This window comes from Elusimicrobiaceae bacterium (genome assembly GCA_017528825.1).
Lineage (GTDB): Bacteria > Elusimicrobiota > Elusimicrobia > Elusimicrobiales > Elusimicrobiaceae > Avelusimicrobium.
In genome coordinates this window covers 115,343-172,845 of the sequence record JAFXOI010000001.1, presented here as the reverse complement: position 1 = coordinate 172,845, position 57,503 = coordinate 115,343, and the positions used below count along the sequence as shown (strand labels likewise).

Genomic DNA, 57,503 nt, shown 5'->3' with positions numbered 1-57,503 from the left:
CGGAAGTTAAGCACGTGATCTTTGATATTTTAGACCGGATGACGCGTAATGATTTTGACAAGATCAAGATCAAGGAACTGATAAACGAATATGGCAAGACCATTCATTTCAGCCGTACCAATAAGGTGTACAACAAGGATTCCAACCCTGACGACGAGTTCATGCTGGACATTGAAGTGGCTGTGGCCAAAAAAATGTCAAATGATATATCTCGTAAAACGAAAATGGGCATGGATGAGAAAGCCGAGAGTGGTATTTACCCTTCTAATACGCCGTTGGGTTACTTAAATAAAGAAGGTGAAGTGGAAATTGATCCAGTCAATGCTCCTCTTGTCAAAATGATGTTTGAGAAGGTAGCCAGTGGAGCGTATTCCCTAATTGCTTTGGAAGACCAGATGTTTGTGTTGGGGCTTAGACATAAGACACGTAACACCAAAGTCCGGAAAAGTACCTTGTACCGCATTCTCAAAAATCCGTTCTACTACGGAGAATTTGATTGGGGAAAGAAACGATACCAGGGAAACCATACACCGCTCGTAAGTAAAACGCTTTGGGATCAGGCCAATGCTAAGTTATCCGGCAATCATCGGCCGTATAAAACCAAACAGAGCTTCGCTTTTAAGGGTTTGCTTCGGTGCGGACATTGTGATTGTACGATTCTGGGGCAAATAGCCAAAGGAAAATACACTTACTACCGATGCAGCTTTTCCAAAGGACAGCATAAGCACGCTGGTTATTTATTGGAAGATGACCTCGCAGCCAAGTTTGAAAGTGTTGTGGATAAAATTGTGTTACCTGCTGAAACTGTTACTTGGTTGAAAGAAGGTATTGCAGAGATGGCAAAGCAAGCCGAATCCGTAAAAAACCACCAGAGAACCACCTTGGAAACAGAACTGAAACATGCCGAAACCAAGCTCAGCAAGCTGTATGATTTGCGTTTGGAAGGTACTGGCAGCCAAGAGATGTGGAACCGCAAGGAACAGGAGATAAATGCGGAAATAGCTCGTATTCAGCAAGCACTTCAAGCTATAGGCACAGATCCGGCCACAATCGTTCAGAAGAGCGAAGAAACGCTGGAAATTGTATCTAATTTAGGTACATTATTCCGGAAAGCGGATAATTTTGACAAAGCCAAAATTGTGCGTATGTTGGGGGAAAACTTCGTATTGGATGAGCACAACGACATTCAAACGCAGTATCGGATGCCGTTTAACTTTATAGCCGAAGCAAAGGAAAAGGAATTGCGCTTGGAAACAAGCGCAGTTCCGACGGAACTACTACATAATAAATCCCCAGAACTTAAAAGTTCTAGGGGTTTAATATGGGGTGGATGACGAGATTTGAACCCGCGACCTCCGGTTCCACAGACCGGCGCTCTAACCAGCTGAGCTACATCCACCATAAATCGGTACTATATTGTAGCAAGTTGAAAGGCTAATTGGCAAATATTCGGCATTTAACAAACCTAATTTCTTTTTTACAAAAACCCGCTCTTTTGAGCAGGTTTTTTGTTGTATATTTATTTCAATTTATGCAAATCACTGAATTATTTCGTTTTTTGCACCGTGCAAGCTAATCTGGCTTGTTTGGGAAGGGAAATTAACTTGTCGGGATTACGCAACGGGAAGTAGTACGGGTGATCCAACGCTTCTACTACTTTTTCAACGAGCGGCTGATAATTTAATTTCATCGTGGTTTGTATCAAATCTTCCAGTACAACATTGGCTTCTTTGAGTACTTGCTTTCTATTAGAGGTATGGCTGATTACTTCAACAAGTTTCGCATGCTTAGCTTTGATAACTTGCAACCCGACTTTAAAATTTTCGTTGTATTTAATTAGTTCGTCCAATTTGTCTTCAGCTTGTTGAGCTTCATTATTTGCTTGAGCTTGTAATTCGGATTGATGTGCAATTTTACTAATAACTGCAACTGTCCCAGCGATGACAACGGTCGAGATATTGGTGCCAGAGGAGACTTGTTGTTTCTGCACGGAAGGTGCGGATGAATGTTGAGAAGGATTACCAAAGTTAGGGTCCATAATACGAACTGCCACAGCAGGACTTTCAGCATATGCCATCGTTGCCAGCCCTAACAGACATACCAGCATCATTAATTTCTTCATATATTTCTCCTTGAGATCCGCTGGTGGCTTGCGCTCAGCGAACTGATTAATCTACTACACTTACAGTATCTTAAAAACACAATCCCAATATCAAGTGTTTTTTAGCCCCACTCTTTTTTAGGTCTAAAGACCTAATTGCCAATTTTTATACGAACAGCAAAATTTGTAGTGCTTATAACGATTGGCAGTAGTAAAACGGAAATGCTATGATAAACATATGCATATCGTGACTATATGGCTCATGGCGTTAGGTTTATCTATGGATAATTTGGCTGTTGCATTAGCAAGCGGCACCGGAATGCATCGAGCCCTTTCATTTAGAAAAATTCTGTTTATCAGTGCTTTATTTGCCATTGCCCATGTGGTGATGTTTAGTGCGGGGTGGTGGGGAGGAGCCGAATTAGGCCGAATTATTCATCATTTTGATCACTGGATATCTTTCACCTTGCTAGGTTGGGTGGGCGGAAAAATGGTATGGGAAAGTCACTCATCAGCAGAGCATATACCGGGGGTGAATTTGACCGGTTTTGAATGCATTGGTCTAGCATTGGCTACCAGCATTGATGCCTTGGGCGTAGGAGTAGCGTCTGCCTTTGGGCAAATTTCTTATGTAAGTACGCTTATAGCTCTGTCTGTTTGTGTGTTTTTGACCAGTATTTTTGGTTTTTTGATGGGAGCTCTATTAGGTCGTCAATTCGAGAAATATATGGAGGCCTTTGGAGGCGTAGTGTTAATAGGACTTGGCATAAAAATACTGCTCAGCGGCCTTGGAATTTGGTAATATAAATCAAGACTATCAATAAGGAGAAACTATGGGACTAATTGCAATGATTATTATTTTCATTTGTCTTTGTACAGACAATATGGTGACAGCAAATATGTCGGCCATGAACATGGAACTAAAGACAAAGAGTATTTTTTCTATCAAGGCGGCCTTGTTTTTTGCTGGGTTTAACGCCTTGTTTTTTACGTTAGGATATATTGTTAGTATTCTGTTTTTCCGCGGATATTTTGGTCCGGCTAACAATTGGATTGCCTTTTCCTTCTTGTTGCTCTTAGGTATCAAATATATGCTGGAGACGATTGAAAAATCTCCCAGTTTTAAGGAAACAGAAGTTGATGACTGGAAAAAGATGTTACGTGTTTGTACGCTGTCCGGTTTACAGTTTGGTTTTGTGGGATATTCTTTAGAATTAATGAACAAAAGTTGGTTCCCGCAAGTACTCTTTTTACTGGTAATTACGTTTTTGATGACTATTTTGGGTTTTCACTTGGGAAGCAAAACATCCAAGACTGTCTTGAGTAAACGGGTAGAATTCGTAGCCGGTCTGGTGCTGGTTATCATGGCAGTGCGCATGATTATTTTATAAGAGAATAAAGTGGTACTATAAAAGCGGAGAAGAATAATTTCTTCTCCGCTTTATTATCGTTTTAGCGTCGCGAAATAAAAGAGCTTGACATCGTTTTTTTTAGTATCATTTAAAAAATTACATAAGGAGGAAGTATATGTTTGTAAAAAGTAACAGAGCATTTACGCTCATTGAGTTGCTGGTTGTAGTGTTAATTATCGGTATTTTATCTGCCATTGCCTTGCCGCAGTATGAAAAGGCGGTCATTAAATCACGCTTTGCTGAAGCGTTTATAAATCTCAAAGCCATTGGAGATGCTGTGCGTATTTGCGAATTAGAACACGGAAGCACCGGAAAAACAAATGATTGTGACAAATTTGATAATCTGAGTATTTCTATAGGAGAACCAGATGGTCATTGGACTTCAAGTAAATCATTTTGGTATTACACGTATAGTACGGGAGCGGATGATAACATTGCCAGTGCCGATTATAGGTTTGGGGACGGCACGGATGTTTGCGTGTGTTTAGATCGGAATGGAAATATAACTGGACGAACGGGAGATTGCGATAGTAATCCTTCTATAGATGTCCTTAAAATGCTGAATATAGAAGAAGATGAAGATTGCGCGTGTTGTTAAAGTGAAAAATTGAGAAACACCTTTTCAAGTGTACACACAAAAAACGCCCTCGAATAGAGGGCGTTTTGTTATAAATCAAAACAACTTATTTTACCAAAGCTTTCCAGGCGGCCAATTCTTCTTTGGCTCCTTTTTCGGTGGCTTTGGTGGTTTCTTTTACTTCAGCTTTTTTGGCGCTTAAAGCAGCTTTAGCTTCGTCTAATCGAGCTTGGGCAGCGGCTTTTTCCTCTTTGCTGGAGGCGTTCTTTACCGCGGCTTTGGCTTCATCGACTTTGGCTTGGGCCGCATTAATTTTTGTTTGGCCTTCGGCTTTCACTTTCGCTATTTGGTTTTTGGCTTGTTCTTTTTGAGCTTTCAAAGCAGCTTTTTGATCTGCAGCGGCTTGTTTGGTTTCTGCTTTTTTAAGTTCGGCCACTTCTTTGGCTGCTTCTTTTTGGGCTTGGGCCGCAGCTTTTACTTGAGCTTTTTGAGCTTCCACATTGGCTTTAGCTTGTTCCTTTTGAGCTTTAGCGGCTTCTTTGGCTGCTTCTTTTTGGGCTTTTGTTTGTTTCACTTTTTTGCCAGTGTTTTGGCGGGCAGCTACTACTTTGGTTTGCACGCAGTTAATATAGCAATCTGCATCTCCGGCTTGGCAATCGCAGGTTTGAGCGGCAAATACCATGCTGGAGGCGGCTACTGTGCACAGTACAGCAAATATTTTTTTCATGTCTTTCTCCTTTTGCAACTTAACATCTATTTATCATTTTACAAAAATACACAGATTTATTTCAGGGTATTACGTTGCTTTTTAGTAAAATATAAGTATGGAAATTTCGTTTTTGACTCAATTATTACTGGCTGTTTTGGTATTGAATTTACTAGTATGGCCGCAAGTTTCCAAATGGGTGGAAAACCATTTGGAGATATTTCTGTTGATGGTCGGGGTTACCGCCGTTACAATCACCCATGGCTGGAGCCATGATTTTATTTACGACACGCTAAATGCACCGGTAAATGTGGCATTTGTAGTATTGGTAGTCAGTATTATTTTTAACTATTATTCTCGTTACATTTTTCGGGTTCTGTTCTTCTTATTTAAGCATTTGGAGCCGTGTTACAGTTTTGCGGTTTTGGTTTTTTTATTGGGGCTCACCAGCAGCATATTTAGCGTGACGGTGGCGGCCTTGGTATTGGCCGAAGTTTTACAAGTGGTTAACTTGGAGCGCAGTCAAACGGTGAAAGTAACGGTATATGCCTGTTACGCTATTGGACTGGGAGCTGTTCTATTGCCCGTGGCTGAACCGTTGGGGTTGGTAATTTATAATGAACTGGCCGCCGGTCCCAATCAAGCAGATTTCTTTTTCATGCTACGTCATTTTTTCTGGTGGATTGCCCCGGGGATTGCGCTGATGGCTTTGGCGGCCGGTTATACGGTCAGAACGGCTAATACCCAACTACAGCTGCATATCTGCGAGGATAAAGAAAATTACAAAACCATGTTGCGCCGCACGTGGCATATTTACTTATTTGTGGCGGCTTTACATTTAATCAGCACCGGATTGCGTCCGTTTGCGCAAAGTACGATTGCTCATTTGAGCGGAAAGATTTTATTTTGGGCGAATGCTTCTTCGATAATTATTGACAATGCTACGCTGGCTGCCATTGAAGTAACCCCCACCATTACGCTACATAACCTAACGTATACGGTGATTGGACTGGCCGCTTTTGGCAGTATGCTGGTGCAGGGAAATTTGCCCAACATCGTGGCGGCTGAAAAACTAGGCATTAAGAGCCGGGAATGGGCCCGCATTGCGGTGCCGACGGGCCTGGTGCTGATGGCCGGCTATTTTATCGCGTTGTGGCTTTTTGTATAAACTTTAGGCCAGTTCGGCTAATGTATCGGCGATAATTTTTTCTGCTTTTCTATCCATTTCGGCGCGCTCTTGCGCAGAGTGATCATCTAGGCCGGATAAATGCAAGCAACCGTGTACCGCATACATCATCATTTCTTTTAAGATAGAGTGTTGAAACAAAGGAGCATTCTTGCGGGCTACTTGATAGCAAACGTACACATCCCCAAATGCCCAAGATTCGCCCGGCAAATCAAAGGGCGGTTTTTCATGATTAAAAGAAATCACGTCAGTGACGTAGTGATGATTCAAATAGGTTTTGTTAATGCGTAAAATTTCTTTTTCATCTACAAACACAACATTTACATCTGCCGGTTCGCGGCGGAATTTTTTTAACGCTTTTGCGCAGGCCGCCTTGAATAACCGGGTGCGGTGTAAATAGCTGGGAATTTCGGTTTGATAAAAGATATTTATTTGCATAATGTTAGCACAATAAACGGGCCTTGTTAAAGGGCCCGTTTAGTTTACAGAAATTTACTCTTCCCGCGTGGAATGACCACAATGCCGGACGGATCAATGTAATAGCGTTGTGCATCTGTATCTTGATTGATTCCGATGGTTTGTTTGGCAGGAATCGTGTTAAAGCGGTCAATAATAACTTTTTTAAGTTTTGCACCGGCTTTAATTTCACAATTATCCATAATCACGCAGCCTTCCAGCTCCACTCCTTCATGCACAATGACATTGCTGGAAAGGACACAATCTTTAATGGTAGATTTTGGATGAATAATACATCCGTTACTAATCATAGAATTGGCCACAGTTCCGCCAATATACTGCGTAGGGGGAACACGAAATGCGGACGTATTAATAGGCCATTTCGGATTGTTAAGATCTAATTTGGGATGGGTGCCCAACAAATCCATGTTGGTTTGCCAAAAGGATTCAATGGTTCCCACGTCCCGCCAGTACCCTTGTTCTTCATAAGGTTTAATTCCGGGCAGGATTTGGCTTTGAAAGTCATAAGCGAAGGTGCGATATTCAGACAAAATTTTCGGTAAAATATGTTTTCCGAAATCCAAGGAAGGCACATCACAAAATCGTTTTTGTAGCACTTGAAGCAAGACATCTGCGTTAAAAATATAATTACCCATGGAAGCAAAAGCGGCTTTCGGGTTGCCCGGGATAGGGCGTGGTTTAGCCGGTTTTTCATCGAATTGAACAATCCGGTGGTTGTCGTCCGTGCCCAGTACCCCAAAGGCCGAGGCTTCTTTAATAGAAACCGTGTTGGCAGCCACCGTAACATCGGCTTTATTCTTGAGGTGGAAATCAATCATTTGCCGCACATCCATACGGTAGATGTGATCAGCGCCGAAAATAGCCACCAAATCCGGTGCAAAATCCCGTACTAAATTGATATTTTGACGGACGGAATCGGCTGTACCGCGATACCAAATTTCTCCCATACGCATTTGCGGCGGTACGCAAGTTAAAAAGTGATCGGGGATCAAACCTTCCGTGCGCCAAGTGGTGCGCAGATACTCGATTAAACTTTGGGAGAGGTACTGAACTAATACATAGGAAGAAAAAATTCCGGAATTGACAAAGTTAGACAATACGAAATCCACAATGCGGTATTTTCCGCCGAAGGGGACCGATGGTTTAGAACGTTCTTTGGTAAGCGGATAGAGACGCTCTCCTTTTCCGCCGGCCATAATGATACCTAGTACTTTCATAGTTTTTCTCCCTGTGATAATTTTATTCTGCGCCGAGAGGCAAGGTTTTGTTTAATGCTTCAAACGCTTCCCAAGACCACGGCATTTTTTCTTTGAAAATCTGTGCGATGGCATCGGCATATACACGGATTTCATATTGAGCATGGCCGTCGGTGCGCAGTTGTAAAAAGTTTAACAAACTGCGGGCGTTTACGCTCCAATAGAATTGCGTATATTGACAAACGGGCAGTACTCCGCGTGCCATTTCGCGAGCCACACCGGCCTCAATCAACTTATTGTAAGCAGCAAAAGAAGCCTCTACGCTTTCTTCGTATAACTTACGCAAGGCTTCATTGTCAAAATCCGCCGCTACAGAACCTTGGCGGTTTTTAATATCTTGTCCGCGGAAAACAGACGGAATATAAAATTCATCTTTTACTTGGGTATAGCGGGCACTGATTTCATTAAAAGAACCCCAGCGGTGGCGCATCCATTGGCGAGCCACATAGATCGGACAACAAACATGAAACTGAAAGTAGCAATGTTCAAACGGAGTATGATGACGGTGCTCCAGCAGATATTTAATTAAGCGCTTATCTTGTTCTTCGCCCTTCGACACGCCGCCAAAAGAAACCCGCGCCGAACTCACCACGCGGTTATCGCTTCCCATAAAATCTACTAATCGAATAAAGCCTTTATCCAATAGTTTGATTACTTCATTTTTGTTTTCCATATATACTCCGATTATCTATAAATTTCAGTCAAAATAGTTTGTCCGCTGCTTAGTACTTGCGGAATTAAAATACCGCGTGCGGTGCAATTGGTGTCATAGGCAAAACCGCTTAATTCCACGGTTTCATCAATAGCCAAACGACCGTTTTGATAACTTAAAAAGTGAAGTTTCCCGCCGTTGTATTGTCCAAATTGTTCCGAAAGAATACCCAGTTTGGAGGTATTTTCAATGGCCGCCAAGGTGGCGTGGCCTTTGGGGCCGTACACTTGGATGGAAGGATAAAAGGGAATGATCTTTTGTGTATATTTAATTCGGTTTGGAGCAGTGGCAAATTGGTCAGGGCTGTCAATGTATTTGCCATTGTTTAAGCGCATGCGCAATACCCCGTTGTAGGCTGTGTAGACAAAATTCTCTGTTTCCTCGTTTTGAATTTCATATTCATTGATACCGGTTAACCAATTTCCTCGGGTGGCGAAAGAATCTTTTGCTAAAGAAAAACGCCCTTTTTCGTACGCTAATTTATGTGCTTCGCCGGGTTTAGCACTGCTGATGAAAGGTTTCTGGGCATAGATTTCTTTTTGTTCGGCACAACCCAGTTCTTTAACAAAGTAAGGCAAGGCGGTCTGACGGACAAATTCTTTGTTCTGTACGTCAAACACCCAAGTAGAAATTTTTTGTTCTTGTTCTTGATAGACCGCGACAAAAAGTTGAGCATATCCGGTGTTCATTACGTCGACCGCTGACAAAGAGAGCGGCTTGTGACCAACGGGCAACGTGTAAGAGGATTGTTCTTGCAACATCTCCCCCGATACGGAGTACAATGCTAAATTCCCTTTTTTGTCCAGCACGGCAATTTCTTCGTCAGGGAAAGGTAACAAATCCGCTTTTACCGCGCTGATTACTTCCCGTTCGATTACTTGATAAGAAGTAGCTTTACGGGTGGACTGTGAAACCGCCGCCGCAACCGGAGCATCGGCCGTTGTGGTAGGTTTTACAGAGACCGGCGCGGGCATGTGATTTTCTAAGACGGCTTCTTTGCCGGCATATTGCCCTGCAACGGATATTTGACCGACGGCGTACAACGCTTGCACTTCTACGATTTTTCCTTCTTCGGAATAATGATTAATAAGGCCTAAATCTTTACCGGTTTTGGGATTGGTTAATTTCTCTTGTGAGAGAATAATTTTGAAGGTGTCTCCTACCGATACTTTTCGATTATATTCGGAAGTGTCTAAATAGATTTTGTTGCCTTCTTGTTTGACAATGGTTACTTGTGCGGTCACACAAGGAACGAGGAATAGGATGCAAAGTGCGCTCAGCGCCAGTCTGAAGTTTATTTTCATATAATAATGGTATAGCATTTTTGGAGAGAATATGAAAACAAAATTTGAGGAATTAGTGCATACGATTGCTACCTTGCGCGGACCGGAGGGGTGCCCGTGGGATAAAAAACAAACTCATGAGAGTTTGATTAAATGCCTTCGCAATGAAAGCGAAGAATTGGTACAAGCTATAGAAAAGAAAGATGATGAAAATATGAAAGAAGAGCTGGGGGATGTGTTGCTGCAGGTATTAATGCATGCGCAAATTGCCCGCGAAGAAGGCAAATTTTCCATAGAAGATGTGATTGTTTACTTGGATGAAAAACTCCATCGGCGCCACCCCCATGTGTTTGGAGACCACGCCAAAGCCGCCACCCCGGAAGAGGCCTTAGCCGTCTGGCGGGAAATGAAACAAAAGGAACGTGAAGGGAAATAAATATCGTATAGGGATTTGCTATAATACCAACATCCCTTTATAGGAGGATAGATAGTTACGCGCAAGAAACTGCGCTTATGAATAAATTTTAATCTGTTTTTGGAACCGTATGCAGAATACGGATAGCTTTTGGGAAACCAAAGGCCACGAATCAGTCCAAAAGCAGCTGTTTTAGGTACAACGCAATGGAACTTATAATCCCGTTGTGTTGTACCGAATGTTTGCCACGCCTTCGGGCGCGGCAAACTACGGCTGTTATGACTAGGTGACTGATTCGCGCTTGGGCATAATAGCCGTTTTCTTTTGCCCAGGCCAATATTTTAAAGGAAATCTTATGCACAAAGCATTTACGTTAGTAGAATTGCTAGTTGTCGTACTGATTATTGGTATTTTATCAGCTATTGCAATCCCCATGTATCAGGGCGCGGTGGATAAAAGCCATTGGAGCACAATGCTCCCCGGAGCTAAGGCCATTAAAGATGCTGAAGAAGCCATTAAAATGACTAATGGTGCTTATACAGATAATATGGCTAATTTAGATGTTACTATGAATAATACTGATTTAACCTTTGCCTTAGTAACGCCCAATAATACCGCAGATCCCAACGTGATACGGGTTACGAATAGTAAGCTTGCTAATGTAAGACTGGCTAGTTACCTTAACGACAGTCCAATATTTGCCGGGCAACTGCATTGTGAGGCTAAGACAGGCGATGAACGGGCCGAAAAACTTTGCGGAAAGCTACTTATAGGCCAAGATTTAACTAGTGCCGAGGGCTACACCGCGTATCTTTTAGACCAAGCTATAGACAAGGCCACTTGTGATCATGTTGGCCGTGCCTTTTCGCAAAAAAATGGAACATGTTATAGAACCGACCAAGAAAGATGTTCAGCATTAGCTATGCCCTATCAAGCCAATGGTATATATGGCAATTCTACGCCGTTTTGTGGATATGGAGCATCTAGTAACGTCGAGGTAAATGAAGGAGGTATATGTAAAGGTTATATTTATAATTCTTGTAATAATTCCTCATTTAAAGATGGGGGAGTATGTTGGGACATGGCAAAAGCGGGTTGTACAAATTCTTCCTTTGCAAACGGAGCCGTATGTATCACAAAAAATGAGAGCTCTTGTGCAAATAATACTTTTGATAATGCAATTTGTGTCACTACAAGTTTTTATGGAGGATGCGATAGCACGTTTACGAATGGCTCTGTATGTTATGCAGGAGAATCTACTTATTATAGATATGGTTGTGCAGGTGTGAGTTATAATGATAACGCATGTTGTTGCGGTGGGGCATCCTGTCCAAATGAACATCGTTGTTCGTCAGCTCGTTGTGCTGAAGTAGAGGCACAAGTGCAAAATATAAGTACGCAGTATGGCATAAATATGTAAAAAATTATGATAGAGATACAATACATCCCCAATATTGAGGGTAACTGTTTATAGCAAATATAACCTCCTTATTCTTTTTTGCGTAATACCCATACGCCATAGGGGGATAAGCGGTCGGTTGTCCGTTTGTCGGTGCTACCGTATATTAATTTGTACGATTTATCTAATAAACGCTCCGGCACGGCCACGGCATCTGCCGATCGTTGCTCGCGGGTGCGGTTCGCATCTCAAACAAAAACATCGCTCCGGCTTTCAAATCCTAACGTAACACTCAGCAGTGTGTGTTACTTACTGCCAAAATTAAAAAACCACCCAAAAGGGTGGTTTTAAATTTGCCCAGTATAGGACTTGCCTTCCGGTAAAATTCCTGACGGAATTTTCCTGCAGGCCGGGCTCGCGGTACTCGCCTTGCGGCTCACAAGTTCGCACGCAAACTCGTACATCGCTGCGCCTTTCAAATCCTACCGCACACCCAGCAGTGGGTGTGCTACTGGCCATTAAAAAACCCGTCACAAGGACGGGTTTTTCAATGGTGCCCAGTATAGGATTTGAACCTATGACCTTTCCCATGTCAAGGGAACGCGCTACCCCTGCGCCAACTGGGCTTAAATCTAAAACTATTATACAAAATCTAGCACGATAATAAAAGTTTTCCGTCAGAAAATAAGTGCCAGAGTGGTGTTTTTAGCAAAATTGATTCAGGTTGCTTTTGTTTGAATGTACTTTAATGGAAATGAATGTTTTTGGATACAGTTTGGACACTTTTTGGACACATTGCGCGACACTGAACTGTTCTATTGCAATCCAATATACGCCATGCAAAAATAACGTACAAAAGGGACACTTTCTACTGCAACCATCTGCCTACCATATCTGTACATATATATCACACAATTAATTTTAGGCATTTAGTATAATTCTTCTATGCACGTTATACTATGTACTTTAGAAACCAAGTAAGATAAGGAGCAAATTATGGGGTTTTTCTTCTCTAATAACGAAAAGGAAATAGCTGATTTAAAAGAACGAAATAAAATTTTGGAGCAAAATATTGTCAAGATACTAGCCACTTTTAAAGTCATTTTTGCTCAACCTCAAAAATTCATGGACAAGTTGTATGAAGAATGCATCAAAGAATTAGCGGACACTCGATATACTTTCCTAGATAAAAGGGAGGAATTTGTTGATTTGTGGAAAGGCCTACAAGCTCCGAAATTACCCTATAGCTTTGTTAAGTACGTAGAGGATCATATAGCAGCATCTCTTCAAAAAGATGCTATCAGCAAAGTAGAAGCATATTTGCGTATACATCCTGAAGAAAAGGAAAGAGAAAAATTTGATTCACTTAGACTCAGTGAATTCGTAGAAAAGGAATATGAAGTAATTTGCCAACTCTATTTCTTTTTTTATAAACATCTACTTACCTTGTCAGAAAAAGTCTATAAGATACAAACTGAAAATGAAAATCAAACCAAATGGATATCGACTCATCAAAAATTATTAGAAGAAGATAGAAGAAAATTTCGAACGGATAGAGAAAAGAGTCTAGCGTCTATTGCAAGTCAACAACTAGAAATTAATAATCAAAAAGCGGAATTAGAAGCTAATCGTGCCAAAAATTTAAAATTTATTGAAGAACATAGAATGCAACGAGAAAACGAATTAGACCAAGTTCGTGCCGAAAATTTGCAAAATATTGAAAGCTATAGAGAGAAATGCATGAGTGAGATTAACGAGAAACAGGCAAACTTTCAAAAAGCTATAGATGCATCCTTTGCCAGTTTGGAAATCCTTAAAAAAGAGTTTGCAGATAATTTAAGTAAAAAATTGTTGGAAACCGGTGATGCGTTCGGACAGGTAACCTCAGAATATGCGACAGACTATCTTGATAGATTTTCACAGTATTTCCGCAATAAAAAACGTGCTGCTTTAAACTCCAGCCAAATTGTTGCTGAGCTCAAACGTGAACAGAAAGCAAAGATTAAAGACTTACGCAAATATGAATATATCATTAATGCCTATGAAAAAATGTTCCCGTGGTTAAATGATTTTAAGGAATATCCCATGGAAGCTGTTCTGAAAGCTAATGCGGACGACCAAGAGGAAGAAGAAGTATTTATCCACTATCTATCACCGGAAGAGCGTGAAACCTTAACCAAAACAGAAAAATTTCAACGCGTTTTGGACAGATACGAAGATTCCTATGATAAAACGAATTGGCAAATTGGCTTATTTTATGAGCGCTACATAGGCTATACCTACGATATAAAACAGTGGAAAGTTATTATGAATGGTGCAAAAAAGCGTTGGCAAGATATGGGCATCGACATCATTGCATCAAAAGACGGAAAAACCGAACTTATACAGTGCAAGTATTGGGCCGCAAACAAAACCATATACGAGAACTACATATTCCAACTATTTGGTACTACTATTGATTATATTATGGAACACTTTCCAACGGAAGATCCTTGGAAAATTTTAAAACAAGGAACAGTCACTCCCGTATTTGTTACTTCAACACAGGTATCTGATACCGCACGAAGGGTAGCCCATATTTTGAACATAGATTTGCGGGAAAATGTAAAATTGGATAAGAAATACCCCAAAATCAAGTGCAATCCGGATTCGCCTGATGGGAAAATATTTCATCTGCCGTTTGATCAGCAATATGATAATTTTCAACTTGGGAATAACCCTAATGCCTTTTATGCAAAAACAGTAGCAGAAGCCGAAAAAATGGGTTTTAGAAGAGCCTATCGTTGGCATCCAACGGAGTAGTTTCTTACTCGTTTAGGGCATGGTACCTTACCTCATCTGCAGGCATGTTATTTAATTTCCGTTTCTCCTGAATTATGTCATTGAAAAGGCGGAAAACTTCTGCTGCACACCTGTGGGTGAGATAAATACTTCCGTCTGCTCTGTGATGTAAAGCTTAATGGCCAAAGTCTAGGTGGAGAACTGATCAAGGAGGGAAATGGTTCCTCCTATGATAACAACGCACTAATTTACACAAAATCCTGTTTTAAGACTCTTCCTCAATATCTTCTACTTGAATTAAATTAGGCTTGTTATACGGAACTTTGCTATATGCAACATCAAGCAATTCTGCATCTTTAAGCCGATTATCACATACTTTAGCGTTGATAACACAAAAGATAGGCGTTCTTTTAAACAGACTATTCTGAATAATAGGAAGCTTATCATCATTGAATAGTGAATTTGGCAAAATAGCACTAAAAGAATAATTATTATTACCTAACGTACATTTAAATCCACTGTCCTCAATCTGTTCTACCTTTTCAATCGTGTAAAAATCATCTAGCCGTGTTTGATCAAAAGAAGATCTGCTTTTTTTCAATACATCTTCTAATTCTTCTTGAGTGAACAAAGATGTTCCGATTTGCACCTGTTTATTGATAGCTAAAGGTTTAATAATCTCTTTTTTAACTTCTATACTTCTCTTACAAATTTCTGCATTTAGTTCGTTTGCTTTTCCTAAAGTTTCTATTGCCGCTTTATACTTATCTGACTCCAAATCCTTTTCCTTCAATTCTGTCTTATTCTTTAAATACTGAGAATATGCAGAAGAGCTGAAATAACACAATATAAAAGAAATCACACATAGCATTACCTGTGTACCAGTCAGATTTTGTATTAACTCCTTAGCAATTTCAGCACCGTTCACAACAAATTCTGTACATCCAGCTTTGACTTTAACTTGAATATGTAATGATTGTTTTTCTACTTCTGTAAGTTTTTTCGTGCGATTATGATATTTTAAGAGTGCATAAGAGTGGTAAATTTCTTCTTGCAAGGCAGTAAGACTTTGGATAAAGCTATACTCCATTACCATATCACGATTAGGATCTTTTACTGTCAAATCAGGCCATTGTTCAACCTCAAATGAATAATTCTCTAGTTCCATTAAAGATAAACTAGGATTAGCAAAGAATTCAACAATATCCGTTTCATTTCTAAATACTTTTCTCATGTTTGTAGTATACCATTTTTAACTATAGGATCTAAATAACCCACTAGAATTTAAGAATTTGGGTAGCTTTTGTGGCAGATGACCGCATGCGCGTGCTTACGCACGCTTGGAGGCCATATCTAAATCTATCCTCAAAACAGGTCCTATGTTTTTTGCAATGATACAGAGCGTGTTTTCCTCTATAGCTTAATGTATTTAAATCCTCTTTTAATTCACACCTAAAATTCCCCTGAGAATTAGTAATTTTTGAAACACTTACCGCGTGCATAAACCATCTGTTTCTCGGTTTTTAAGTGTTAATTGTGCTTTGCTGTGGACAAAAAGTGGCGCAAAGTGGTGCGCGCGGGTTTATGCTAAGGCATAAATCCCCGCTTTTGCTTGTTGGATTTTCTGCTTATAAAGATGCTTTCTCAGACGGATTAAGTCCCAGACAGAACAGATGATTTATATATATAGGGGTTTTAATGCGTTTAACTGCATAACACTATAAAGCACAACAGACCGAACGAATAGGTTATACATATAGGGATTTAAATCAATTAAAGGCAGGATGAAGCGTTATGATTAACACAGTTGGCATATTATTAGAGCCTAATACAGAGTATCAATCAAAGATACCTGACTCGTTAAGTGTTGTACAAAATTTGAAGTATTTACGTCAACAGCAAGACTATTTTCCATACACAGAAGTATTATCTGATGACAAGTTAAAGATTGAATTTTGTCCTGCTAAACTGTTGTATGGAAACAACTTGTTTGAAATTACTCCGGATGATATATTGTGTGTATTGGTTCGTCTGAAAGATGCCTTGTGGAAGGCTCAGATTATCACTTGTCCTGCCATTTTACTATACGCTCATACATACCGTTTGGACTACGCAAAAGAATGCTATGTTCCGTATAGTAGTCAGACATTATATCCTTATCTTCAAGATATTCATAGAGGCGGTCATTATAAGCAAGCATTTACATTCTATCCCGACGAAGGACACATGTCTGCCAGCTCACTCAAACTACGCAAGATAGCCTTCTATAACAAGACTGCTGAAATACTGCAAGATAAGCATGCTCCGCAAGATCTAAAAGATATATTAAAGAATCTTCCGGGTACGTTTTACCGCTTTGAATGCTCCCTTAAAACTGCCAAAGAAATCCGTCGTGAATTAGCAGTGTGCGGTATATCTATAAAATCGTGCTGTCTTAACGAATTGATTGCACACAACATTATCTTCTCTGTACTGCAGAAGAATCTCACTCAAACTATGCAACATTGGCATATACCCGATAAACCAAAAGCAATAGATAAAGTGCATGTGTGGCTAGATCAATACAAACATGACAATACACGCTCCCTATTGACCGATATGATGTATGTGCTTGCTTGTGTGTACGGAGGAGTAGAGTCTGTGAGAAAGATAATAGAACAGCATTTTGACAAGCGACATGCGCGTGATTTTATGAGACGATTTGAAACATTACAGCTGGAAGATGTGAATTATCTAGCTGAATTTAAGGAGCTGTTTATGAAAGAAGTAAAAGCATTAAGTCCAATCAGTAAAACATACTTGGACGGATTAACTCGCAAAGAGATCGTAAATGAAGATAATACGTGTCTTTTTGCCCCAGTACTACTAGCGATTATAGAGCTATTGATTTCAACCCCTTTGGGGTAATTTAAATTAGGAGAATTAAAGATGGAAAAGCTAATAACAGCAGAAGAATTAGCTGAGTATCTACGGAGCACACCGGGAACGATCTATACTTGGAAAAGTATGGGAAGAATTCCCGCAGACTGTGTCCGTAAAATAGGCCGCAAAGTGTTGTTTGTTGCGGAAAAGATAGAAGAGTGGCTAGATAGTTCAGCAAGCTAAGAAACGCCAATAATAGGCTATTTTGGCGCAGGAAAAGGCATTTAAAATAGCTTATTACAGGTCGTAAGCGTGGGTGCTGTTTAGATGGCACTGATTGCAGCTAAAAAGCACCCCGCTATAACGGAAATAGTATTAGATATGCAAATACGCTTCCAATGCTTTGCGGATCAGCCAAGAAATACTGCGTTCCTCTGTTTTAGAACGTTTTTCTAAGGCCTGTACGATTTCCGGAGTAGCTACAAAAGCAATAGTCGGATTGGTTTTCTTTGATGTTTGTTTTTCCATGCCTATATTATAACACATTGTGGGTATTGAAAGATATAAAAAACTATTGACTATTGATAAATAATATGTTATATTGATATATATTGATAGATATAAATAAATTTCATAAATACACGTTGAAAAGTAAAGCGAAGTAAAGAGTAGATAGGTGTTATAAAGGTGTGATATGAAGCATGTGAAGGAAATTGAAAAAGGCAAAGTATATCTTATTGACTTCCGTGATAGTGAAGGCAAGCGGTGGCGTAAGAAAATACATGGTACAAAGAAATATGCTGAAGAAGTAGCCACACGCCTCATGAAAGAAAAAGAAGATGATGTTTTCTTTCCGGAACGTCGCACCTTAAAAGTAACGTATGGACAACTAGCGGACGCTTATTGGCAACTTCACGGAAAAGAACTGCCGGGACGTTCGGCATATTCTATGTGGAAGATGTTAAAAAATACGTTGGGTAATGTGAAAATGAAATATCTAACCAGTGCCAAATTGCAACAATTTTATAATGAGTTAGCTGACACACACAAGAGCAGTACATGTAACCGTTATTTTGCGGTATTAGGAGCCGTTATAGAGTTTGGTATCAAACACGATTTGTGGAACGGTAAAAACCCGTGCATAGTGGTAGCTAAAAAGCCGGAAGATAATAACCGTGAGTCATATTGGGGTAATGATAAATTAACACAATTATTTCAGTATTGTAAAAACAAACAAGCTCAACAAATTGTGCGGTTTGCTCTTCATTCCGGTATGAGGAGACGGGAAATCTTTGATCTTGATTGGTCTAATGTGGATATGGAGTTGGGTGTTATTTATATCTTACAATCTAAAACACGCAAAAAACGTATTGTGCCTATGTCAAACAATTTACAAGCGGTATTGTCTGAAATCGGAGCAAAGAAGTCCGGTAGAGTTTTTACGATGAAAGTAAGTACATTTGAAAGTGCGTTTAAGCGTGCTAAAGCCAAAGCCGGATTAAAAGGGCTAACATTCCATGACTTACGGCATACGTTTGCTACTACATTCCGGGTACATAACGGGTCTATGTCCAATTTACAAGGTATTTTAGGACACACTACGCCACGTATGACCAACCGCTATGCTCACTTTAGCCCGGAATACTTGAAAGAAGTTATTGCTTGCATGAATACGCCCCAAGGTAAAGCGTAATGCTTGCCAAAAGTCCATTTTAGGTACGATTTTATGCAAAAATGGACACTTTTTGGACACTTGCCCATTTTGAAGGTGGTTAGTAATGGAGTATAAAAAGCAAAATCCTCGTCGTAGAACGAGGACTAATAAGCGGTTAAAAACTGATTTTGCATGTCTCCATGTCAAGGGAACGCGCTACCCCTGCGCCAACTGGGCTTAAAACGATTGATACAACTAAACATAGCTCGGTATAAACCGTAACTTTTTACTTCGGCGCGCGGTTCCCTGTCGGGAACGAACTTAATTTTACTAGCCCTGCGCCAACCGGGCTTAAATCTATTTTTATTATACCATATTTCACTTGAGGACAGATATTTTGAGAGGATATTAACGCAAAAAAGCCTTGTTTTTGTAGCCAAACACCGTCTATACAGGTAATCTAAAAAGGCTGTTTTTCTTTTAGAAAAACATTATATAAATCCCGAAAATACTTTTTATAAAATAAACGTCTATGGTTCGACAATTATCCTTAGGGCGTTACTGGTATAGCGTAATTATTTTATCAGGTCTTTTGTGTTTTATCGCAACTAAAAGCCAAGCACAAAGTTATCGTGTTTACCGGCCTATCCCTCAAGTGTATGAAGAAAAGCGTGCTACTGCTCCTAGTCTGTCTTTGTTTGAGATAGACGCGGCGGGCGTATTGTCTGCCGGAGAAATACAAGACAAGGAAAATAATTCCATCTCTCGGGCGATGCGCGGGTGGCAACTGAGAGGATTTTTTCACTTCAACGACATTATAGCGGCCGGTTTAGCGGTAGAACAACTCAAATCGGCTGATATGAAAACAAAAGCGCTCACGGCCTTTGAACGCAATGAATGGGAAGCCTTGCTCAGAGTTGTTCTGACACCTAACACAGAGCCACAACTGTATCTACTGGCGGGAATAGGTCAAGCCAGTCAGCAAAGCCGCTTCAAACGTCAACATCGCGATTTTAATCAAAAAAGTTTGGTATTGGTGGCCGGAATCGGGGGAAAAGTACGTCTATGGAAAGATCTTTTCCTGTTTGGCGATTATGTCATCCATTATGACCGCAAGAAATGGGATAATTTTTTGTTTGAAGGCCCGCATATTCGCCAGGAAGTAACGGCAGGGCTAGGTTATCGGTTTTGATTTTTACTTCGTTTTTTGGCGCAGTTGATGTTGCCACATCTCGGTTAGTCCTTGTTGTAAAGTAACTTTCGGAACAAATCCTAAATTGCGCAGTTTGCTGATATCGGCACAAGATTGATGCAGATCTCCCGGACGTTTGGGGCCTCTGATGCGTTGCAAAGGATAGCCTGCTGTTTTTTCTATCATATCGACTAGTTCAAGCAGCGTGCAACTATTCCCAGTGGCGACGTTGTAGGTTTGCCCGGCAGAGGCTTTTTCAATGGCCAATAAATTGGCCTGCACAATATCATGTACGGAGATAAAATCACGCCGTTGCCGTCCGTCCCAGTCCAGTACGAGTGGGCGATGTTCATAGTCCAGTTGCATAAATGGCTGATGAAGATGCAAAGAGTACGCGCTTGACCTTATTTTATCGGGATGCTTCCAATGAAAAGAATGTGTTTGCAACACATGGTACTCGCGACGGATAGTTTATTCAAAACTCCACGCTTTTTCACCCAATGTGTTTTCTAAATGTTCCAGCAGTGCCCGGTGCACCATGATGGATTTGCCGGTGCGAATCCGGTGTAGTTTAGAGGGGTCTTGTTTAGAAGGGACTTCCAAATACACTTTGGTCACTCCTTTGGCAGCATCTAAGAGGAGCTTGAGTTTTTGCAATTGAGCAGGCTCGTAATTAGCGGGAAGTCGGATAGTCAGCTTTGTAGCGATATTGGCAATTAAATCCGTTACATTTCCTACATCCTGTAAATTCATTTCCACCCGCGCACTCTCATCATCAATGCGCACCTCTCCGGAGAAAAACAAAATGGCATTGGGCGTGATTTTGTGCCCTACTTGTTCCCACGTGCGGGCAAACGCATTAATGGCAATAGAGCCGGTACAATCTTCAATGACAAATTGGGCCCATTCTTTTTTTTGCTTATTTTGTCGTTTTTTCATGCGGGTTACAATACCAATCACATTGAGTCTTCCGGAGGCTTTTCCGTCTAAAATTGTTTTAATGTCCACGCAATTTAAGCGCGAAAAATAGGATTGGTAGCGGGCAATGGGGTGTCCGCTAAAGTAAATTCCCATCACTTCTTTTTCGTATCCCAGCAATTCATTTTGAGTAAGCGGTCTGGTGACAGTCGTGGATTCTTTCTTTTTGAGCGTCATGGTGGCAGAGAAATCATCACCAAATAAACTGGCGGTACAATTTTCTTGCTCTTTGGCAATTAAGTGGGCCGTGTCGATAGCTTGATCAATTTGGCTTAGCAAAATTGCCCGGGCCTCTTTGGGGTCTTTGTCCGGCAATAAACTATCCAGAGCGCCCGCTTTGGTCAAGCTCTCAATCGTCTTTTTGTTAGCCTGATAAATGTCAATACGGGCGCACATATCTTCTAAAGATTCAAAGGGTTTCTTTTTCGCTTCGTTGGCAATGGAAATACATCCTTCCGTGCCGGCATTTTTAATAGCTTCCAAAGCGTAGCGGATATATTCTTTTCCGTCTTTTTGTTCTACGGAAAATTCCGGTTGGGATTTATTGATATCCGGTGGTAAAATTTCAAATCCCATTTTTTTGGCTTCTTCCAAATAGGTGGCAATTTTATTTTCTTTATCGTCGGCCCCAATGGCATTGTGCCCAATTTCGTTGGTTAGGGCTGCACACATAAATTCGATAGGATAGTTGGCCTTTAAGTAGGCGGTCTGATAAGATACTAGCGCATACGCATAAGAGTGGGATTTATTGAAACCGTATCCGGCAAAGGCTTTCATTTGATCATAGATATGAGTCGCTGTTTTTTCCGGTATATTATGAGCTTTAGCTCCGGCAATAAATTTCTTACCAAACTGTTCCATTACTTCCAATTTTTTCTTACCCATGGCTTTGCGCAGGGTGTCGGCTTCTCCGGGGGTAAAACCGCCCAGCACTTTGGAAATCTGCATAATTTGCTCTTGATAGAGCATACAACCGTAGGTGTCTTTTAACACATTTTCCAATAGCGGGGTTTCGTAGGTAATTTTTTCTTGTCCGCTTTTGCGCCGGACAAACATATCCATCATGCCCGATTCCATTGGGCCCGGACGATACAGGGCCACCAAGGCGGAAATATCGCCAAATTGGGTGGGTTGTAGTTTTTTAATCAAATCCCGCATGCCGCCGCTTTCCAATTGAAAGATACCCAAGGTTTGGCACGCACACAATAAATCGTAGGTTTTTTTATCGTCTAGCGGGATTTCATTAATATCGAAATTGGGATTGTGCCGCGCGCGGATTAATTTCTCGGCATTATCGATAACCGTTAAGGTACGCAGCCCTAAAAAGTCCATTTTTAAGAGGCCTAAATTGGAACAGGGCTCTCCTTCAAATTGAGTGGTAATAGCATCTTTGGCTCCGCGGGCCAGCGGCACATAATGGGAAACGGATTCTTTGGTGATCAGTACGCCGGCCGCGTGGATGCCGGTATGACGTTTGAGTCCCTCAATTTTGCGTGCCATATCAAAGAGTTGTTTGGAAGTAGGATTGTTGGCTACTTCTACTTGTAATTCTTTGATATTGTTTAAGGCATCATCCAAGGTGATTTTGGGGTCATTTGGAATCATTTTGGCCACACGGTTGGTTTCCGTGACACTAATACCCATTACACGGGCGACATCGCGCACTGCCAGTTTGGCCTTCATGGTCCCAAAAGTGATAATTTGGGAGACTTTATCCGCACCGTATTTTTGGCGTACATAATCAATGACGCGTTCGCGCCCGGTGTCGGACATATCGATATCCAAATCCGGCATACTGACACGGTCCGGATTTAAGAAACGCTCAAACAACAGTTTGCTTTTAATGGGGTCTACGCGCGTGATGTCCAAACTATAAGCCACAATACTGCCCGCACCGCTACCGCGTCCCGGCCCGATAGGAATGTCATGTTGGCGTGCCCAATGGATAAAATCCTGTACGATAAGGAAATAACAGTCAAATCCCATTTTGATAATCACGTCAAATTCAAATTCCAGCTGTTTCATATACTCCGGCGGTACATTGCCATGCATTTTTTTATTAAGGCCTTCGCGGCAGAGGGCTTTGAAATACTCGGCGGAGTTGGGATACTGCGGCGGAATATCAAAATTGGGCAGAATAAATCCATGTTTTGGAAATTCCAAATTACATTTTTCCGCAATTTCTAGTGTGGTTTCGAGGGCTTGAGGGGTATGGGCAAACAGCTCATACATTTCATCGGGCGATTTAAAATATAAATCGTGCGTGGTCATTTTAAGCCGTTGCGGGTCGGCCAATGTTTTGCCCGTAGAGATACAAAGGTTGACATCGTGTGCTTCCCAGTCTTCCTTTTTTTCATAGTGGCAGTCATTGGTGGCTACCGTTTTTAATCCCAATTTTTTGGCTACTTCTTTAAGAATAGGCAGGGCCTCTTGCTCTTCTTTAATGCCGTGGTCCATCAGCTCAATGTAATAATTGCCGGGGCCCATAATGTCGGCATATTCTTGCGCTATGGCGCAGGTTTTTTCAAAAGGAGCCGTTAAGGCGTATTGAGATACAAACCCTTTCAAACAACCGGACAAAGCGATAAGCCCTTCCGAATATTTAGCCAGCAATTCTTTATCAATACGCGGATGATAATAGAACCCATTGACCCACGCTTCGGAATTGAGCTGCATCAAATTAAGGTACCCTTGATGATTTTTGGCCAGTAATGTTAAATGACCGGTGCGGGATTTGTCTTTCTCGGTGTATTTTCCTTCTGTAATATAGACTTCGCAACCCACAATAGGTTTGAGGCCGGCTCCACGGGCAGACTCATAGAAATCCAAAGCTCCATACATATTCCCATGATCGGTGATAGCCAGAGATTTAATACCTTGTTCGGCCAGCCCTTTTAGAAAACGAGAAGGTTTATGATGCTCGGAAATGCGCAACATACCGTCTAACAAGGAGTACTCAGAATGATTGTGTAAATGGACAAATTCTTTCATAGATACCGGCCAATATTATAAGATACTTATATGTCTCATTATAGTAAATTAAAAGAAACCAAAGTGTCCAGTAAGACTTTGTATAGAGGGGTGCTGGGGGTTAAATTAGATACCGTACGTTTGATTAACGGTCATACTTCCACGCGTTTGTATTTTGACCATCGCGGTGCCTGCGGCGTACTGCCCGTAGAAAAAGACCATGTGTATTTGGTGCAACAGTACCGATACCCGATTGGTCAAGTAACGTGGGAAATTCCGGCCGGAAAGCGGGAAAAGGGGCAGACTTTTTTGGCGTGTGCCAAAGCCGAACTAAAACAGGAAACCGGATTAAGTGCCAAAAGGATGAAAGAAGTATTAATGTTTCACCCCAGCAATGCTTTTTCCAACGAGGAATTGCACTTATACATCGCCACCGGTCTGACCCGCGGCAAAGATGCGCCGGATGAAGACGAATTTATTAATTTGAAAAAATTTCCGCTGCGTGTCGTGTATGAAATGATTGAAAAAGGAAAAATCCACGATGCCAAAACTTTGATTTTACTGCAGTGGTATCGTTTGCATTCGTAGAAAATTCAACAAAAAAACGGCTGTTATACAGGGCTAGGGTTTACGCTCGGTATAACAGCTTTTTTATGCCTTGATAGGGTCGTTTTGCAACGGCGTCATACCCCGCACAGAAACCCTGCGGGGTGACGAGAGGAGGGCAATTAAATAATATCATCCCCGAAATTTGTAAACGGTATTTGTTGTTATAAATCGGCCTTGAAGCGTAGTAAAAAAGAGTCTGCAAACGGGGTAGTCTGTTTGATATGTATGAGCAAAGTGAGTTTATCAAACAGCCGTTTGCAGATTCTTTTTTGCTTATTGGCTGAGCGTCTTTTTGGATACTTTTTCTTCGGGAAGAAAAAGTATTATCAGAAAAGGCTTGACTCGTTTTTTTTTTTTTGCTACCATTTTTTATGACGCCGCTGTTTTTAAGGCACTGAGTCATTAAACGTTGTATTATGGGCGTTTTAGGCCTGTTTAAAAGGAGAATAAAAATGTCAAAGAAAGCCTTTACTTTAATAGAACTATTAATCGTAGTTCTGATTATTGGGATTCTTTCTGCCATTGCCATCCCAATGTATCAAGGGGCGGTGGATAAAAGCCATTGGAGTACAATGCTCCCGGGAGCTAAAGCGATAAAAGACGCGGAAGAAGCATTTAAGATGTCCAATGACGGATATACCGACACCATGGCTAATTTGGATGTGACAATGGAGAACAACGATTTAACATTTAATTTAATTACACCCAATAACACCTCTGACCCCAATGTAATCAGAGTGACAAATAGCAAACTAGCCAATGTAAGACTGGCTAGTTACTTAGATGATAATCCGAAATTTGCCGGACAGTTACATTGTGAAGCGGCTACCGGAGATGAGAGAGCCAACAGACTTTGCGGTGGTTTGTTGCAAGGGCAAGAATTAACTTCGGCTGATGGCTATACGGGTTATTTGTTAGACCAATCTATTGATAAAGCCACGTGTGATAATGCGAGCCGCAGTTGGAGTACGAGTAAAACCAAGTGTTATAAAGATGACCCAACTCGGTGTAATGCATTAGATTCAAACCATTTGGGTGACGGCCAATGTGGGTTTCAAGACCAAAACAGTAAGACAATAGGAGAAGAAGAAATTTGTCAAGCAGATACAAATGGGTGTCATAACACGATCGTAGAGGATGGAGGAGAATGTATAGCAGGCCCTGGAGATTATAAGACCAATAATTGTGCATGTTGTCATTCTACCATTAAAAACGGCGGAGTATGCCGGGTAACAGCGGGTTCTTACACGCCTTGTGCTGATCTTATTATTGAAGAAGGGGGAATGTGTGTTGGCAGTAAAACTATTGGTTATGGTAGATCTTGTAGTCATAATAGTAATGGAATAAAGGGAGCTGTCATTTGTAATCATGAAGGTCCTTGTGGAAGCGATGGAAGTGTTTATGACGGCGGTATTTGCGTAGGAAACAAAAGTCAAAACTGTATTACAAGTACCTTCAAAAATGGGGCAATTTGTTATGCAAACGTAAATGGAGCTTGTAAACGATATGGAGATTATATTCCTGAAAATGTTTACGAGGATACTTCTTGTTGTTGTGGCGCATATTGCCCAGATTCTGCTCCTAAATGCGCATCTTCTCGTTGTGACCCGTACTATATGGACCCGAATAATTTTAAGGATTTATAAAGTACAACTTACCGATTTTTGCCTATTGATATCGGGTGGATTTGGTGCCGCCCCAGTATTCGTAGCCTAAATTGTGTTTGATGAGTTCTTTGGCTAAGTTCTGGCCTTGGCTGTTGGTGACGTCGCATAAAAGGCGGAAGTATTTATCCCGCTGACAATTAGAAAGAGAAATGGGCCCTTTTTCTAAGAAATTTTGAGTAAACGTCTTGGCTTGTTTAGCAAGGCGTTTTTCTTTCTCGGTTTTTCCTTTTATTTCCGGACAATCTACTCCCAACACCCGCACCGGTACTTTTTCACAATATACCGCTAAAGAACAATTTAAGTTAATTTTGAACGTATCTCCGTCGTACACAGAAGCAACAGATACATTTTGCAGAGCGCTACTGTCGGGCATATCTTCAGATACGGGTTTGCCGGTTTGTTGCATGACAGCGGCAATCACCGCGACAATCAGCGATACCCAAAATTTGATTTGTTTTTGAGAAATGGATTTTCGTTTCCGGCGTGCCATTAGTGTTCTCCTGTGGGCACGAGTAATCGCAAAGCGTGTGGCAATAGCTTGATTTCCAAGCGGTGTTGTGCCACTTTAGGCTCTCCGTCTAAGTGATACACAATTTCTCCGTCTGCTTGCAAAACGGCTTGCGTGACAGATTGCGTGCGTTGCACGGTATTGGGAAGCGGTTTTTTGCGGAAAAAAGCCGGCGCGGCCCATGCCAAACGGATTTTGGAAACATTTTTTACTTCCACCATTTCCAGTTTTCCGTCGGTCAAACTGGCCTGCGGCGCGATATAAAAGCCGCTACCGTATTGAGTGCCGTTGGCAAATACTAAGGTCAACGGACAGATGATTTCTTCTTTCCCTTCGTATTGCAAACGCAAAGAAGCAGGTTTGTAATGAAAAAATCCTTCAATTCCCAACTTAAAATACGGCCACTTGCCGCGCTTGCCACTTTTGCCAAATTGATCAAATTGGCGGGCGATTTCCGCTTCAATACCTACGCCTGCGACATTGAAGAAATACTCTCCGTTAGCCAGGCCTACATCGCAAGATACCGCCTGTGCTTTTTGCAAAGCCGCCAATGCTTTTTCAAAGCATAGAGGGATGGCTAATTCGCGGGCCAGTCCGTTGCCGGAGCCTTTGGGCACAATACCCAATATCACAGAAGTACCGACTAATGCCCGCGCCACCTCATTAATCGTGCCGTCCCCACCGGCTACGAAGATTTTTTCATACCCGTTTTGTACGGCATGGGATGCCAGTTCCGTAGCGTGACCGGCGTATTGCGTATATTTAATTTCGGCTTGCGGAAAATAGGTGCTAATCAAATCGGCCCACCGGCCGGCCGGCTGTTTCTTCCCGCCGCTAATGGGATTGACAATAAACAGCGTTTTCATAATTTGCGAATCTCTTGTTCGTGTTGCACCACATCTTCTTTACGCAGTAGTTGCAAGGTTTCGCAGATACGCTCGGTTTTTAACAAACCATTGCCAATACCGGCTATCGCACGTCCCGCTCCTAGCAAAAAGAACATAAATAGAGCAAACAGGGTGAGATTAAGAATTTGATTGACGAGCGTGCTGTCCATTTGCATGGAGCCAAATTGCGTATTGACTGCAAAAGGTTTTAATTGCAATACCTGTACTACCGGTTTTTTGTTCACGAAGGTTTGATACATCCCCGTGAAGGCAAAGAACATCAGCACCAAGCCGACGAAAATTAAGAAATAAGCGATTATTTTATGCATACCCTCATTATAACAAAATGACGGGCCGTGAATCCGCTATGCTATTTGATATAATAACTATATACCATTAATAGAGGATTTTTATGAAAAGTACCGAAGTGAGAAACGGATTTTTGAATTTTTTTCATGCCAAAGGTTTACCGGTAGTGCCGTCGAGCCCTTTAATTCCACACAATGACCCGACTTTGTTATTTACTTCTGCGGGTATGGTGCAATTTAAGGCTAACTTTATGGGGATTGATCGTTCCTTAAAAAACGCCTGTTCTTGTCAAAAATGCGTGCGCACCACCGATATTGACAGCGTAGGATTTACGGAAAGACATTTGACTTTCTTTGAAATGCTGGGCAATTTCTCTTTCGGGGATTATTTCAAAAAAGAGGCTATTGACTGGTCTTGGGAGTATTTAACAAAAGTGCTGGGTATTTCTCCGGACAAACTCTATGTCAGCATCTACAAAGGCGGCATTGCTCCGCGCGATGAGGAAGCCTATCAGGCGTGGCTTAAATATGTGCCGGCCGAGCGGATTTTTGAATTAGGGGAAGCCGATAATTTTTGGACCATGGGGCCCACCGGTCCGTGCGGCCCGTGTACGGAAATTTATTATGATTTTGGCGATAAAGGATGTAAAAATCCGCACTGTGATATTACGTGTGATTGCGGGCGATTTGTAGAAATTTGGAACGTAGTGTTTGAAAGCTATAACCGCCAAGAGGACGGCTCCTTGCAGCCATTGCCGCATAATAATATCGACACCGGCATGGGGCTCGAACGTCTTTGCATGGTGATGCAAAAAAAGCAAAATATTTTTGAAACGGATTTATTCACTCCGCTGACCGACGAGGCCAAAAAGATTTTACATATAGACGGGAAAACTCCGCAGGAAATTTCTGCCTTGCGCATTATGGCAGACCATGTGCGCAGTTCTTCCTTTTTAATTGCGGAAGGTATTTTGCCCTCTAACGAGGGGCGCGGGTACATTCTGCGCCGTTTGATCCGTCGCGCGGCCCGCTACGGTAAGTTAATGGGCAGTAAAGAGCCGTTCTTATATACACTGGCTAAAAAAGTCAGTCAAATTTTTGACGGGTTATATCCGGAAATTGATAAAAATTTATCTCATATTGAAGAAGTGCTCAAAAAAGAAGAGGAAACCTTTTTGAAGACCCTTCAAACCGGAGAAGAAAAACTGGATGCATTACTAGCCAACGGAACGAAAATGCTATCGGGCGAAGATGCTTTTTATCTGCATGAGACTTTTGGATTTCCCTTGGAACTTACGCGTGAGATAGCGGCCGCCAAAGGAGTGAAAGTGGATGAGACCGGTTACGAAAAGGCCAAAGAAGCTGCTTCGGCCAAAAGCCGCAGTTATGCCGATGAGCTTTCCAAAGAAAAAGTCAAACATTTGCAATATGTAGAGGTGACCTATCCGGCTACGCAGTTTACCGGTTACACCACCCTGACGCAAAAAGCGCGGGTACTAAGCGTACTGAACCCGGAATTAGAAGAAGTCAAAACCTTAAACGGGGAAGGGTATGCCGTATTTGATAAAACCTCTTTTTATGCGGAATCCGGCGGCCAAGTAGGTGACACGGGACTAATTTTGAAAGACGGTCAAACAGTAGCCGAGGTATTGGATGTACAAAAACCCATCGGTAAAGTATTTGTGCATAAGGTAAAAGGGACGCTGGCTGTGGGAGATGAAGTGATTTTGTCCGTCAATGGCCCGTTGCGTGGCAGAGCCGCGGCCAATCATAGCGCTATTCACTTGGTGAACGCGGCCTTGCGGAAAGTGTTTGGGACCGGCGTACATCAGAGTGGGTCTTTTGTATCCCCGGAACGTTTCCGTTTTGACTATACTTTATCTAAAACACCTACCCAAGCAGATTGGAAGCAGGTGTGGACGCTGGTGCAACAAGCCATCGAACAGGCTTTACCGGTTACCTGTCAGGAACGTCCGCTAAAAGATGCGGCTAAATTAGGTGCCGTCACTTTGTTAGGGGAAAAATATGCCGATCCGGCCCGTTTTGTGCTCATGGGAGGCAGTTTTGAAGAACCAGATAAAAAATATAGTTTGGAATTATGCGGCGGCACCCATGTTACCAATACCGCGCAAGTTATTACAGTAGTGCCTTTGAAAGAAGGTTCCTTATCTGCCGGAGTGCGGCGTATTGAAGGCGTGGCCGGACAAGCGGCACTAGACTATTTGAAGACTGTACATGCCGGAGTGGAACAAATGGCCGCGCGACTGATGGTGCCGGTGCCGGAAGTGGGCGTGCGACTAAATCAAATTTTAGATGAGCTCAAAGAAGTGCGGAAACGTTATGCGGCTTTCCGCGAGAAAACATTGGCGGCCGGCGGCGTGGCGCAAACTGCTTTTACCCTTAAAAACGGCGTGACGGTAGTGCTTCAAAATGCAGAAGGAGCCCAACCACGCGAGTTGCGCACCATTGCCGACACTATTGGGCAAAAGTACGAAAAAGCCCTCATTATTGTAGCTACGGACCGCGACGGCAAACGTTCATTTGTGGTCAAAATGGTGGGCCAGTTGCCCAATACGAATGCAGTGGAAGTGGCCAAACAAATTGCAACGAATTTGAACGGAAAAGCCGGCGGCCGGCCGGATTTTGCTCAAGGCGGCGGCGAAGCCAAAGATAGTTGGCAGGATTTCATGGGTTCCGTCAAGGAAATCCTGTAGTAGGTCTTTAGACCTAAAATGGTATAGGGCCAAAAAACGCTTGATATTGGGATTGCGTTTTTAAGATACTATGAGGGTAGCAAAGTAATCGGTTCGCTTGGTGCAAGCCACTAGCGGATCTTAACGAGAGAGGAAATATGAAGAAATTAATGTTATTAGTATCTGTGCTTGGTTTAGCTTCTGCGGTTTATGCTATGAATCCAATTGCTGAGCATATGATTATGAGAGAAAGTTTGAAAGGATTAATCAAACATGAAGAATCCAAGCAGACTGCAACACAACAAAAAGGATTGTTGCCGGAACACCCGGAATTGGAAGGAGATTCGTCCGAGCAAGCTACAGCAGTTGCTAAAGAACAATTTGAAAAAGGCCAACAACAGCTAAAAAGTTTAGCATTTATATTTCCCAGATACGCAGCGGAATTAGAAAAAATCCAAGAGTTACATGGGGCCCTGTTCAATGGATTTAATACTTCTATGCCAGAAGCATCCCATTGGCCGGAAGATGAAGAATGGATGGTGGCTTTTCGTGTGCAAGGAGCGGGAAAGGCGTTAGACGAATCTTTTAGCAAAATTGACAGCAAAACAGTAGTCAATATGATTAAAATCGCGCTTTGTCACCAATATTTAGTGCGCGGCCAATTGTATTTCTTGCCCTATGCACTTAATATGATCGACGGAAATCCGCATGAAAAAGGGGTTTTTCTTGGAGAAATGTACGATAAATGGGTGCAATACCATAAAACTACCGGGAAGCCCGATTATAGAAAGAGATAACCCTTTCAATGACCCTCGCTCAAAAAAAGCGGGGGTTCGTTTTGATATAGGTCTTTAGGCCTAATCGGGAAACAGGCCTAAAATACGCTTGACGTAGAGATGTTTTTTTAAGATACTATAAGTGTGGAAAAATTATCGGCTAACGATGGTGCAAGCTGCCGACGTGAGCCCAAAGGAGAAAGAATATGAAAAAACTGATGGTATTGATTGGCGTGCTTGGTCTATTTTCAGGGACAGCACACGCCATAATTAGTAGCCCCGTTTTGACAAGCTATAGTGGCTTATTTAAGAAGGGAAGCCAAAAAGAAGAAAAGGCTTTGTCACAAGCGGTAGATGTAGGGAGTTTAAAGAACCAAGAAGAAAAAGAATTTCAGGAAGCTTCTGAGGCTTTAAAAGATCTATTTGAAAAAGACGTTACGAATGCAACCGTAACTTTAGAAGAAGTGGAAGAGTGGCATCAGCAATTGCGTGATATTTTCAATAACACAAAAGGAACTGAGCCCAAATTTTATTATCAAGACAACGTTAATAGATTGGAAATCTTCGCTTCTTTTATGCAAGGGATTGAAGATGCTACGTTGCGCAGAAATATTGAGGCCATTCTCAATCATCAGTATTATTTCCCCAATTATAAAACAGAAGGATTGGTTTCTTTGAAAAAAGCGGCACTTGAATTGAGCGAATTAAGTGTGAAACAATACAGTCTGCCGAATTATCAGGCCAAAACGGCGGGGTTCGATAGAGAAACAGAGTCTTATTTTAACACTTTGATTCCCGCTAATCCGGTTGCTCCGCAAGCGCTCCGGGAAGCCCTGAGAGCAGAAAACGCACTGAGAAAACAGGCGGCCTCTCATGCAGAACACTCGGGTATTTTAAACGGTGTGCTTGCCAAACACCAGTATCTGGTAGGCGTATTAGCCTCTGACACCCAAAAATCATTTGCTTATCAAGATGCAGAGATTGCTTTGGAAAAATTGGCTCAAACGGCCCTATCCATTAAGGACGAGGCATTGTTGGCGGAAGTAAAGGACCTGTTAAATCATCAGTATTATTTTGTGTACAACTACGGCAAATTGGCTTCGTTAGATCAAATTGCCGAAAATGTGGATCACGAATGTCTGACTTTGGGTAATGGAATCAGCACCGCCCGTTTAAAACCGTTTGCCAGAGCATTCTATAATGTGAAATAAGATTTACCACAAAAAGAAATGAATCCCCCGCTTATTTGAGCGGGGGTTCTTTTTGATATAAGGTCTTTAGGCCCAATTGGAAAAAAGGCCTAAAATACACTTGACGTATCTTTGTTTTTTTGAAATACTATAGGGGTAAGGAAATCAAATAGGTTAAAGACAGGGCGCAAGCCGCCGGTTTTAACCATAAAAGGAGGAAAAATATGAAGAAAATAATCGCGTTAGTTGGATTGCTCTGCTTGGCTGTGAGTGCTGTTTACGCGTCAGTTTGGGCAGATGTGCAAATTACTGGCTACTCACAAAGAAAAGAAGCCGCAGACAAAGTGGCGGAAAGGTTGGATTTTGAACAGAAGGTAGCTCTTTCATTAAAAGCAGCTGATTCAAAAGTACAAGAAGATATTGCCGCCATGAAAAAAGCTGCTGGACAAAAAGAACTTTCTTTAGAACAGCAAGCTCAAATCGAGCATAAAAGAGCCATTTATGCTTTGAATGCGCTCGTGGGATATAAACTCTTAGATCAGTCTTTTGTAGATGATTTTTCCTATTACCAAAAAAATATACAGGATGGTTTGATGGCCGACGGGGACCTTCAAAGTACTTTTCGTGCCCTTAAATATTTGGTTATACAAATTAATCAGTTAAACTCAAAGATAATGCCCAAAGTGAAAGAGATAGCAAATCATAAGTATTATGTACACGTTAAGGCTGAAGAACAATTGCTATCTTTAAATGAGGCCGCTGCGCTCGTAAACAAAGAAACGCTATGCGATACCTATGGTTTTCCGAAATGGGTAATTAACTTCTACAACATTCCCAAAGATATGCAACATCGTGATTGCCGCGGAGAGCATAGAATGTCTGTGGTTTCCGGTACTTCACTGTAGTTTTTGATATATATCCCCCGCTCAAAAGAGCGGGGGATTTTTTTTATAAGGCGTCTTTGCTACAATAAGAATATGATTGTTTTTGCCCACCGCGGAGCCAGTGCCGCCCGTGTTCAAAACACGCTTTCAGCTTTCTCCCTAGCGCGCGCCCAAGGGGCCACGTGCTATGAGTTGGATGTCCATTTGTTAAAAGATGGGCAACTGGCCGTGCATCATGACTACTCTTTAGCCGCCACTGCCGGCGTGGATGTTGCCTTGGCTGATTTAACAACGGCAGATTTGCGACATTATCCGCTTACCAATCCGTTTGATGATACTCCGGAGTATGTGCCTTTATTGTCTGAAGTGTTGCCTATTATCACGGCACAGTTGCAATGCTTAAATATAGAAATCAAAAACGATGATAATATCTATCCTGCTTTGGAGGACGTCTTATGCCGGCAAGTGCGTGCTTGGCCGGCGGAATTGCAATCGAAGGTATTGTTTTCCAGTTTTGATGTGCCTGCTCTGCAACGCCTGCGCAGTTTAATGCCCAAGGCCCGTATCGGTTTATTGACCCGTTGTTTCGATGAAGAACAGGCGGCACAATTAGAGGTTGAAAGCGTGCATATCAGTCATACCCGCTTAACTCCCTCTATCTTGGATACCTGCCATCGTCGCGGTTGGAAAGTGCTGGTGTATACAGTGAACGACCGTACTTTGGCGGAGCAGTTACAAACACAAGGTGTGGACGGAATTTTCACAGATCATGTCGAATGGTTCCTATAAAAAATCCCGCTTCTAAGAAGCGGGATTTTTAAGTAAACAGAGTCTTAATAGTCGTAATCGTCGTAACTATTATAAGACGATGAAGAACCGGAGGAAGAAGTATCCTCGGCCGGTTGATTACCGTAGTATTGTTCCGGGGAATAGCGGCGCGGTTTCTCCCATAGACGTTTGGTCTTTTTATATTCCAGCTCGGAAGGTTCGCCGGGGACCATTGGGCGGGTGCGGTAATCAAAGAAATATACATTCTTTTGAGTTTCCGGCTGTACATTATAGATGTATTCGGATTCCGTATTAGGTTTGGCTTCCCGTCGTTCTGCCTGGGCAGTGGTTTCCAAATCGTCCATATAATCTTTTTCCGTTAAATAAATTTTCTTTTGATAACGGGTACCTTGCTCTTCAGGATTTTCCTGAGTAGAGGCGCAAGCGGTCAGCAGGACCGTCCCAAGTACAATAGTCATCAAGCAAATTAAATTTTTCATTGGTTTGTCTCCTTCTTTCTTTCTCCACATAATATAATGTTTTCGAGCAAACATGCAAGCGTTACCGGCCCGATACCGCCCGGAACGGAAGAAACATTGCATCCTTTTGCGAGTAGCTCTTCGGTTTGGCAGTCTCCGCAGAGATGTTGATTTTCATCCAAATTGGTAGCAATATCAATTACGCAACAACCGGCCGGTACATTTTCGGCATGCAACAAATGAGGCTGCCCGGCGGCACTGCAAATGAGTCGCGCCTGTTGCAATGCTTTGGACAAATCGGGTGTAAATGTGTGGCAAATTTTAACAGTAGCATTGCGGCACGTGAGCAGATGTGCCAATGGCTTTCCAACGGTAGGAGAGCGGCCAATGACCACGGCCTCTAATCCTTCCGGTGAAATGTGATGATAATCCAAAAAACGAATAACTGCCGCCGCCGTGCAGGGTACAAAGGTTTTGAGTTGCGATACGTCTGCCCAAGTTTTGCACAAAAACAAATTGCCCATAGACAGCGTAGACATGCCGTCGATATCTTTTTCCGGTGAAAGATGAGCGGTAAAACCACTTTGCGCCAACACCGCCGGCAATGGACGGGGAATTAATATAGCGTCTACAGCCGGATCGGCAGAGGCCTGATCTAACAGCGCCAAGAAAGAGGCAACAGGTGTTTGGGAATTTACAGTATGTACTTGGGTGGCAATACCCAATTTTTCAGCGGCTTGCACTTCTTTTTGTAAATACACATAAGCCCCGTAATCTTCTGTAGAGCCTACGGCAAACAAGGTAATCGGACGACCCAAATGATGCCGCACGCAATCCGCCCGTTCTGCTAACGGGGCACGTAATGAAGCGGCGAGGTCTTTTCCTTGAAGTAACATATATATATCATATCAAATTCTGCGTAGGGACGTAGACTTAACCTATACCATGCGAAAGGGACTGACAAATGGCGCGCGGAATGATAAAATATATTAAACACTTTAATATGTGGTACCTAAGAGAACTAGGTATCCGGAGGAAGATATGCCTATTTGGATTTTTCGTTTGTCTACGCTAATTGCATTTCCGTTTTTAACCTATGATTTTATTGATAAAGATCCGTTGTCTCTGGCGGCGGGTTTATTGTGCGCTTTGATTGTTATTATTGCAGAAGCCGTATTTAAGCAATTGCGTCTGATTAAAATGATGATTGCGTGCTCCGGGTTTTTGCTGGGATGGTTGTTGTTTGTATTTATTGACTATGCCGTACAAAACTTCGGTGGTAACGGCGCTCCGAGCTGGTGGCTGGATAATATGCGGTATGTGGAAATGGGGCTGATTTTATTCGGCGTATTGGCCTGTTTGTTTAAGTCACGTGATTTGGAAGGGTTATCTTATAAGGGCCGTCATCTCAAAATTGCGGACGCCAGTGCTTTGATGGATGGACGTATTGTAGATTTATGTGAAATAAACTTTCTCTCCGGTATTATTGTGCTACCCGTATTTGTCTTGGAACAACTCAATACTTTAGCGGCGTCGAAAGATCCTTTGGAGCGTGCCAAAGGCCGCCGCGGTTTGGATGTGGCAACCCGCTTACAAGAGCTAAAAGAAATCACCGTGCGTGTAACGTCCAAAACACCTAAAGCAGAAAATGAAATCGAACGGATTGTCAAATTAGCTAAAAACTTTGACGCGGAAGTGGTCACTTTAGATTTCAACGTCAACAAAATTGGCGCTCTGTATGATGTAACAGTACTGAATATTGCTGATTTGGCCACGGCCTTAAAACCTGTAGTGCTGCCGGGAGAAACGATGTCTTTGTTCATCATGAAAGATGGAAAAGAAAAAGAACAGGGAATCGGTTATTTAGATGACGGCACCATGGTAGTGGTGGAAGAAGGCCGCAGATATATTGGTAAACGGACGGAAGTAGCGGTTTACTCTATCTTGCAAACTCCTTCCGGCCGGATGATTTTTGCGAAAACGAAATAATATGTCGGAAACCTTACATTTTGCCGGAGCCGTATTAGTAGCCGGTGGCCTAGGCAAACGAATGGGCCGCCCCAAGCAGATGTTGCCGCTGGCCGGCAAAGCGGTGCTGATTCGTACCATAGAAGCCTTCCTAAAAGTATCGGTCATCAAACAAATAGTGGTTGTCACTGCTTGCGAAAACTGGGAAGCGTTGCGTTCTTGTTTTCCCCAAATAACTTTTGCCCAACCGGGTGCCACCCGTTTAGGTTCTGTTATCAACGGAGTGGCAGTGTTGGATCCGCGGGTGCAAGCGGTGGCCGTTCATGACGGCGCCCGACCCTTAGTGTCTGCCGAAGCGATAGCGCGTTGCTTGCAAAGCGGTTTTATAAATGGAGCCTCCGTGTTAGCAGTGCCTGTTAAAGATACGATTAAACAAGTTCGTAATGGCTTTGTGGAACAAACATTAAACCGAGCCCTTTTATGGCAGGCGCAAACCCCGCAATGCTATCAGGCCAATGTGTTGCGCCGTGCTTTGGATAAATTTGGTTATTTGCAGGATGCTACCGATGAGTCCCAACTGGTGGAACGTTTGGGTGTGCGGGTGCAAATAGAAAAGTCGGATTATCAAAATTTGAAGATTACTACGCCGGAGGATTTAATTATGGCGGAAGCACTTTTGCAGGCAGGTCTGCAACAGCGTACCGGATTTGGTTTTGATTTACACCGGATGCAGACCGGACGAAAATTTATAGTAGGCGGGGTAGAAATTCCGCACACGAAAGGACTACTGGGTCATAGTGATGCAGATGTAGTACTGCATGCAATTTGCGATGCTATTCTAGGGGCGTTATGTGAAGGAGAAATCGGCCTTTTATTCCCGCCGACCGATCCGACCATTAAAGATATAGATAGCAAAAAAATCGCCGCGCGCGTATTGGAAATAGTGAAAGAAAAAGGGGCGCAGTTGGTACACATTGATGCCACATTAATTACACAAGAGCCTAAAATCAGCCCGCATTACGCGGCGGTGCGCGCCAGTTTGGCCCGTATTTTTCAGTTAGAAGAAAAGAATGTCAGTTTCAAATCTAAAAGCCATGAGCACGTAGGCGAAATCGGCCGCGGGGAAGCGGCCATGTGCCAAGCGGTGGCTACGGTACTTGTAGGAGAGAAAAAATGAATAAATTAGGGGTAATAGGAATAAGTCTTTTACTGTTAGGAGCTTGTGCGGAAGCCAATCATCAGAAGACCCGTCAAAAAATGTCGGGGATTGATTATTCGGCTTATACGCGGCCGACAGTACATTCAACAGATGATTATACCAGCCATTTGCCGCAACCCAGCATCTTGGACGAACAGGCTTTTTCAACCACTTCTCCTACGGAGCAAGAAGAATATACCCCTTCCGCAGACGAAGATTTTACATCTGAAGAAATTGCTTCCTCTTATGGGCGTTATACGGACGTGACCGTGGTGGCAGCTGTGAAACGTATTAAACTCGGTGCGCAGGCAAATGCTAAAAATATGGCTTTATTTCAACAAGCACTAACGACCGGTTATAAAAAAGCTTTACGTACCTATCGGCCCGGCGGTTTTACCTATTCTATGTCTAGTGTGGGGGCAGTTAATCCGCTTTCAGACGTAGAAGTGAATTGTGTGTTGGGAGAGCAAGCCGCCAATGAGATTGGCCAACAGACCTGCAACTTGTTCTTCAAAACGGTTGTAGAACAATATAATACTTTACTTCAAGAGGCCCAAGCCAATGCAGCTTTATAATACAGAGAGCAAAACAAAAGAACTATTTAAGCCGTTACATGAACAACAAGTAACCATGTATTGCTGTGGGCCGACAGTATATAATTACGCACACATCGGTAATATGCGCACTTATATTTTTGAGGATTTACTGGCCCGCACGTTGCGCTTGACTTGGCCGCTCAAACACGTGATGAACGTAACGGATGTGGGACATTTGGTATCCGATGCCGATGACGGCGAGGATAAAATGGAAGTGGGCGCCGCGCGCGAAGGCAAAAGCGCGTGGGATATTGCTAAGTTTTACGAAGAGAAATTTTTTGCTGATTATGATGCGCTGCATTGTTCTCGGCCAACCGTTATCAGTCGTGCAACGGCGCATATACCGGAAATGATTGCGCTGGTGAAAACGTTGGAAGAAAAGGGATACACCTATCGCACCTCTGACGGTATTTACTATGATACCTCTAAATTTTCGCGCTATGATGCACTGGTCGGTCGCAGCCGCTTGGAAGGGCTTAAAGGCGGTGCGCGCGTAGAAATGAGCGAAGAAAAGAAAAACCCAACCGATTTTGCTTTATGGAAATTTTCACCCGTTGATAAAAAGCGTCAAATGGAATGGGACAGCCCGTGGGGCGTAGGTTTTCCGGGGTGGCATATTGAATGCTCTGCCATGGCGATGAAATACTTGGGTAACACCTTGGATATTCATTGTGGCGGCATTGACCACGTTTCTGTGCATCACACCAATGAAATTGCACAAAGCGAAGCCGCTACCGGCCAACCGTATGTGCGTTTTTGGGTGCATGGCGAATTTTTAGTACTACACGCAGGTAAAATGTCTAAATCCGGCGGTACTTTTGTTACTTTGCAAACCTTGCGCGACAAAGGATATGATCCGTTGGATTACCGGTATTTGTGTTTGACGGCGCATTACCGCACGCAACTCGAATTTACCTATGAAAGTTTAGACAGCGCGCGCAAAAGTTTGCAAACCTTGCGCAAAGAAACGGCGGCCTTAGTGGCTACTGCCAAGAGCCAGCCTATTACCGAAAAATGCGCACAAGCCAAACAAAAATTCCAAGCTGCCATGGAGGATGATATCAATGCTCCCAAGGCACTGGCAGTAGTGTGGGAAAGTCTGCGCGGGTCGGAATTAAATGCGGCAGAAAAAGTGGAGTTTTTGAAATTTGCCGATGGCATTTTGGCGCTAGATTTATTCCGCGCTCCGGAAGAAAAAACCGAAAAATTGCCGGCGGAAGTGGAGATTTTACTTAACCAACGGGCCGAAGCGCGCAAAGCCAAAGATTATAAAAAATCCGACGAGTTGCGTGACCAATTGGCCGCGGCCGGATACCGCGTCAAGGACACGCCGCAAGGCCAACAAGTAGAAAAAATCTAAAATGATACTTAAAAACCCGCTCACAAGAGCGGGTTTTTAGTTTATAAGATTTATTCCTCGTCAATCTTGAGCATGGCCACGAAGGCTTCTTGCGGGATGTTCAAACTGCCGATGGATTTCATTCGTTTTTTACCTTCTTTTTGTTTTTCAAGCAGTTTGCGTTTGCGCGTAATATCACCGCCGTAACATTTGGCAATGACGTCTTTGCGATACGCGGGTATCGTTTCGCGCGCAATCACTTTTCCGTTAATGGCGGCCTGCACCGCTACTTCAAATTGTTGGCGGCCGATTAGCTCTTTTAACTTGGCGCACAGCGCGCGGCCTTGGGTTTGTGCTTTGTCTTTATGAACGACGACAGACAAGGCATCCACCGGCGTTCCGTGTAGCAGAATTTCCATTAGCACTACATCTGCACTTCTAAAACCGGCCACCTCATAATCAAAAGACGCATATCCTTTAGAAACGGATTTGAGTTTATTGTAGAAATCAATGACCATTTCACCCATCGGCATTTCATATTTGATAATCACGCGCTGATTAGATAAATGGTCCATATTCATAAAGGTGCCGCGTTTTTCTTTGAGTAGCGTCATCACGCCGTCCATAAATTCTACGGGGGTTACAATGGTGATGTGAATGACCGGCTCTTTGATATCAATAATATCTCCGTGCGGCGGAAAATTGGCCGGATTATCAATAATTTTATACCCCGGATCATCGGGCGCATCGGGCAAGGCCGCCAGTTCCTGCGGATGATTTTTGCGCGGAGTAAATTTAACGTGATATACCACGTTTGGCGCGGTGGCAATTAAGGATAAATTAAATTCGCGCTCCAAGCGTTCTTTGACGATTTCAATATGCAAAATGCCCATAAACCCTAAGCGAAACCCAAAGCCCAATGCTTTAGAAGTTTCACTTTGGTAATGAAAAGAAGAATCGGATAAATTTAATTTTTCAAGCGCGGTGCGCAGGAGCGGGAAATCGGTCGTTTCCACCGGAAAAATACTGGCAAATACGACGGGCTTGGCATCAGCATAGCCCGGCAGCGGGGTTTGGGCGGGGCGGTCGGCTAAAGTGACTGTATCGCCCACTTTTACTTGATGAATATCTTTAATGCCGGCTACTAAATAACCCACTTCTCCGGCGCTTAAAGAAGGTGCTTTGTGGAGTTGTTTGGGCGTCATAAACCCAACTTCTTCCACTTTGTAACTGGCCCCCGTGGCCATAAAACGAATGGTTTGCCCAGCCTTGACGCTACCGTCTACCATGCGCACATACATAATCACGCCGCGGAACGGGTCATAAAAGGAATCAAAAATCAAGGCACGCAGGGGTGCTTGTACGTCCCCTTGCGGGGCAGGAATATCGGCAACAATCCTGTCTAACAAATGTTCAATGCCGGCGCCGGTTTTGGCGCTGACACGCTCGGCTTCAATGGGCTCTCTTAAAATATCCCACAGTTGCTCTTCGGAAGCATCCGCGTCGGATTGGGACAAGTCCACCTTATTCATCACCGGAATAATTTTTAGTCCCAAACTCTGTGCCAAATGTGCGTGCGCCACGGTCTGCGCTTCTACGCCTTGAGAAGCATCTACCAGAAGTAGCACGCCTTCACACGCGCGCAAGGAGCGTGCCACTTCGTAGGAAAAATCCACATGTCCCGGCGTGTCAATTAAGTTCAAAATATAGTCCTTGTATTGAATGCGAACGGCTTTGGCCTTAATGGTGATGCCGCGCTCTCGCTCTAAATCCATTCCGTCTAAGAGTTGCGCTTGCATTTTGCGTTTAGGTACCGTGCCGGTATCTTCTAAAATACGGTCCGAGAGGGTGGTCTTACCATGATCAATATGGGCTACAATAGAAAAATTACGAATCTTCATCTTGGTTTGGCTCGATTAATTTGCGAATGTCTTCGCTGCTTCCGGCTAACAAAGCCGCTTGGGCTCTGTCAGCACAAGTTTCAAAATTCAAATTGCGTATCCGGTTTTTTACGCGCAGGAACATACGCGGCGCCACAGATAATATATCCGTTCCCAATCCCAGTAACATCGGAATCATCTTTTCATCCGAGGCCATTTCTCCGCAAATGCTGACGGTTTTGCCCCGTTGGTGGGCGGTTTGTATAATCTGATGAATAGTGCGCAGAACGGCCGGATGGCACGGGTCATACATATGCGCCACTTCGGGGTTCACGCGATCTACGGCGATAAGATATTGTATTAAATCATTGGTGCCGATGGAAAGGAAGTCCATTTCCGAAATCATGCCTTCTAAGGCAATAGCCGCCGAAGGCACTTCTATCATAGCACCTAAAGCAATTTTATTAATGGGTTTTAATCCTTCTTGCTCCAATTCTGCCAACGCTTCGTTCAAAGCGGTGCGTACATGGCGCATTTCTTCTACGGAAGATACCATAGGTACCATGATTTTAATTTGGGCCGGCACTTCGCACGCGGCACGCACAATGGCGCGCAACTGAGTGCGCATCAGATCCGGATTTTTCAGAAATAAGCGAATACCACGGCAACCCATGAAAGGATTGTGATCTTTGTCAAACTCATCGAGCGGGAAATCGGGCATCTTATCGGCGCCTAAATCGGCCAGGCGAATGGTTACCGGACGCATATCAAATTTCTTGGCCACGGACACATAAACCTGATATTGTTCTTGCTCGGAAGGAGGTTTAGGGGTGTTCATGTATAAAAATTCCGTTCGCAGCAGCCCCAAGCCGTCTGTAATGAGAGATTTATTTTCTTTAGAGTCGGTGCGCGGGTCGAAGTTTACCATCAGTTGAAAATTCTTGCCGTCTGCGGTAACCGTGGGTAAATGATTGATGGTTTTTAGTAAAGATTCCGCTTTTTTCAGATCCCGCTGGATTTTCTTATAACTGGCTAAAGTATATTTATCCGGATTGATAATCAGTAAGCCGTTTTCACCATCGGCGATGACGGTATCCCCGTTTTTTACTTGACGCGCGGCATTGGACAACCCTACCACCGCTGAAATGCGCAGACTTTGGGCCAAAATGGCCGTATGGCTGGTTTTTCCACCCTGATCGGTACAGAAGGCTATAATGTTGTGCTGGCGCAAATTTAGGGCATCGGACGGAAACAAATTGTGCGCAACTAATATAGAGGGACGGCGAATGGCGGTCCAAAAAGAGTTGCGATCTCCGGCCAAGTACGTCACGATACGCTTGCCTACGTCAAAAATATCGTTGCGGCGTTCGCGGAAAAAGTTATCTTCTATTTTCTCAAAGGAAGAGGCCAACTCTTTTAGCGTTAAAAAAATAGCCGCTTGGGCAGACATATGCTCTTGTTTTATTTTGGCCAACGTTGCGTCTTTGAGCATAGGATCTTGCAAAATCATTTTATGCATGGACATGAGGTGGGCATATTCCGGCCCAACAGTTTCACGCAGTTGTTGCTCACTCACGTCTAAATCTTGCAAGGTTTTTTCTAATGCTTGTTGAAATTTAATGGTTTCGGCTTTTACTTGAGAAGCCTCTACATATTGGTCTGAAACGGCAAAATCCGCCGTCGGTAATAAAACCGCTGGTCCAATGGCTATTCCCGGGCTGGCAGCAATGCCTTTCATCACAAACATCGTTAAAACTCCTCGTTGAATTTGTTGGCAAACAGAGCCGCAATTGCTTGGGCGGCTTGTTTTTCGTCAGCGCCCTCGCATTGCAAGCGCAAGACAGAGCCGTATTCGGCCGCCAACATCAATACACCCATAATACTTTTAGCATTGACTTCTACGGTGTCTTTTTTGATTTTAATGTCACAGTCAAAATCCGACGCGGTCTGTACCAGCATCGCGGCCGGTCGGGCATGTAACCCTAAACGATTTGTAATTTGAATATCTTGTGTAATCACACGTTCCCCTTTATAATAGACATACTAAATTGAAAATTACTACGCTCGTTAAGTATAAGTACACATTGGGGATGCGCAAACGACGCGTAATAAATGCAATAATGACAAAAGCCAGCACTAAAATTGCTTTGGCTATACTATGGACATTGGTCACCAGATCTGCTTGTTTGAAATAGTGATATACTCCCAGCAATAGGAGTACGACTGCCACATATAATCCCAAACGTTTGGCGTGATAGATGGTGCGGTTCCAGTCGAAACGGGTTAATCCAAAACAAGAAGAATTATCTGAAACATATCCCAGCTCTATCCCTTGCCAACGCACCCATTGCGCCACGATATTGTAAATGAAAAATGCGACTAAACTGCCGGACAGAATTACCGTAGTGGAAGGGGTGTTTAGATAATCCGTTTCCAAAAAATCTACTCCGGCTAACATCCACACAAACAAGGCGATGAGTAAGGTGAGCGGTTTTAAGGTGCCCCAGAAAAGCCGGTCTCCGATAGAGGCGGCTGTAATGGAAAGCCCCCGCCGGATCCCCTGCCATTCCAATACTTGTTCTTTATAATCGGTCAAAGAGTTGGCTTGAATAATTTGTTCTTCTTGCTTGGCTAGTGCCCCGAAACAGAACGAGGCCATCACCGGTTGCGTGTTGAAATTATCCAAATAACGTTGCAATACGGTGGGTAATGATTCGGCATCTTTAGCATACAAACGGCGCAACACGGGCATCATAACAAAAGCAAAACCCAAGTTTTGATACTTGGCATAATTCCAGCCGGTTTGCAAGAAAAAAGAGCGAAAAAATAAATTCAGTTTGAGTCGCAAATTCATAATTACCTCGCCTTAAACCGAAACGCCGGTATCAAGGTAGCCAGCCCAATCCAAGGTACCGCCGTGTATGCTAAATGAAACGCAAAATGAATTTTAGGAGTCAAATAAGGAAATAACCAAAAAATGATTTGAGAAGTGGCCCAAATGGATACAGACAGAAAAATAAAAGTCATGGAAAAGGATAATAACAACGCGCCGGCAATAGTGCGTTTCAAATCACTGGGGTGGCGGGTAATCTTTTTTTCCACAAACACCATCCACGTGACGCGGCTTTTGCGTAGTAGTGCATCTAAGAAGGAATATAAAATGGCGGCCAGTACTCCTACAAAAAAGCTAAAGTACAGTTCAATTCCCATGGCATGTAACAAAAGAGAAATAGTGACTAACACAACACCGCTAGGTGGGATTACTCCGCCCAAGGGGGAAATGTCGCAAAATAACAGTTCTGCAAAGATACCCACCTGCAAGCCGGCCATGGCGTCTCCGGTACACAGTCCGAAAATCGGCCCGGCTATGATAGGGCGGGATAGCAACGTTTGAAAAGCATACGTAGTATCCAGCTCCAGTAGCGAGGCCAACAGGCATAGTAAAATGGCAGTGGCATGGGTCATTGTAAAATCTCTTTTAAGGAAATAGATTTAGAAGTGGGGACCGCTCTTGTTTCTACTTCTATTCCCAAATCGTGCAATATTTTTAATGTTCGTTTGTCCTGCTCATCCAAGAATACATTTTCGGCTAATTTTTGAGCATTGGGCTTAAAATGCATGCCACCGATATTGACGGATTTGATTTGCAAACCATCTTCTAGTAAAGGTTGCAGATCTTGCAACGATTCCATAAGCAATAAAGTTCTTTTGGGTGATTGCGTCATATAAGCTACGCAACGATCCGGTGATAAAACAGTTAAATCATATTCAAACGGCAACGAAAGCCGCAACAAGTTTTTATTGATACGTTGCGCTTGCATCTTGGAACACGGAATCACCACTTCGTCAATGTTGAGCTCCGGTAGCCACGCTTGGACGATTTGTCCATGAATCAAGCGGTCATCCACGCGGGCAAATAAAATAGCCATATTAGAATCCTTTAATTAACAATTCGGTGGCATTAATGACGGCTCGTTTTCCGTCTGATTCAATCTTTTCAGCCAATTCTTTGTCATTTAGTTTTTTACGACTGTTCAAAGCAGTCAGCAGCATACTCAAATTAAGCCCTGTAATCACGTGGCAGTGAGGATTATCTTGTCCGGCTTTGAGCGCGATATTGGTGGCACTGCCTCCGAAAATATCGGTCAGTATAATCACTCCCTGTTCGGCTTGAGCAATCATAGTTTTGAGTTCTTGGGCGCCTTGCTCAATGGAGCTGGAGGTAGTGACGGATAAGGTTTGCACCTCTTCAGCTTGTTTGCCCAAGATTTGGGCGGCGGTATTTAACATTTCAGCGGCCAAATTGCCGTGCGTGACCAAAATAAGTTTTACCATAGTTAAATCTCTATATCCCTGTGAAATTCCGAAGCACTTAAGCCTTGCTTGCGCAACGTTTCGGCCAGTTGATGCGCCATAAAAACGCTGCGGTGTTTGCCACCGGTACAACCCATGGCAATCGTTAAATAACTTTTCCCTTCCTTAATGTATTGCGGAATTAAGTATTTAATCAAATCGGCAAATTTATCGGCAAATTCTTGCGTCTGTTGAAACGATAAAATATAGTCTTGTACGGCTTTGTCTAAGCCGGTCTTATTTTTCAATTCCTTCACATAATACGGATTGGGCAAAAACCGCACATCCATTACTAAATCCGTATCTTTGGGAATGCCGTTTTTGAACCCGAAAGACACTACGGAAATCTGCATTTCTCCTTCTTTTTTTAGTTCCAGTAGGGCAGATATTTTTTCCTTTAGTTCCCCTAATTTTAAATCCGTTGTATCGATGACTTTATCGGAAGCGATTTTAATGGGTTTTAGCAAATCATGCTCATGGGCAATGGCCGCGGCTAATTTTTTATGAATAGGATGTTTATGTTTGGTTTCCGAAAAACGGCGTATCAAACACTCGTCGCTGGCATCTAAGAAAATGACATTGACTTCAAAATCTTCTTTGGTTGTTTGTTTGAGCAGGGCGGGCAGTTCTTTGAGACGTTCTCCTTCCCGCACGTCAATGCCCAAGGCCACATGTTGTAAATCGGCATGCTCGATGACATAAGAAGCAAATTGCGGAAACAATGCCAACGGCAAATTGTCCACGCAATAAAATCCCAAATCGCCAAATATCTTAAGAGCTTGGGATTTGCCGGCTCCGCTCATACCGGTAATAATAAATAGTTTACGCTTCTGGTGCATGAGTCCTCGTTTTCTTTTTCATACGGTTTAGCATTTTTTGGCTAAACTGTTTGGCTGATAAAATGCCTTGGGATTTAAGTTGCTGATTTAATGCGGCCACTTCGATTAAAACGGCTAAGTTGCGCCCCGGAGTAACCGGCAAGGCCAGCGAGGGAATTTCCACTCCCAACAGCTCGGTGGTGCGCTGTTCAACCCCCAAACGGTCAATTGTTTCGGTGGGGGGGACCAGTTCAATTTCCATATCGATGGCGCCCTCGTCTTTGGTGGCACCGATACCGAACAGTAAATCTATATCTAAAATCCCCAAGCCCCGCACTTCCATGTAGTGCTTGAGCATTTCAGGACAGGAACCGATTAAAAACCGTCCCCATCTTTTCTGCACTTCTACTACGTCATCTGCAATCAAAATATGTCCGCGCTTAATTAGTTCCAAGGCACATTCGCTTTTGCCGATACCGGCTTCCCCGCGCAGTAAAATACCGCTTCCGCTTACATTTAATAGTACACCGTGCACATGGGTAACAGGCGCTAATTCTTCATCTAGAAAACGACGAATCTCAGCCGCGAAATCAGCCAAATCCAACGAGGTTTTCAATACGGGGACTTCCGCTTCCAAACAGGCCTTGCGCAAGGCGGGAGCTGTTTTTAGATTTTCCACCATAATAATGCAAGGCACTTTCCCTTTTTCCAACATATGGGCGATGCTGGTTTGCAAAATTTTAGGTTTCGTTTTACGGCAGAAGCCGTACTCTTCCGGTCCGAATAACTGAATTGCGTTGGGCAAAAAATGATCCATATGTCCGCACAAAGCCAGCCCCGGCCGGTTGATGTTGGGCGTGGAAATGTTGCGGTGAATATAGCGTCTACCACAGACCAGCTCCAGACGAAGGCGTTTCATCTGGAGCAAGTCTTTAACGGTTATGGATTTTGTGAATTTTTGCACCGCTTCCTTCTTATTTCTTTTTAATAGGTTTAATTAAACCGTAAGTGCCGTCCAAGCGTTTGAAAATCAAGTTGATTTGTTTGGAATCTTCGTCTAAGAACATCCAGAAAGAATATCCTAAACGTTCCATTTCGTAGGCGGCATCTTCCGGGTTCATCGGGGTTACTTCTACTTGTTTAATGACGGAAAACTTCACATCGTTGGCCGGCAACAAAATATGGTCATTGAAGGTGGCCATTTCTTCCACAACAGGAGCTCTTTTAGCCGCACGTTTTGCTTTGGATTTGCCTTTGGCTTTCTTCATCTGGGCTTCGGCTTTGGTAACGGCTGAATCAATGGCTTTATACAAATCTCCTTCCACGGCAGAAGCAGATACGGTGCCTTTCCCACCGGTGTGAATAATGATTTCGGCTCGTTGGTTGATTTTTTTCTCTACGGACAACAAAACTTGTGCCCATACCACATTGTCAAAATAATTTTCAATTTTGTTGACGCGAGCTTGTACGAATTGTTTGATAGCAGGCGTTAATTTAATGTTTTTCGCGGTGATTTTAATTTCCATAACTTCCTCCACATAATTTCAACGGGATATCCCGTATAGACATTTAATCATTAATTGTCTATTTGTGTCAACGCGTAATTGACGGAAAAGAATAGTTATAAAAGCAGAATTAGATAAATTTGATAAGCCTCCTTGCCGCGGGGTAAGTAGAACCTATTAAGTAGTATAGGAAAAAATCCGTAAAAAACAAGGATGCATAAAATTTGGTAATATAGTGGGGTAGTAACAGGAGAAAAGAGTTAACAAAGCCCTAATCCGGCTTACTTAAATTTATCTGTTTTTGGAATCCCGTAGGGGGCGCTGTCGAAAGGCAGCCCATTCACACCAAAAACAGTCGTTTTAGGCACTACACGTCCGAGCTGATCCCTTGGAAGTGTGGTGCCGAGTGTTTGCCGTCAATCGTGACGGCAAACCACGGCTGTTTGTTTTAGAGGGCGTGAATGGTCTCTAGGCAAACAGCCGTTTTTGTTGGCTAGATTGTTTGTTTGTGGATTCCGAAATCGTAGATTGGGAGATTTATATGAATCCAAAAATCAAAATATTAGTTGCCTACCATAAACCGGCTACTTTATTAAAAAGTGACATATTTGTTCCGGTCCAGAGTGGCCGTGCCATAGAAGATGAAACAGCATTATCTGCCCAAGACAAGGAGTGGCTGCACAAAAATTGCATCAGCGATAACACGGGAGATAATATTTCTAGCAAAAATTCGTATTACAATGAGTTATGCGTCATGTATTGGGCGTGGAAAAATTATGATAAATTAGGAAATCCGGATTATATTGGGTTAATGCATTACAGAAGGCATTTATGTTTTGATCTGAATAATATGGAAGAACCGGATAAATATGGCTTATTGTATAGTTCGCAATTGGATGCAAATTATATACAAAAATACCAATTACAAGAAAAATCTATTCTAAATGCTTTAAAGGGATATGATGTGCTGGTAGGCCAAAAACTCGATATGCATAAATTAGGGCCTGGTTCTCCTTACCAACAGTATAAAACTGTTAGTCCCGATTTAAATATTCAAGATATGGATAATATGGTGGGTATCATATGTCGAAAAAGACCTGAATATAAAGGGGCTACTCAAGAATATCTGCATGGTGCGGAGGGATATTTTACCAATATTTTTGTAGCTAGTAAAAAATGGTTTTTTGATTATTGTGAATGGTTATTTCCCCTTCTAAAAGAAGCAGAGTGTCTGCCTAATCCTACTACACAAACAGAGCAACAAATAAGGCTCTTAGGACATTTAGGCGAAAGATTGCAAGGAATTTATTTGACATATCAATACCAGCATAAAGTAGCCAAAATTAGAGAATTAAAAAGAACATTAGTGGGGGATATGCGTCTGATTTTGGATATCAAACCGCGGGTAAAAGGAGAGATTTCGGTCTGCATGTCTAGTAGCGAAGCTTTTGCGCCGTATTTGGCTGTTACGTTGCAATCTCTAATAGACCATGCCTCTGCCTCTTTATCGTACACGGCGTATATACTAGACGATGGATTGACGGCTGATACCAAGCGGGTTTTAAATTCTATACAGACCTCCAATGTTCAATTTCGTTATATGGATATATCTCGCTATTTGGCGCAGTATCCGCAAGAATTATTTTATACCTATGGTTGGTTTTCAAAAGCGACCTATGCGCGTTTTTTCATCCCGCATATTTTTGCTCATTTTGAAAAAATAGTTTATTGTGATTGTGATGCAATATTTTTACAAGATGTGGCTGATGTTTTTCATACAGATTTGAAAGGTTTTTTATTTGGAGCCGCCCGGGATATAGAGGCAGAACGTCAGTGGTTGTCGGGCGACCAAACGTATGAAAAAGTATTACACTTAACCAATCCTTCTGAATATTTTCAAGCTGGCTTGTTGGTGTGCAATATTGAACAAATGAAACAATTTGATATGACTGCCAAATGTTTGTCCACGTTGCGTCGCTTGAAGACTCCCCGGTATTTAGACCAAGATGTTTTAAACGTAGTATGTAAAGGGAAAATAAGGTTTTTAGAAGATAAATGGAATGTAGAAAACCTAATTCCTATTTATCATAAAAACTGGGCTAATGAAATGCCCTACCGACTACGTCTGCGGTATAGAAATGCTTTGCAATCTGCGGGATACTTACATTACGCTGGCGGAATAAAACCTTGGCAGGACCCTACTTCTTTTAATGCCCATATTTGGTGGCAATATGCTCGTAAAACGCCTTATTACGAGATTCTCTTGCAACGTTTATATAATCAAACCTTAGATTATAAACTGAAGCAATTGTGCAATTATCGGAAATTATATTGGAAATATAAACGTTACTGTATTAAGAGATACTTATCGTGGGGGAAAAAACGTAAATATTATAAACAAAAAATACAGGAAATGAGAGACGAATTACGTCAGATATACGGAATGAGATAAAAATGTACCAATTTATACGTAAAAACACCCCGCCGCGTCTATTCGACACTTTGCGGGGTGTTCTGTAAAACGCAAACTTATTTGGCGTTTACCATTTTGGCACGAGAGATATCGCCTTTCTTGTCTAAGAAATACAAATATCCTTTTTCTTTTTTAATGCCGGTTTTTTCTACTTTTTTGGGCTTTCCGCCTTTTTTGCCGCCGCGGGCCATTTGTACACGGGCCACATCGCCGTCTTTATCAATATAGTACAAGAAACCATCTTCGCGTTCTACGCCGATTTTCATTACTTTTTCAGCCATTTTAACTTCCTCCTTATTTAGTGCACTACTTTCAGGGTCTGGGTTGAATTAATCAAAAGGTTTGCTGTTTGCAATCCTACACACAAACAGTTGAGTCCAAAGACCCTTACGAGAAAAGTCTAATAAATATTCTTGCATTTTGCAAGTGTTATTTTTCCTCGAACGTTCCTCGGAGACGTTTTTACGTCGTACGCGTAGTATATATAAGGAAGGGGTTATCTCACGAGAAATCCCTGCTAAATGTTATAATACCTATATATCCCCGTTTAAGCAGAGGACGTTTTATGTATTTAAAAGCGATTGAAATTGTCGGATTTAAATCATTTGCAGACCGTATGCGGCTGGACTTTGAGCCGGGCATTACCTGTGTGGTGGGCCCCAACGGTTGCGGTAAATCAAACGTGATTGATTCCGTGCGGTGGACTATCGGAGAAATGAGTTGGAAGGCATTGCGCTCTGCTTCTATGGTGGATATTATTTTTAACGGAACAGCCAAACGCGCTCCGCTGAACATGGCGCAAGTGAGTATGATTTTTGATAACTCCACGCGCAATCTACCGCTTGATTTTAATGAAATTACCGTCACGCGTAAAATTTTCCGCTCCGGAGAAAGTGAATATTATTTGAATAAAGTGCAATGCCGCTTGCGCGACATACGCGATTTGTTTTTAGATACCGGTATCGGCGGAGAAGGATATGCTATTATCGACCAGGGCGGTGTGGAAAGTGTCTTGTCTGCTTCGCCGGAGCAACGCCGGGAAATGTTTGAAGAAGTGGCGGGTGTATCTAAGTATAAAGCGAAACGAGAAGAATGTATCCGTCGTTTGGAGCGTGTGGATTTAGATTTGGCGCGCTTATCAGATACCGTGGTACTGATTGAAGAACAAATTAAAAAGTTAGACGGAGAAGCGCGCAAAGCCCGCCTTTATCAAAAATACCGCGAAGAATTAAAAGAAAGTGAAATCGCTATTTCCTTATGTTCTATTAAAGAGGCCGACGGGCTGATTGCTAAACATACCGCAGAATTAGAGCCGATTGTCAAACGCATGGCGGATTTGGAAAATCAAATCTCTGCCCAAGAAGGTCAAACGGCCGCCATGGATTTGAATTTAACGCATAAACAACAAGAAGTGACTACGTTTAACGAAAAAATTGCCGCCAGTAAATATAAGGTGGGGCTTTTGGAAGGAGCAATTAAAAACTGCGACAATCTAACAGCAGAATTTACTGCGCAGTTGGCCGCCTCCGGCAGTGAGGCCGAACGCGGGCAAAACCGCTTGAAAGAGATTGCGCCGGCAATTGCCAAATTAAAAGAGCAACTGGCTCATGCCGATGAGCAATTGGCTCCTTTACAGAAAGAGTATAACGAGGCTTTTGCCGCTTCCCAACGGCAGGATCAAACCTTGCGTGATACCGATTTACAAATCCAGCGGGCGAGCAATGATTTGATGCGTCTGGTGCAGAGCCAAATGGAATGCCAGAATAAAATTTCCTTAGAACAGGCCAATGTACAACGCGAAAATGAAGATTTAATTACTTTAGAAAAACGTAGCCAAGCCAGCAGCGGTGTGGACGCTATCGAACAGGCCTTGTCTGAAATCCGCCAACGCTTGGAAAGCAAACAACAGCAAGCTCAGCAAGCCCGTGAAAAAATTACGCAAGCCGAACAATCCCTTTCTCAGTTGCGCCAAAAACGCAGCACGATGAGTGATCAACTTTCGGCCATTAAATCAGAAAAAGCGGCTCTAAACGCTAAACTGGAAATGATACGTACCGCCGGGGCCAATGATCCGTATTGGTTGGGGGTGCAGGCTGTTGACAAAGCACATATTGCCGGCGTAAGAGGCACTTTGCGCAAGGCATTGAAATACAAAAAAGCATTGTCTACAGCGGTAGAGGAAGCATTTGGAAAGTATTTAGATGCGGTGCTGTGTGATAACCGCGCGGCCGTGCAAGCGGCGGTGAAAGTCTTGCAGGCGCAGGACAAGGCGCGTTGCAAATTTATCATTTTAGATCAAGTTCCTTCTGTTAAGAAAGCCGCCGGGTCTTTGCAAAAAGAATTGAAATATGCGGCTGAACTGGAAAATTTAATTTCCCTGTTAATCGGCTCTTATCAAACCGACGGCGAGGGCGGACTGGAAGGAGAATTTTTCCTCAGTGCCGGTGCGGCTGTTTCTGCGCCGGAAGCCTATTGGGGTGAAGAGGAAAGTGTAAAAGAAACATTGGCCGAGAAAACAACTCAAGAAGAAACTCTTTCTAAAGAAATGATCAAAGGTTATGAAGCCATGACGCTGGCTGAACAGTCCCTTCAAACGTTGCGCGCGCAAGCGCAGGAAGCCGCGGTGGCGGCGGGGGCCGTGCAAGGGGAATTGCAATCTAAAGAGCGCGAACTTAAACAAGCACAAGAAGTATTAGCCCGCGAGGCCGCTCAAAAAGAGGATTTGTTGCTACGCGTGGAAAAACGCAAACAACAGTTACAACAGTTGGAAAAAGATTTGAATAATTTACTCCAACAACAAGAAGAATTAAAGCAAAAAGCCGAAACATTGAAAACGCAAAAAGCGGATTTGCAACAACAGACCGAAAAAACCAAAGTGCAATTAAATGAGCTCAACGGAAAATTGTATGAAGCTAAATTGCGCCGTAACAATGTGGAAGTAGATTTGAAATCAACGGAATTTGAATATAATACCCTGTTGCAAAATGAAGGCAAACGCGCCGAAGCGGCTCAAGCCGCCAATGCCCGCTTGCAAGCATTAGCCGCCGAAAAATTATCTACCCAAGCGCAGTTATCTACGGAGAGAGACGCGTTAGCTGCTTTAGAGACCGACGAATATAAATTGCGCCAATCCGTAGAAGTGATGAAAAAAGAATATAACGATAAAATGACGGCGTTAAACGCCAACAAGAAGCAATATTCGGAACAACAAATTAAACAGAATGATTTGGAAAATGCTTTGGCTAATGCTCGCCGCCAACGCACGACGGTGGTAAATCATTTGTTTGAGAGTTGGAACATTACGCCGGAAGAAGCGCAACTTAATTTTGGGGACAAGCAGGTAGATTATGAGCGCGTGAAAATGATGCGCAAACGTATTGAAAATATGGGCGCGGTGAATATGACCGCTCCGGAAGAGTATGACGCACTGTCCGAGCGGCACAATTTCCTCAAGAGTCAGATTAATGATTTGGAAGAAGCGAAAAAAGATTTGCGTTCCGCTATTCATAAGATTAATGTAACCACGCGGGACAATTTCAAATATACTTTTGAACAGGTTAAAATGCATTTTAAGAACATTTATCAAACCTTGTTCCGCGGGGGAGAATGTGACCTGGTGTTAACCGATCCGGAAAATTTATTAGAGACCGGTATTGAAATTTATGCCCAGCCGCCCGGCAAAAAACTGTTAAATATTTCTTCTATGTCCGGCGGTGAGAAAACCTTGACGGCGCTGTCTTTGTTGTTTGCTTTCTTTACCCATAATCCGGCCCCGTTCTGTATTATGGACGAAGCGGATGCGGCTTTGGACGAAGCCAATGTGGAACGCTTTGTTCATTTGATTAAAGAATTCTCCAGCACGACCCAGTTTATTGTGGTTACGCACAATAAACGTACCATGGAATCGGCTCGCCGCCTCTATGGAATTACCATGGAAGAAAGCGGTGTATCTAAAGTAATGTCTGTCAATTTGGCCGACAGAGCCGATACGGCAAAAAAAGAAGAGCTGGAAGCCCTGGCAACACGCTGATGAAATACGGAGTCCTATCAGATATTCACGGTAATTTAGAAGCCTTTGAAGCGGTGTTGGGTTGTTTACAACAAGCCGGCGTGGACCAATATATTTTTTGCGGAGATTTGGTGGGATACGGCCCGGATCCGGAAGCCTGCGTGCAAAAATATTTAGAATTATCTTCCGCCGGAAAAGCCATCGGAGTATTGGGCAATCACGATGCTATTTTTGTCCACCCGGAACTGCAGGAATACTTTAATACAGACGCACTTTTAGCCCTGGATTGGAGTGCTCAACAATTAAGCAAAAAATCAATCCGCACGATTTCTTATCTGCCGGGAATTATTCAGCAAGAAAATTTTGCAGTTGTACACGGTACGCCGCGTGATCCTATTAAGGAATACTTTTTTAGCAGTATGCAGTTTCACAGTATGTATCAAAAGTGGGAAGGGCAAATTTTGTTTGTGGGCCACACGCACGTTCCTTTTTTTATGTTGGGCAATGAACAAGTGTGCCACGTCCACACCGTTACCCAACAACAAACGCTTCTATTAGATAAAAATGCACGTTATGTGATTAACCCGGGCTCTGTAGGAAAGCCCCGCGACAATGATACCCGCGCTGCCTTTGGCATTTGGGACAGCGAGCGGCAAGAATTCCACTTTTTACGCCAATCTTACCCCTACGAAAAAACCCAAGACAAAATGAAAGCGGCCGGTCTGCCTGAACCATTGATAGAAAGTTTAGGACTGGGATTGTAAAAATTGCTTACCAATAAAAAACCTACTCTTGCGAGCAGGTTTTTCTTTGAAATGGTGGACCCGACAAAGACCACACTTGCGACCTGTGCGCCATTTTAGGAAGCGAAATAGCGCCTGCTTATAATGCACCCTGTTCGGCTCAAATTAAAAGCCCCACGCTTACGCGCAGGGCTTGAAATGGTGGACCCGACAAGGATCGAACTTGCGACCTCCTGCATGCCATGCAGGCGCTCTCCCAGCTGAGCTACGGGCCCGTAAAACGGGATTACTTACTACCCATATAGTATAGCAATTTTTTTTTCGTTTGCCAAATTTTCTTTTCAGATGTTCCGCTTAGCCCAATGCTTGTTTTACCGCTTCCAACACTTTTTGCGGAGTGATCGCATGCATGCAGCGGTTGGTTTCAAAGAGTGCACATTTGCTCATCCAATCCGGCGTGATACACATACATTCACGGCATTTACCCGCCCGCAAATTGATATTGCGCTCGTACCCAAAGTATTTGACGGGGGTCGGGCCAAACATTACGACTGCTTGCGTGCTGGTTAAGTTGGCCAGTTGTGTCATACCGCTTTCGCCATCTACATGTAGTAGCGCTCCTTCCAATATGTAAGGTAAATCCGCCACTTGGGTCTTGCCTACTAAACAGACATCTGCAAAATCAAACGGAACACTATTGGAAGCTCCTAATTGCACGATTTGGATATCGGGAAATTGTTGCTTAAATAAGCGTCCGAATTGTTCCCAATTGGCGCGCGGCCAACAGCGTGTGGCGGCGCGTCCGTGCAAATCGGTATTTGTATTGGTTCCGTCATGGATGGTAATGTATTTTTTATTAGACAGTCCAAAAGACGTAAGCGTTTTGGCCAGTTTATCTAAATTAATTTCCAAAGGGACGCGATCATTTTGCCCCACCAAAACACCAGCCGTGAGCCCCATATTGGGAATGCGGGCCGAGCCGTACTTCATAGAAATTTGTGCCCACAGTCCGTCCAAGTGCGGGGTATTGTTGGTAACAATGGCGAGTTTCTCTTGCAATTTTTGGGCTTTCTCCAAAGCGGGAATCCACTCGGGGGCCAATTGTTGCAGACGGGTTTTATCCATATGATCAAAATGGAAAGCATGGCAACCGGCTATTACCAAATCATAGTCGCGCGGGTCATACGGTTGGGCAACATATCCGTTGATGAGCCCGTCGGCAAATACCATGTCTACTGCGGCTTGATGGTCATAGCAAAAATAGAGTTGTGCTGTTGGCAACAACTCACGCAAGTGCGCCACAAACAGACGGGTCATGCATACATCTCCAATCCCGCCCCGTACATGAATTAAAATCTTTAATTGACTGGCCGGTTTCTGTACCGGTTTGTGTGTCAGCCGGTAACAGAATAATTTGAATTTTTGTTTCCATATTTTGCGTTGTTGATGCAATTTTTGGGCCGTGCGCACCAATGCGCTTTTCTTGCCATATAAATTGGCAAGTTCTTCCAGCTGACGTAATGCTAATTGAAATTCCGGTTCTGTAATAGCCATATAGCAGGCTCCTGATCAATTTATGCTACAATTGTATCATATTCAGTAAAGGGAGACACTATGGCAAAAAAGAATGCGATTTTCTTTTCGTGTAATCAACGCTTTTTATTTACGTTGTGTGTGGCATTGCTGAGTTTGAAAGAGCATAACGCTAAACTATTAGAAAATACGGACGTACTCATTTTCCACCAAGGTTTTACCGAAGAAGATAAAGCCTTTTTGAACCGCATTTTGCCATGTAAATTTACCGACTATAAATTTGCGGTAGAAACCGATTTTGAGAATATCAATTTTAAGCATTTTACTCAGCTCACTTTTGCGCGCTACGAAATTTTTG

54 protein-coding genes and 3 tRNA genes (2 of these 57 running past the window's edge) are annotated in these 57,503 nt (G+C 42.9%); 27 read left to right on the top strand and 30 right to left on the bottom strand.

Going from position 1 to position 57,503, the window contains the following annotated elements; all coding sequences use genetic code 11:
- On the top strand, positions 1-1,334 hold the 3' portion of the coding sequence (locus IKN49_00810) for a recombinase family protein (GenBank protein ID MBR3631599.1). It extends 205 nt beyond the left edge of the window; the window shows 1,334 of its 1,539 coding nt (coding positions 206-1,539); its start codon lies off the left edge, out of view; its stop codon occupies positions 1,332-1,334.
- On the opposite strand, the gene IKN49_00805 is transcribed toward IKN49_00810, so the two are convergent.
- Positions 1,323-1,399, bottom strand: a tRNA-His gene (locus IKN49_00805). The genes IKN49_00810 and IKN49_00805 overlap by 12 nt on opposite strands.
- A 147-nt stretch (positions 1,400-1,546) precedes the next feature.
- Positions 1,547-2,122 carry a hypothetical protein gene (locus tag IKN49_00800; GenBank protein ID MBR3631598.1) on the bottom strand — a complete coding sequence of 192 codons (576 nt, stop codon included), beginning with the start codon at positions 2,120-2,122 and terminating at the stop codon, positions 1,547-1,549.
- A gap of 217 nt (positions 2,123-2,339) precedes the next feature.
- On the opposite strand from IKN49_00800, the gene IKN49_00795 reads away from it, so the two are divergent.
- The 3 genes from IKN49_00795 to IKN49_00785 all read left to right on the top strand — a co-directional run bounded on the left by IKN49_00795 (position 2,340) and on the right by IKN49_00785 (position 4,111).
- On the top strand, positions 2,340-2,903 hold the full coding sequence (locus tag IKN49_00795; GenBank protein ID MBR3631597.1) for a manganese efflux pump: 564 nt from the start codon (positions 2,340-2,342) through the stop codon (positions 2,901-2,903).
- A 31-nt stretch (positions 2,904-2,934) separates the two neighbouring features.
- Positions 2,935-3,492, top strand: a complete 558-nt coding sequence (locus IKN49_00790) for a manganese efflux pump (protein MBR3631596.1) — start codon at positions 2,935-2,937, stop codon at positions 3,490-3,492.
- Positions 3,493-3,628: 136 nt separating this feature from the next.
- Positions 3,629-4,111, top strand: coding sequence for a prepilin-type N-terminal cleavage/methylation domain-containing protein (locus IKN49_00785; GenBank protein MBR3631595.1), 483 nt, complete (start codon positions 3,629-3,631; stop codon positions 4,109-4,111).
- Positions 4,112-4,196: 85 nt separating this feature from the next.
- Here IKN49_00785 and IKN49_00780 read toward each other — a convergent pair whose 3' ends face one another.
- Positions 4,197-4,817 carry a hypothetical protein gene (locus IKN49_00780; protein MBR3631594.1) on the bottom strand — a complete coding sequence of 207 codons (621 nt, stop codon included), beginning with the start codon at positions 4,815-4,817 and terminating at the stop codon, positions 4,197-4,199.
- A 97-nt stretch (positions 4,818-4,914) separates the two neighbouring features.
- Between IKN49_00780 and IKN49_00775 the strand changes: the two genes are divergently transcribed.
- Entirely contained in the window at positions 4,915-5,964 is a 1,050-nt protein-coding gene (locus IKN49_00775) for a DUF1646 family protein (protein ID MBR3631593.1), read from the top strand.
- A 3-nt stretch (positions 5,965-5,967) separates the two neighbouring features.
- On the opposite strand, the gene ybeY is transcribed toward IKN49_00775, so the two are convergent.
- The 4 genes from ybeY to IKN49_00755 are packed head-to-tail and all read right to left on the bottom strand — an operon-like array spanning position 5,968 to position 9,731.
- Positions 5,968-6,420 carry an rRNA maturation RNase YbeY gene (gene ybeY / locus IKN49_00770; GenBank protein ID MBR3631592.1) on the bottom strand — a complete coding sequence of 151 codons (453 nt, stop codon included), beginning with the start codon at positions 6,418-6,420 and terminating at the stop codon, positions 5,968-5,970.
- A 44-nt stretch (positions 6,421-6,464) separates the two neighbouring features.
- Complete coding sequence (gene glgC, locus IKN49_00765) at positions 6,465-7,676, bottom strand: glucose-1-phosphate adenylyltransferase (GenBank protein ID MBR3631591.1); 1,212 nt, start codon at positions 7,674-7,676, stop codon at positions 6,465-6,467.
- A 22-nt stretch (positions 7,677-7,698) separates the two neighbouring features.
- On the bottom strand, positions 7,699-8,388 hold the full coding sequence (locus IKN49_00760) for an FAD-dependent thymidylate synthase (protein ID MBR3631590.1): 690 nt from the start codon (positions 8,386-8,388) through the stop codon (positions 7,699-7,701).
- 11 nt (positions 8,389-8,399) lie between these two features.
- On the bottom strand, positions 8,400-9,731 hold the full coding sequence (locus tag IKN49_00755) for a hypothetical protein (protein MBR3631589.1): 1,332 nt from the start codon (positions 9,729-9,731) through the stop codon (positions 8,400-8,402).
- Positions 9,732-9,762: 31 nt separating this feature from the next.
- On the opposite strand from IKN49_00755, the gene IKN49_00750 reads away from it, so the two are divergent.
- Both IKN49_00750 and IKN49_00745 read left to right on the top strand, forming a co-directional pair.
- Positions 9,763-10,146, top strand: a complete 384-nt coding sequence (locus IKN49_00750) for a MazG family protein (GenBank protein ID MBR3631588.1) — start codon at positions 9,763-9,765, stop codon at positions 10,144-10,146.
- 334 nt (positions 10,147-10,480) lie between these two features.
- Positions 10,481-11,545, top strand: coding sequence for a prepilin-type N-terminal cleavage/methylation domain-containing protein (locus tag IKN49_00745; GenBank protein ID MBR3631587.1), 1,065 nt, complete (start codon positions 10,481-10,483; stop codon positions 11,543-11,545).
- A 530-nt stretch (positions 11,546-12,075) separates the two neighbouring features.
- On the opposite strand, the gene IKN49_00740 is transcribed toward IKN49_00745, so the two are convergent.
- A tRNA-Val gene (locus IKN49_00740) sits at positions 12,076-12,150 on the bottom strand.
- A gap of 370 nt (positions 12,151-12,520) precedes the next feature.
- Here IKN49_00740 and IKN49_00735 point away from each other — a divergent pair.
- A complete protein-coding gene (locus tag IKN49_00735) occupies positions 12,521-14,326 on the top strand; it encodes a hypothetical protein (protein MBR3631586.1) in 1,806 nt (601 codons plus the stop codon).
- A 244-nt stretch (positions 14,327-14,570) separates the two neighbouring features.
- On the opposite strand, the gene IKN49_00730 is transcribed toward IKN49_00735, so the two are convergent.
- Positions 14,571-15,539, bottom strand: coding sequence for a hypothetical protein (locus IKN49_00730; GenBank protein MBR3631585.1), 969 nt, complete (start codon positions 15,537-15,539; stop codon positions 14,571-14,573).
- 560 nt (positions 15,540-16,099) lie between these two features.
- Between IKN49_00730 and IKN49_00725 the strand changes: the two genes are divergently transcribed.
- Positions 16,100-17,212 (top strand): hypothetical protein, encoded by a 1,113-nt coding sequence (locus IKN49_00725; GenBank protein ID MBR3631584.1) that lies wholly within the window; start codon positions 16,100-16,102, stop codon positions 17,210-17,212.
- A 21-nt stretch (positions 17,213-17,233) separates the two neighbouring features.
- Positions 17,234-17,410, top strand: coding sequence for a helix-turn-helix domain-containing protein (locus IKN49_00720; protein ID MBR3631583.1), 177 nt, complete (start codon positions 17,234-17,236; stop codon positions 17,408-17,410).
- Between the two features lie 132 nt (positions 17,411-17,542).
- On the opposite strand, the gene IKN49_00715 is transcribed toward IKN49_00720, so the two are convergent.
- Positions 17,543-17,695, bottom strand: a complete 153-nt coding sequence (locus tag IKN49_00715; GenBank protein MBR3631582.1) for a ribbon-helix-helix protein, CopG family — start codon at positions 17,693-17,695, stop codon at positions 17,543-17,545.
- A gap of 166 nt (positions 17,696-17,861) precedes the next feature.
- On the opposite strand from IKN49_00715, the gene IKN49_00710 reads away from it, so the two are divergent.
- Together IKN49_00710 and IKN49_00705 are read left to right on the top strand one after the other, a co-directional pair.
- Positions 17,862-18,860 (top strand): site-specific integrase, encoded by a 999-nt coding sequence (locus IKN49_00710; GenBank protein ID MBR3631581.1) that lies wholly within the window; start codon positions 17,862-17,864, stop codon positions 18,858-18,860.
- A 493-nt stretch (positions 18,861-19,353) separates the two neighbouring features.
- Positions 19,354-20,013, top strand: coding sequence for an outer membrane beta-barrel protein (locus tag IKN49_00705; protein ID MBR3631580.1), 660 nt, complete (start codon positions 19,354-19,356; stop codon positions 20,011-20,013).
- Between the two features lie 3 nt (positions 20,014-20,016).
- On the opposite strand, the gene IKN49_00700 is transcribed toward IKN49_00705, so the two are convergent.
- Positions 20,017-20,379 carry a GDP-mannose 4,6-dehydratase gene (locus IKN49_00700; protein ID MBR3631579.1) on the bottom strand — a complete coding sequence of 121 codons (363 nt, stop codon included), beginning with the start codon at positions 20,377-20,379 and terminating at the stop codon, positions 20,017-20,019.
- Between the two features lie 105 nt (positions 20,380-20,484).
- Positions 20,485-23,982 (bottom strand): DNA polymerase III subunit alpha, encoded by a 3,498-nt coding sequence (dnaE, locus tag IKN49_00695; protein MBR3631578.1) that lies wholly within the window; start codon positions 23,980-23,982, stop codon positions 20,485-20,487.
- A gap of 30 nt (positions 23,983-24,012) precedes the next feature.
- On the opposite strand from dnaE, the gene IKN49_00690 reads away from it, so the two are divergent.
- Together IKN49_00690 and IKN49_00685 are read left to right on the top strand one after the other, a co-directional pair.
- Positions 24,013-24,549, top strand: a complete 537-nt coding sequence (locus IKN49_00690) for an NUDIX hydrolase (protein MBR3631577.1) — start codon at positions 24,013-24,015, stop codon at positions 24,547-24,549.
- A 473-nt stretch (positions 24,550-25,022) separates the two neighbouring features.
- Entirely contained in the window at positions 25,023-26,216 is a 1,194-nt protein-coding gene (locus IKN49_00685; protein ID MBR3631576.1) for a pilin, read from the top strand.
- 22 nt (positions 26,217-26,238) lie between these two features.
- Here the strand turns inward: IKN49_00685 and IKN49_00680 are convergent, their stop codons facing one another.
- From IKN49_00680 to IKN49_00670, 3 genes are read right to left on the bottom strand one after another with little or no spacing between them, the layout of a single operon-like run.
- A complete protein-coding gene (locus IKN49_00680; GenBank protein ID MBR3631575.1) occupies positions 26,239-26,727 on the bottom strand; it encodes a thermonuclease family protein in 489 nt (162 codons plus the stop codon).
- The gene (locus IKN49_00675; GenBank protein MBR3631574.1) at positions 26,727-27,611 is read right to left on the bottom strand and encodes a diacylglycerol kinase family lipid kinase; all 885 of its coding nucleotides are present in this window, start codon (positions 27,609-27,611) and stop codon (positions 26,727-26,729) included. Before IKN49_00675 ends, IKN49_00680 begins: the two co-directional genes overlap by 1 nt.
- On the bottom strand, positions 27,608-27,961 hold the full coding sequence (locus IKN49_00670) for a hypothetical protein (protein MBR3631573.1): 354 nt from the start codon (positions 27,959-27,961) through the stop codon (positions 27,608-27,610). Before IKN49_00670 ends, IKN49_00675 begins: the two co-directional genes overlap by 4 nt.
- A gap of 83 nt (positions 27,962-28,044) precedes the next feature.
- Between IKN49_00670 and alaS the strand changes: the two genes are divergently transcribed.
- The 5 genes from alaS to IKN49_00645 all read left to right on the top strand — a co-directional run bounded on the left by alaS (position 28,045) and on the right by IKN49_00645 (position 34,272).
- Positions 28,045-30,654 (top strand): alanine--tRNA ligase, encoded by a 2,610-nt coding sequence (gene alaS, locus IKN49_00665; GenBank protein ID MBR3631572.1) that lies wholly within the window; start codon positions 28,045-28,047, stop codon positions 30,652-30,654.
- Positions 30,655-30,791: 137 nt separating this feature from the next.
- The gene (locus IKN49_00660; GenBank protein ID MBR3631571.1) at positions 30,792-31,430 is read left to right on the top strand and encodes a hypothetical protein; all 639 of its coding nucleotides are present in this window, start codon (positions 30,792-30,794) and stop codon (positions 31,428-31,430) included.
- A 185-nt stretch (positions 31,431-31,615) separates the two neighbouring features.
- A complete protein-coding gene (locus IKN49_00655; protein MBR3631570.1) occupies positions 31,616-32,620 on the top strand; it encodes a hypothetical protein in 1,005 nt (334 codons plus the stop codon).
- Between the two features lie 203 nt (positions 32,621-32,823).
- The gene (locus IKN49_00650; protein ID MBR3631569.1) at positions 32,824-33,504 is read left to right on the top strand and encodes a hypothetical protein; all 681 of its coding nucleotides are present in this window, start codon (positions 32,824-32,826) and stop codon (positions 33,502-33,504) included.
- A gap of 72 nt (positions 33,505-33,576) precedes the next feature.
- On the top strand, positions 33,577-34,272 hold the full coding sequence (locus tag IKN49_00645; protein ID MBR3631568.1) for a hypothetical protein: 696 nt from the start codon (positions 33,577-33,579) through the stop codon (positions 34,270-34,272).
- Between the two features lie 44 nt (positions 34,273-34,316).
- Here IKN49_00645 and IKN49_00640 read toward each other — a convergent pair whose 3' ends face one another.
- Both IKN49_00640 and IKN49_00635 read right to left on the bottom strand, forming a co-directional pair.
- Positions 34,317-34,751: a hypothetical protein gene (locus IKN49_00640; GenBank protein MBR3631567.1), complete on the bottom strand. Its 435-nt coding sequence runs from the start codon at positions 34,749-34,751 to the stop codon at positions 34,317-34,319.
- A complete protein-coding gene (locus tag IKN49_00635; protein ID MBR3631566.1) occupies positions 34,748-35,626 on the bottom strand; it encodes a bifunctional 5,10-methylenetetrahydrofolate dehydrogenase/5,10-methenyltetrahydrofolate cyclohydrolase in 879 nt (292 codons plus the stop codon). The genes IKN49_00640 and IKN49_00635 overlap by 4 nt, the downstream gene beginning before the upstream one ends.
- A 145-nt stretch (positions 35,627-35,771) precedes the next feature.
- On the opposite strand from IKN49_00635, the gene IKN49_00630 reads away from it, so the two are divergent.
- From IKN49_00630 to cysS, 4 genes are read left to right on the top strand one after another with little or no spacing between them, the layout of a single operon-like run.
- Positions 35,772-36,719: a hypothetical protein gene (locus IKN49_00630; GenBank protein MBR3631565.1), complete on the top strand. Its 948-nt coding sequence runs from the start codon at positions 35,772-35,774 to the stop codon at positions 36,717-36,719.
- Between the two features lies 1 nt (position 36,720).
- The gene (ispD, locus tag IKN49_00625; GenBank protein MBR3631564.1) at positions 36,721-37,875 is read left to right on the top strand and encodes a 2-C-methyl-D-erythritol 4-phosphate cytidylyltransferase; all 1,155 of its coding nucleotides are present in this window, start codon (positions 36,721-36,723) and stop codon (positions 37,873-37,875) included.
- Positions 37,872-38,471, top strand: a complete 600-nt coding sequence (locus tag IKN49_00620) for a hypothetical protein (GenBank protein MBR3631563.1) — start codon at positions 37,872-37,874, stop codon at positions 38,469-38,471. Before ispD ends, IKN49_00620 begins: the two co-directional genes overlap by 4 nt.
- Complete coding sequence (cysS, locus tag IKN49_00615; protein MBR3631562.1) at positions 38,458-39,852, top strand: cysteine--tRNA ligase; 1,395 nt, start codon at positions 38,458-38,460, stop codon at positions 39,850-39,852. Before IKN49_00620 ends, cysS begins: the two co-directional genes overlap by 14 nt.
- Positions 39,853-39,902: 50 nt before the next feature.
- Here cysS and lepA read toward each other — a convergent pair whose 3' ends face one another.
- The 10 genes from lepA to raiA are packed head-to-tail and all read right to left on the bottom strand — an operon-like array spanning position 39,903 to position 48,408.
- On the bottom strand, positions 39,903-41,732 hold the full coding sequence (lepA, locus tag IKN49_00610; protein MBR3631561.1) for a translation elongation factor 4: 1,830 nt from the start codon (positions 41,730-41,732) through the stop codon (positions 39,903-39,905).
- Positions 41,719-43,458: a phosphoenolpyruvate--protein phosphotransferase gene (ptsP, locus tag IKN49_00605; protein ID MBR3631560.1), complete on the bottom strand. Its 1,740-nt coding sequence runs from the start codon at positions 43,456-43,458 to the stop codon at positions 41,719-41,721. The genes lepA and ptsP overlap by 14 nt, the downstream gene beginning before the upstream one ends.
- Before the next feature lie 2 nt (positions 43,459-43,460).
- Positions 43,461-43,730: an HPr family phosphocarrier protein gene (locus IKN49_00600; GenBank protein MBR3631559.1), complete on the bottom strand. Its 270-nt coding sequence runs from the start codon at positions 43,728-43,730 to the stop codon at positions 43,461-43,463.
- A 10-nt stretch (positions 43,731-43,740) separates the two neighbouring features.
- Entirely contained in the window at positions 43,741-44,565 is an 825-nt protein-coding gene (locus IKN49_00595; GenBank protein MBR3631558.1) for a PTS system mannose/fructose/sorbose family transporter subunit IID, read from the bottom strand.
- Positions 44,566-44,567: 2 nt separating this feature from the next.
- Positions 44,568-45,176, bottom strand: coding sequence for a PTS sugar transporter subunit IIC (locus tag IKN49_00590; GenBank protein ID MBR3631557.1), 609 nt, complete (start codon positions 45,174-45,176; stop codon positions 44,568-44,570).
- Positions 45,173-45,640, bottom strand: a complete 468-nt coding sequence (locus tag IKN49_00585; GenBank protein ID MBR3631556.1) for a PTS sugar transporter subunit IIB — start codon at positions 45,638-45,640, stop codon at positions 45,173-45,175. Before IKN49_00585 ends, IKN49_00590 begins: the two co-directional genes overlap by 4 nt.
- A gap of 1 nt (position 45,641) precedes the next feature.
- Positions 45,642-46,046, bottom strand: a complete 405-nt coding sequence (locus tag IKN49_00580) for a hypothetical protein (GenBank protein ID MBR3631555.1) — start codon at positions 46,044-46,046, stop codon at positions 45,642-45,644.
- A gap of 2 nt (positions 46,047-46,048) precedes the next feature.
- Entirely contained in the window at positions 46,049-46,903 is an 855-nt protein-coding gene (gene rapZ, locus IKN49_00575; GenBank protein ID MBR3631554.1) for an RNase adapter RapZ, read from the bottom strand.
- On the bottom strand, positions 46,887-47,801 hold the full coding sequence (gene hprK / locus IKN49_00570) for an HPr(Ser) kinase/phosphatase (GenBank protein ID MBR3631553.1): 915 nt from the start codon (positions 47,799-47,801) through the stop codon (positions 46,887-46,889). The genes rapZ and hprK overlap by 17 nt, the downstream gene beginning before the upstream one ends.
- 55 nt (positions 47,802-47,856) lie before the next feature.
- Positions 47,857-48,408: a ribosome-associated translation inhibitor RaiA gene (gene raiA / locus IKN49_00565; protein MBR3631552.1), complete on the bottom strand. Its 552-nt coding sequence runs from the start codon at positions 48,406-48,408 to the stop codon at positions 47,857-47,859.
- 520 nt (positions 48,409-48,928) lie between these two features.
- Between raiA and IKN49_00560 the strand changes: the two genes are divergently transcribed.
- On the top strand, positions 48,929-50,839 hold the full coding sequence (locus IKN49_00560) for a DUF4422 domain-containing protein (protein MBR3631551.1): 1,911 nt from the start codon (positions 48,929-48,931) through the stop codon (positions 50,837-50,839).
- Positions 50,840-50,916: 77 nt separating this feature from the next.
- Here IKN49_00560 and IKN49_00555 read toward each other — a convergent pair whose 3' ends face one another.
- Entirely contained in the window at positions 50,917-51,141 is a 225-nt protein-coding gene (locus IKN49_00555; protein ID MBR3631550.1) for a hypothetical protein, read from the bottom strand.
- Between the two features lie 284 nt (positions 51,142-51,425).
- Here IKN49_00555 and smc point away from each other — a divergent pair, with 284 nt between their 5' ends.
- Both smc and IKN49_00545 read left to right on the top strand, forming a co-directional pair.
- Positions 51,426-54,890, top strand: a complete 3,465-nt coding sequence (gene smc, locus IKN49_00550; protein MBR3631549.1) for a chromosome segregation protein SMC — start codon at positions 51,426-51,428, stop codon at positions 54,888-54,890.
- A complete protein-coding gene (locus IKN49_00545) occupies positions 54,890-55,633 on the top strand; it encodes a metallophosphoesterase family protein (protein ID MBR3631548.1) in 744 nt (247 codons plus the stop codon). The genes smc and IKN49_00545 overlap by 1 nt, the downstream gene beginning before the upstream one ends.
- A 178-nt stretch (positions 55,634-55,811) precedes the next feature.
- Here the strand turns inward: IKN49_00545 and IKN49_00540 are convergent.
- Positions 55,812-55,887, bottom strand: a tRNA-Ala gene (locus IKN49_00540).
- Positions 55,888-55,966: 79 nt separating this feature from the next.
- Complete coding sequence (locus IKN49_00535) at positions 55,967-57,166, bottom strand: hypothetical protein (protein MBR3631547.1); 1,200 nt, start codon at positions 57,164-57,166, stop codon at positions 55,967-55,969.
- 60 nt (positions 57,167-57,226) lie between these two features.
- Between IKN49_00535 and IKN49_00530 the strand changes: the two genes are divergently transcribed.
- A protein-coding gene (locus IKN49_00530; protein ID MBR3631546.1) for a hypothetical protein crosses the window boundary here: on the top strand, positions 57,227-57,503 show its 5' end (the start). The gene runs 692 nt beyond the window's last position; 277 of the gene's 969 nt are visible here — the first part of the coding sequence; it begins with the start codon at positions 57,227-57,229; its stop codon lies off the right edge, out of view.

Bases quoted from the DNA above. Each gene is read 5' to 3' on its own strand.
- IKN49_00725 (MBR3631584.1), top strand. From the start codon at position 16,100: ATGATTAACACAGTTGGCATATTATTAGAGCCTAATACAGAGTATCAA.
- IKN49_00775 (MBR3631593.1), top strand. From the start codon at position 4,915: ATGGAAATTTCGTTTTTGACTCAATTATTACTGGCTGTTTTGGTATTG.
- IKN49_00670 (MBR3631573.1), bottom strand. From the start codon at position 27,961: ATGCATAAAATAATCGCTTATTTCTTAATTTTCGTCGGCTTGGTGCTG.
- IKN49_00655 (MBR3631570.1), top strand. From the start codon at position 31,616: ATGAAAAAACTGATGGTATTGATTGGCGTGCTTGGTCTATTTTCAGGG.
- IKN49_00785 (MBR3631595.1), top strand. From the start codon at position 3,629: ATGTTTGTAAAAAGTAACAGAGCATTTACGCTCATTGAGTTGCTGGTT.
- rapZ (MBR3631554.1), bottom strand. From the start codon at position 46,903: ATGCACCAGAAGCGTAAACTATTTATTATTACCGGTATGAGCGGAGCC.
- ispD (MBR3631564.1), top strand. From the start codon at position 36,721: ATGTCGGAAACCTTACATTTTGCCGGAGCCGTATTAGTAGCCGGTGGC.
- cysS (MBR3631562.1), top strand. From the start codon at position 38,458: ATGCAGCTTTATAATACAGAGAGCAAAACAAAAGAACTATTTAAGCCG.
- IKN49_00755 (MBR3631589.1), bottom strand. From the start codon at position 9,731: ATGAAAATAAACTTCAGACTGGCGCTGAGCGCACTTTGCATCCTATTC.
- IKN49_00635 (MBR3631566.1), bottom strand. From the start codon at position 35,626: ATGTTACTTCAAGGAAAAGACCTCGCCGCTTCATTACGTGCCCCGTTA.
- IKN49_00720 (MBR3631583.1), top strand. From the start codon at position 17,234: ATGGAAAAGCTAATAACAGCAGAAGAATTAGCTGAGTATCTACGGAGC.
- IKN49_00590 (MBR3631557.1), bottom strand. From the start codon at position 45,176: ATGACCCATGCCACTGCCATTTTACTATGCCTGTTGGCCTCGCTACTG.
- glgC (MBR3631591.1), bottom strand. From the start codon at position 7,676: ATGAAAGTACTAGGTATCATTATGGCCGGCGGAAAAGGAGAGCGTCTC.
- IKN49_00580 (MBR3631555.1), bottom strand. From the start codon at position 46,046: ATGGTAAAACTTATTTTGGTCACGCACGGCAATTTGGCCGCTGAAATG.
- IKN49_00560 (MBR3631551.1), top strand. From the start codon at position 48,929: ATGAATCCAAAAATCAAAATATTAGTTGCCTACCATAAACCGGCTACT.
- IKN49_00705 (MBR3631580.1), top strand. From the start codon at position 19,354: ATGGTTCGACAATTATCCTTAGGGCGTTACTGGTATAGCGTAATTATT.
- IKN49_00735 (MBR3631586.1), top strand. From the start codon at position 12,521: ATGGGGTTTTTCTTCTCTAATAACGAAAAGGAAATAGCTGATTTAAAA.
- raiA (MBR3631552.1), bottom strand. From the start codon at position 48,408: ATGGAAATTAAAATCACCGCGAAAAACATTAAATTAACGCCTGCTATC.
- IKN49_00700 (MBR3631579.1), bottom strand. From the start codon at position 20,379: ATGCAACTGGACTATGAACATCGCCCACTCGTACTGGACTGGGACGGA.
- IKN49_00675 (MBR3631574.1), bottom strand. From the start codon at position 27,611: ATGAAAACGCTGTTTATTGTCAATCCCATTAGCGGCGGGAAGAAACAG.
- IKN49_00545 (MBR3631548.1), top strand. From the start codon at position 54,890: ATGAAATACGGAGTCCTATCAGATATTCACGGTAATTTAGAAGCCTTT.
- smc (MBR3631549.1), top strand. From the start codon at position 51,426: ATGTATTTAAAAGCGATTGAAATTGTCGGATTTAAATCATTTGCAGAC.
- IKN49_00640 (MBR3631567.1), bottom strand. From the start codon at position 34,751: ATGAAAAATTTAATTTGCTTGATGACTATTGTACTTGGGACGGTCCTG.
- IKN49_00680 (MBR3631575.1), bottom strand. From the start codon at position 26,727: ATGGCACGCCGGAAACGAAAATCCATTTCTCAAAAACAAATCAAATTT.
- IKN49_00645 (MBR3631568.1), top strand. From the start codon at position 33,577: ATGATTGTTTTTGCCCACCGCGGAGCCAGTGCCGCCCGTGTTCAAAAC.
- IKN49_00790 (MBR3631596.1), top strand. From the start codon at position 2,935: ATGGGACTAATTGCAATGATTATTATTTTCATTTGTCTTTGTACAGAC.
- IKN49_00715 (MBR3631582.1), bottom strand. From the start codon at position 17,695: ATGGAAAAACAAACATCAAAGAAAACCAATCCGACTATTGCTTTTGTA.
- lepA (MBR3631561.1), bottom strand. From the start codon at position 41,732: ATGAAGATTCGTAATTTTTCTATTGTAGCCCATATTGATCATGGTAAG.
- IKN49_00760 (MBR3631590.1), bottom strand. From the start codon at position 8,388: ATGGAAAACAAAAATGAAGTAATCAAACTATTGGATAAAGGCTTTATT.
- IKN49_00630 (MBR3631565.1), top strand. From the start codon at position 35,772: ATGCCTATTTGGATTTTTCGTTTGTCTACGCTAATTGCATTTCCGTTT.
- IKN49_00710 (MBR3631581.1), top strand. From the start codon at position 17,862: ATGAAGCATGTGAAGGAAATTGAAAAAGGCAAAGTATATCTTATTGAC.
- IKN49_00585 (MBR3631556.1), bottom strand. From the start codon at position 45,640: ATGGCTATTTTATTTGCCCGCGTGGATGACCGCTTGATTCATGGACAA.
- IKN49_00685 (MBR3631576.1), top strand. From the start codon at position 25,023: ATGTCAAAGAAAGCCTTTACTTTAATAGAACTATTAATCGTAGTTCTG.
- IKN49_00660 (MBR3631571.1), top strand. From the start codon at position 30,792: ATGAAGAAATTAATGTTATTAGTATCTGTGCTTGGTTTAGCTTCTGCG.
- alaS (MBR3631572.1), top strand. From the start codon at position 28,045: ATGAAAAGTACCGAAGTGAGAAACGGATTTTTGAATTTTTTTCATGCC.
- hprK (MBR3631553.1), bottom strand. From the start codon at position 47,801: ATGAAACGCCTTCGTCTGGAGCTGGTCTGTGGTAGACGCTATATTCAC.
- IKN49_00535 (MBR3631547.1), bottom strand. From the start codon at position 57,166: ATGGCTATTACAGAACCGGAATTTCAATTAGCATTACGTCAGCTGGAA.
- ybeY (MBR3631592.1), bottom strand. From the start codon at position 6,420: ATGCAAATAAATATCTTTTATCAAACCGAAATTCCCAGCTATTTACAC.
- dnaE (MBR3631578.1), bottom strand. From the start codon at position 23,982: ATGAAAGAATTTGTCCATTTACACAATCATTCTGAGTACTCCTTGTTA.
- IKN49_00650 (MBR3631569.1), top strand. From the start codon at position 32,824: ATGAAGAAAATAATCGCGTTAGTTGGATTGCTCTGCTTGGCTGTGAGT.
- ptsP (MBR3631560.1), bottom strand. From the start codon at position 43,458: ATGTTTGTGATGAAAGGCATTGCTGCCAGCCCGGGAATAGCCATTGGA.
- IKN49_00800 (MBR3631598.1), bottom strand. From the start codon at position 2,122: ATGAAGAAATTAATGATGCTGGTATGTCTGTTAGGGCTGGCAACGATG.
- IKN49_00780 (MBR3631594.1), bottom strand. From the start codon at position 4,817: ATGAAAAAAATATTTGCTGTACTGTGCACAGTAGCCGCCTCCAGCATG.
- IKN49_00690 (MBR3631577.1), top strand. From the start codon at position 24,013: ATGTCTCATTATAGTAAATTAAAAGAAACCAAAGTGTCCAGTAAGACT.
- IKN49_00620 (MBR3631563.1), top strand. From the start codon at position 37,872: ATGAATAAATTAGGGGTAATAGGAATAAGTCTTTTACTGTTAGGAGCT.
- IKN49_00730 (MBR3631585.1), bottom strand. From the start codon at position 15,539: ATGAGAAAAGTATTTAGAAATGAAACGGATATTGTTGAATTCTTTGCT.
- IKN49_00745 (MBR3631587.1), top strand. From the start codon at position 10,481: ATGCACAAAGCATTTACGTTAGTAGAATTGCTAGTTGTCGTACTGATT.
- IKN49_00595 (MBR3631558.1), bottom strand. From the start codon at position 44,565: ATGAATTTGCGACTCAAACTGAATTTATTTTTTCGCTCTTTTTTCTTG.
- IKN49_00795 (MBR3631597.1), top strand. From the start codon at position 2,340: ATGCATATCGTGACTATATGGCTCATGGCGTTAGGTTTATCTATGGAT.
- IKN49_00750 (MBR3631588.1), top strand. From the start codon at position 9,763: ATGAAAACAAAATTTGAGGAATTAGTGCATACGATTGCTACCTTGCGC.
- IKN49_00555 (MBR3631550.1), bottom strand. From the start codon at position 51,141: ATGGCTGAAAAAGTAATGAAAATCGGCGTAGAACGCGAAGATGGTTTC.